This window comes from Bifidobacterium sp. W8114, assembly GCF_016101165.1.
Lineage (GTDB): Bacteria > Actinomycetota > Actinomycetes > Actinomycetales > Bifidobacteriaceae > Bombiscardovia > Bombiscardovia asteroides.
The window spans coordinates 1-57,671 of record NZ_JACFRA010000004.1 but is presented as its reverse complement, the minus strand read 5'-3'; the positions used below and the strand labels follow the sequence as shown (position 1 = coordinate 57,671).

Annotated in this window: 51 protein-coding genes and 3 tRNA genes; 43 read left to right on the top strand and 11 right to left on the bottom strand. The window is 61.4% G+C overall.

Going from position 1 to position 57,671, the window contains the following annotated elements:
* Positions 1-231: 231 nt before the first annotated feature.
* Positions 232-1,626 carry a replication-associated recombination protein A gene (locus H3T89_RS06400; RefSeq protein WP_198216556.1) on the top strand — a complete coding sequence of 465 codons (1,395 nt, stop codon included), beginning with the start codon at positions 232-234 and terminating at the stop codon, positions 1,624-1,626.
* 181 nt (positions 1,627-1,807) lie between these two features.
* Positions 1,808-3,205, top strand: a complete 1,398-nt coding sequence (locus H3T89_RS06395) for an MFS transporter (RefSeq protein ID WP_110417055.1) — start codon at positions 1,808-1,810, stop codon at positions 3,203-3,205.
* Between the two features lie 128 nt (positions 3,206-3,333).
* Here H3T89_RS06395 and H3T89_RS06390 read toward each other — a convergent pair whose 3' ends face one another.
* Complete coding sequence (locus H3T89_RS06390; RefSeq protein ID WP_015021689.1) at positions 3,334-3,774, bottom strand: MarR family winged helix-turn-helix transcriptional regulator; 441 nt, start codon at positions 3,772-3,774, stop codon at positions 3,334-3,336.
* A 439-nt stretch (positions 3,775-4,213) separates the two neighbouring features.
* Here H3T89_RS06390 and H3T89_RS06385 point away from each other — a divergent pair, with 439 nt between their 5' ends.
* Complete coding sequence (locus H3T89_RS06385; protein ID WP_198216555.1) at positions 4,214-4,792, top strand: haloacid dehalogenase-like hydrolase; 579 nt, start codon at positions 4,214-4,216, stop codon at positions 4,790-4,792.
* A gap of 33 nt (positions 4,793-4,825) precedes the next feature.
* On the opposite strand, the gene H3T89_RS06380 is transcribed toward H3T89_RS06385, so the two are convergent.
* From H3T89_RS06380 to H3T89_RS06360, 5 genes are read right to left on the bottom strand one after another with little or no spacing between them, the layout of a single operon-like run.
* Complete coding sequence (locus H3T89_RS06380; protein WP_198216554.1) at positions 4,826-5,872, bottom strand: Gfo/Idh/MocA family protein; 1,047 nt, start codon at positions 5,870-5,872, stop codon at positions 4,826-4,828.
* The gene (locus H3T89_RS06375) at positions 5,838-6,329 is read right to left on the bottom strand and encodes a very short patch repair endonuclease (RefSeq protein ID WP_198216553.1); all 492 of its coding nucleotides are present in this window, start codon (positions 6,327-6,329) and stop codon (positions 5,838-5,840) included. Before H3T89_RS06375 ends, H3T89_RS06380 begins: the two co-directional genes overlap by 35 nt.
* A 12-nt stretch (positions 6,330-6,341) precedes the next feature.
* Positions 6,342-6,881, bottom strand: coding sequence for a peptidylprolyl isomerase (locus tag H3T89_RS06370; RefSeq protein ID WP_198216552.1), 540 nt, complete (start codon positions 6,879-6,881; stop codon positions 6,342-6,344).
* 13 nt (positions 6,882-6,894) lie between these two features.
* Entirely contained in the window at positions 6,895-7,266 is a 372-nt protein-coding gene (locus H3T89_RS06365) for a YccF domain-containing protein (RefSeq protein ID WP_015021694.1), read from the bottom strand.
* A complete protein-coding gene (locus H3T89_RS06360) occupies positions 7,257-7,964 on the bottom strand; it encodes a TetR/AcrR family transcriptional regulator (RefSeq protein ID WP_198216551.1) in 708 nt (235 codons plus the stop codon). Before H3T89_RS06360 ends, H3T89_RS06365 begins: the two co-directional genes overlap by 10 nt.
* Positions 7,965-8,170: 206 nt before the next feature.
* On the opposite strand from H3T89_RS06360, the gene H3T89_RS06355 reads away from it, so the two are divergent.
* From H3T89_RS06355 to H3T89_RS06285, 15 genes are all read left to right on the top strand, one after another.
* The gene (locus H3T89_RS06355) at positions 8,171-9,853 is read left to right on the top strand and encodes an MFS transporter (RefSeq protein WP_198216550.1); all 1,683 of its coding nucleotides are present in this window, start codon (positions 8,171-8,173) and stop codon (positions 9,851-9,853) included.
* 83 nt (positions 9,854-9,936) lie between these two features.
* Complete coding sequence (locus H3T89_RS06350) at positions 9,937-11,616, top strand: NAD+ synthase (protein ID WP_415873469.1); 1,680 nt, start codon at positions 9,937-9,939, stop codon at positions 11,614-11,616.
* Positions 11,616-11,858, top strand: a complete 243-nt coding sequence (locus H3T89_RS06345; protein WP_227028609.1) for a hypothetical protein — start codon at positions 11,616-11,618, stop codon at positions 11,856-11,858. The genes H3T89_RS06350 and H3T89_RS06345 overlap by 1 nt, the downstream gene beginning before the upstream one ends.
* A gap of 243 nt (positions 11,859-12,101) precedes the next feature.
* Positions 12,102-14,477: a formate C-acetyltransferase gene (gene pflB, locus H3T89_RS06340; protein ID WP_015021699.1), complete on the top strand. Its 2,376-nt coding sequence runs from the start codon at positions 12,102-12,104 to the stop codon at positions 14,475-14,477.
* A 98-nt stretch (positions 14,478-14,575) separates the two neighbouring features.
* Positions 14,576-15,457, top strand: coding sequence for a pyruvate formate-lyase-activating protein (gene pflA, locus H3T89_RS06335; RefSeq protein ID WP_015021700.1), 882 nt, complete (start codon positions 14,576-14,578; stop codon positions 15,455-15,457).
* 333 nt (positions 15,458-15,790) lie between these two features.
* Positions 15,791-17,077, top strand: coding sequence for an HRDC domain-containing protein (locus tag H3T89_RS06330; RefSeq protein WP_198216549.1), 1,287 nt, complete (start codon positions 15,791-15,793; stop codon positions 17,075-17,077).
* 49 nt (positions 17,078-17,126) lie between these two features.
* On the top strand, positions 17,127-18,503 hold the full coding sequence (gene tig / locus H3T89_RS06325; RefSeq protein ID WP_198216548.1) for a trigger factor: 1,377 nt from the start codon (positions 17,127-17,129) through the stop codon (positions 18,501-18,503).
* Between the two features lie 179 nt (positions 18,504-18,682).
* Entirely contained in the window at positions 18,683-19,270 is a 588-nt protein-coding gene (locus H3T89_RS06320) for an ATP-dependent Clp protease proteolytic subunit (protein WP_029678947.1), read from the top strand.
* A gap of 9 nt (positions 19,271-19,279) precedes the next feature.
* The gene (locus H3T89_RS06315; RefSeq protein ID WP_198216547.1) at positions 19,280-19,948 is read left to right on the top strand and encodes an ATP-dependent Clp protease proteolytic subunit; all 669 of its coding nucleotides are present in this window, start codon (positions 19,280-19,282) and stop codon (positions 19,946-19,948) included.
* A gap of 145 nt (positions 19,949-20,093) precedes the next feature.
* Positions 20,094-21,407, top strand: a complete 1,314-nt coding sequence (gene clpX / locus H3T89_RS06310; protein ID WP_198216546.1) for an ATP-dependent Clp protease ATP-binding subunit ClpX — start codon at positions 20,094-20,096, stop codon at positions 21,405-21,407.
* A 70-nt stretch (positions 21,408-21,477) separates the two neighbouring features.
* Positions 21,478-22,416: an NAD kinase gene (locus tag H3T89_RS06305; protein ID WP_110417065.1), complete on the top strand. Its 939-nt coding sequence runs from the start codon at positions 21,478-21,480 to the stop codon at positions 22,414-22,416.
* Positions 22,416-24,188 (top strand): DNA repair protein RecN, encoded by a 1,773-nt coding sequence (locus tag H3T89_RS06300; RefSeq protein ID WP_198216545.1) that lies wholly within the window; start codon positions 22,416-22,418, stop codon positions 24,186-24,188. The genes H3T89_RS06305 and H3T89_RS06300 overlap by 1 nt, the downstream gene beginning before the upstream one ends.
* A 441-nt stretch (positions 24,189-24,629) precedes the next feature.
* Positions 24,630-25,037 carry a GntR family transcriptional regulator gene (locus H3T89_RS06295; protein WP_198216544.1) on the top strand — a complete coding sequence of 136 codons (408 nt, stop codon included), beginning with the start codon at positions 24,630-24,632 and terminating at the stop codon, positions 25,035-25,037.
* 22 nt (positions 25,038-25,059) lie between these two features.
* Positions 25,060-26,016: an ABC transporter ATP-binding protein gene (locus H3T89_RS06290; protein WP_415873475.1), complete on the top strand. Its 957-nt coding sequence runs from the start codon at positions 25,060-25,062 to the stop codon at positions 26,014-26,016.
* Positions 26,013-26,729, top strand: a complete 717-nt coding sequence (locus H3T89_RS06285; RefSeq protein ID WP_198216542.1) for an ABC-2 transporter permease — start codon at positions 26,013-26,015, stop codon at positions 26,727-26,729. Before H3T89_RS06290 ends, H3T89_RS06285 begins: the two co-directional genes overlap by 4 nt.
* Positions 26,730-26,746: 17 nt before the next feature.
* Here H3T89_RS06285 and thrC read toward each other — a convergent pair whose 3' ends face one another.
* Entirely contained in the window at positions 26,747-28,228 is a 1,482-nt protein-coding gene (thrC, locus tag H3T89_RS06280) for a threonine synthase (protein WP_198216541.1), read from the bottom strand.
* 203 nt (positions 28,229-28,431) lie between these two features.
* On the opposite strand from thrC, the gene glyA reads away from it, so the two are divergent.
* The 12 genes from glyA (at position 28,432) to H3T89_RS06220 (ending at position 39,429) form a co-directional block, all read left to right on the top strand.
* Positions 28,432-29,739, top strand: a complete 1,308-nt coding sequence (gene glyA, locus H3T89_RS06275; RefSeq protein WP_110417070.1) for a serine hydroxymethyltransferase — start codon at positions 28,432-28,434, stop codon at positions 29,737-29,739.
* A gap of 119 nt (positions 29,740-29,858) precedes the next feature.
* Positions 29,859-31,172: a glutamate-5-semialdehyde dehydrogenase gene (locus H3T89_RS06270; RefSeq protein WP_415873474.1), complete on the top strand. Its 1,314-nt coding sequence runs from the start codon at positions 29,859-29,861 to the stop codon at positions 31,170-31,172.
* The gene (locus H3T89_RS06265; RefSeq protein ID WP_015021714.1) at positions 31,169-31,726 is read left to right on the top strand and encodes a hypothetical protein; all 558 of its coding nucleotides are present in this window, start codon (positions 31,169-31,171) and stop codon (positions 31,724-31,726) included. Before H3T89_RS06270 ends, H3T89_RS06265 begins: the two co-directional genes overlap by 4 nt.
* 5 nt (positions 31,727-31,731) lie before the next feature.
* Positions 31,732-32,412 (top strand): nicotinate-nucleotide adenylyltransferase, encoded by a 681-nt coding sequence (nadD, locus tag H3T89_RS06260; RefSeq protein ID WP_015021715.1) that lies wholly within the window; start codon positions 31,732-31,734, stop codon positions 32,410-32,412.
* 103 nt (positions 32,413-32,515) lie between these two features.
* On the top strand, positions 32,516-33,532 hold the full coding sequence (locus H3T89_RS06255) for a ribose-phosphate diphosphokinase (protein ID WP_029676331.1): 1,017 nt from the start codon (positions 32,516-32,518) through the stop codon (positions 33,530-33,532).
* Between the two features lie 81 nt (positions 33,533-33,613).
* Positions 33,614-33,684, top strand: a tRNA-Gln gene (locus tag H3T89_RS06250).
* 67 nt (positions 33,685-33,751) lie between these two features.
* Positions 33,752-34,549 carry an HAD-IIA family hydrolase gene (locus H3T89_RS06245; protein ID WP_015021717.1) on the top strand — a complete coding sequence of 266 codons (798 nt, stop codon included), beginning with the start codon at positions 33,752-33,754 and terminating at the stop codon, positions 34,547-34,549.
* Positions 34,550-34,554: 5 nt separating this feature from the next.
* Positions 34,555-35,940, top strand: a complete 1,386-nt coding sequence (gene glmU / locus H3T89_RS06240; RefSeq protein ID WP_015021718.1) for a bifunctional UDP-N-acetylglucosamine diphosphorylase/glucosamine-1-phosphate N-acetyltransferase GlmU — start codon at positions 34,555-34,557, stop codon at positions 35,938-35,940.
* A 41-nt stretch (positions 35,941-35,981) separates the two neighbouring features.
* Positions 35,982-36,458, top strand: coding sequence for a ribosome silencing factor (gene rsfS, locus H3T89_RS06235; protein WP_110417073.1), 477 nt, complete (start codon positions 35,982-35,984; stop codon positions 36,456-36,458).
* A complete protein-coding gene (locus H3T89_RS06230) occupies positions 36,451-37,191 on the top strand; it encodes a histidine phosphatase family protein (RefSeq protein ID WP_198216539.1) in 741 nt (246 codons plus the stop codon). Before rsfS ends, H3T89_RS06230 begins: the two co-directional genes overlap by 8 nt.
* A 94-nt stretch (positions 37,192-37,285) precedes the next feature.
* Entirely contained in the window at positions 37,286-38,215 is a 930-nt protein-coding gene (locus H3T89_RS06225) for a hypothetical protein (protein WP_198216538.1), read from the top strand.
* 128 nt (positions 38,216-38,343) lie between these two features.
* Complete coding sequence (locus H3T89_RS06220; protein ID WP_110417075.1) at positions 38,344-39,429, top strand: glycerol dehydrogenase; 1,086 nt, start codon at positions 38,344-38,346, stop codon at positions 39,427-39,429.
* Between the two features lie 89 nt (positions 39,430-39,518).
* Here the strand turns inward: H3T89_RS06220 and H3T89_RS06215 are convergent, their stop codons facing one another.
* The 4 genes from H3T89_RS06215 to H3T89_RS06200 all read right to left on the bottom strand — a co-directional run bounded on the left by H3T89_RS06215 (position 39,519) and on the right by H3T89_RS06200 (position 43,502).
* Complete coding sequence (locus H3T89_RS06215; RefSeq protein ID WP_198216537.1) at positions 39,519-40,487, bottom strand: PfkB family carbohydrate kinase; 969 nt, start codon at positions 40,485-40,487, stop codon at positions 39,519-39,521.
* Positions 40,480-41,946 carry a purine-cytosine permease family protein gene (locus H3T89_RS06210; protein ID WP_198216536.1) on the bottom strand — a complete coding sequence of 489 codons (1,467 nt, stop codon included), beginning with the start codon at positions 41,944-41,946 and terminating at the stop codon, positions 40,480-40,482. Before H3T89_RS06210 ends, H3T89_RS06215 begins: the two co-directional genes overlap by 8 nt.
* 136 nt (positions 41,947-42,082) lie before the next feature.
* Positions 42,083-43,078 (bottom strand): ADP-ribosylglycohydrolase family protein, encoded by a 996-nt coding sequence (locus tag H3T89_RS06205; protein ID WP_198216535.1) that lies wholly within the window; start codon positions 43,076-43,078, stop codon positions 42,083-42,085.
* A gap of 351 nt (positions 43,079-43,429) precedes the next feature.
* Positions 43,430-43,502, bottom strand: a tRNA-Ala gene (locus H3T89_RS06200).
* Positions 43,503-43,715: 213 nt separating this feature from the next.
* Between H3T89_RS06200 and H3T89_RS06195 the strand changes: the two genes are divergently transcribed.
* From H3T89_RS06195 to H3T89_RS06135, 13 genes are all read left to right on the top strand, one after another.
* Positions 43,716-44,741, top strand: a complete 1,026-nt coding sequence (locus tag H3T89_RS06195) for a D-2-hydroxyacid dehydrogenase (RefSeq protein WP_232348504.1) — start codon at positions 43,716-43,718, stop codon at positions 44,739-44,741.
* Between the two features lie 5 nt (positions 44,742-44,746).
* The gene (locus H3T89_RS06190; RefSeq protein WP_198216534.1) at positions 44,747-45,559 is read left to right on the top strand and encodes a DUF1287 domain-containing protein; all 813 of its coding nucleotides are present in this window, start codon (positions 44,747-44,749) and stop codon (positions 45,557-45,559) included.
* A 106-nt stretch (positions 45,560-45,665) separates the two neighbouring features.
* The gene (locus H3T89_RS06185) at positions 45,666-46,616 is read left to right on the top strand and encodes a magnesium transporter CorA family protein (protein ID WP_110417080.1); all 951 of its coding nucleotides are present in this window, start codon (positions 45,666-45,668) and stop codon (positions 46,614-46,616) included.
* A 9-nt stretch (positions 46,617-46,625) separates the two neighbouring features.
* Positions 46,626-47,456 (top strand): glutamate ABC transporter substrate-binding protein, encoded by an 831-nt coding sequence (locus H3T89_RS06180; protein WP_198216533.1) that lies wholly within the window; start codon positions 46,626-46,628, stop codon positions 47,454-47,456.
* 75 nt (positions 47,457-47,531) lie between these two features.
* On the top strand, positions 47,532-50,501 hold the full coding sequence (leuS, locus tag H3T89_RS06175) for a leucine--tRNA ligase (protein WP_198216532.1): 2,970 nt from the start codon (positions 47,532-47,534) through the stop codon (positions 50,499-50,501).
* A 105-nt stretch (positions 50,502-50,606) separates the two neighbouring features.
* Entirely contained in the window at positions 50,607-51,269 is a 663-nt protein-coding gene (locus H3T89_RS06170; RefSeq protein ID WP_198216531.1) for a ComEA family DNA-binding protein, read from the top strand.
* 662 nt (positions 51,270-51,931) lie between these two features.
* Positions 51,932-53,452, top strand: coding sequence for a ComEC/Rec2 family competence protein (locus H3T89_RS06165; protein ID WP_198216530.1), 1,521 nt, complete (start codon positions 51,932-51,934; stop codon positions 53,450-53,452).
* The gene (gene holA, locus H3T89_RS06160) at positions 53,449-54,426 is read left to right on the top strand and encodes a DNA polymerase III subunit delta (RefSeq protein ID WP_015021734.1); all 978 of its coding nucleotides are present in this window, start codon (positions 53,449-53,451) and stop codon (positions 54,424-54,426) included. The genes H3T89_RS06165 and holA overlap by 4 nt, the downstream gene beginning before the upstream one ends.
* Positions 54,423-55,025 carry a tRNA (adenosine(37)-N6)-threonylcarbamoyltransferase complex ATPase subunit type 1 TsaE gene (gene tsaE / locus H3T89_RS06155; protein WP_198216529.1) on the top strand — a complete coding sequence of 201 codons (603 nt, stop codon included), beginning with the start codon at positions 54,423-54,425 and terminating at the stop codon, positions 55,023-55,025. The genes holA and tsaE overlap by 4 nt, the downstream gene beginning before the upstream one ends.
* A complete protein-coding gene (gene tsaB, locus H3T89_RS06150) occupies positions 55,022-55,810 on the top strand; it encodes a tRNA (adenosine(37)-N6)-threonylcarbamoyltransferase complex dimerization subunit type 1 TsaB (RefSeq protein WP_198216528.1) in 789 nt (262 codons plus the stop codon). The genes tsaE and tsaB overlap by 4 nt, the downstream gene beginning before the upstream one ends.
* Positions 55,807-56,319 (top strand): ribosomal protein S18-alanine N-acetyltransferase, encoded by a 513-nt coding sequence (gene rimI / locus H3T89_RS06145; protein WP_198216527.1) that lies wholly within the window; start codon positions 55,807-55,809, stop codon positions 56,317-56,319. The genes tsaB and rimI overlap by 4 nt, the downstream gene beginning before the upstream one ends.
* On the top strand, positions 56,312-57,355 hold the full coding sequence (gene tsaD / locus H3T89_RS06140) for a tRNA (adenosine(37)-N6)-threonylcarbamoyltransferase complex transferase subunit TsaD (RefSeq protein WP_198216526.1): 1,044 nt from the start codon (positions 56,312-56,314) through the stop codon (positions 57,353-57,355). The genes rimI and tsaD overlap by 8 nt, the downstream gene beginning before the upstream one ends.
* A gap of 78 nt (positions 57,356-57,433) precedes the next feature.
* Positions 57,434-57,506, top strand: a tRNA-Asn gene (locus tag H3T89_RS06135).
* Positions 57,507-57,671 lie beyond the last annotated feature (165 nt).

Here is a 57,671-nt window from a genome sequence, read left to right as displayed (position 1 = left end):
GGTTTTCCAGGCGACAGACCTTGCTGCCGCTCATTGGCCTGCCTGATGATATCCAGGCTGATGATCAGTAAACTGTACACACACCGGGTTTCCGGAACCCAACTACGCGCTGGGCGATACGGCCATATGGGTTCCCAGTCTAGCGCGTTCGTCTTTCTGTTTGCGGCAGACGCTGGCCTATGCTGGTGAGGGCGGGGAGCCATAGGGGCCCCGAGGAATGAGGTAGTGCAGATGGTTGATGATCTCTTCCAAGCGGCGGATCCCCCCGAGGAGCACACCCTGCCTCTGGCTGTCCGGATGCGGCCCCGAGGCCTGGACGAGGTGGTCGGCCAGGACAAGGTCACAGCCCCGGGAACCCCCTTGGAGCGGTTGGCCCGGTCGGATCCGAACAACCGTCTGACGGCTCCCAGCTCGGTCATTCTTTTCGGTCCTCCCGGGGTTGGAAAGACCACCCTGGCCTACATCGTGGCCCGACAGTCCGGGCGTCATTTCGAGGAGCTTTCGGCCGTCACCTCAGGCGTCAAGGAGGTGCGGCAGGTCCTCGCCCAGGCTCGGGAGCGGCTGGTCAGCCAGGGACAGGAGACGGTACTCTTCATTGATGAGGTGCACCGCTTTTCCAAGTCCCAGCAGGATGCCCTGCTGCCCAGCGTGGAGAACCGGGATGTGACTTTCATTGCAGCCACCACGGAGAATCCAAGTTTTTCGGTCATTGCGCCCCTGCTTTCGCGGTCCGTGGTGGTCAAGCTGGAAGCCCTGGACGACCGGGATCTGGCCACTCTGATTCACAGGGCCGTCAAAGACCAGCGGGGACTCAAGGACCAGGTACGGCTGGATCCGGATGCTTTGGACCAGATCGTGCGCTTTTCCGGGGGTGATGCCCGCCGGGCCCTGACCATCCTGGAGGCCGCGGCCGGAGCCGTCACTGAGGGCGGGCCTCGTGCCAAGGGGGCGCGTCGGCCGTTGATCAATACCAAGGTGGTCTCTTCGGTCATGGACGTGGCCGCTGTCCGCTATGACAAGAAGGGCGACGATCATTACGACGTGGCCTCGGCCTTCATCAAATCCATGCGGGGGTCCGACGTGGATGCGGCCCTGCATTATCTGGCTCGGATGATCCGGGCTGGCGAGGATCCGCGCTTCATCGCCCGACGGATCATGATCGCCTCCGCCGAGGAGGTGGGTATGGCCTCTCCGGAGGTGCTGGAGATCACGGTCGCGGCTGCCCAGGCCGTGGCCATGGTGGGTATGCCAGAGGCACGTCTGATCCTGGCCGAGGCAGTCATCGCCGTGGCCACCGCACCCAAGTCCAACGCCTCCTACTTGGCCATCGACCAGGCCTTGGAAGACGTGGATGCCGGGCATATCGGCCAGGTTCCCCTGCATCTGCGCAACGCTCCCACCAAGCTGATGAAGGCCTGGGGCAACCATGAGGGCTATCAGTATGCCCACGATGCGCCGGATGCAGTGGCTCCGCAGCAGTATATGCCGGACGAACTGGTCGGACGACGCTACTATCACCCCAATGACCGGGGCTATGAACGCCAGCTGGGCCCCCGACTGGAGGCCATCAGGGCCATCCTTGACAGGGCTGCCGGGCCGGAGGGAAACGCCGGGTCTAGGCAATGACCGTCCAGACTCCTATACTGGGCACCCAATAGACGTTGAGCAGCCACACAATGACCGAAACGCCGCAGGGTCCAGGCCTTCCATATTGACGGTCGCCACGCTCCCACAAGGAGCCTGTCGCTGTCGGCGGGTCTGGCATGGAAGCATGGGGTCCGCCTCATGCACGGGCGCGAGGGTGACGATGTCGACAGCGGTCATTGACAATGCAGACATATCCGAACAATCGAAGGGCCTCGGCGTGGCCGAGGACGACCTGGCGGTCCGCGAGATTACCCGGCGAGTAGACAATGCTCGTGAATCGGCTACTTTTTATAAGATCGTGGCCCTGGTGGCCGCGGGAATGCTCATGGACAGCATCGATGTCTATGTGGGCAGCGCAGTAGCCAGTTCGGCCTTGAGCACCGGATGGTCCACGGTGGCCCAGAACTCCCTATTCCTGTCGGCCGGCTTCCTGGGGCTCCTGGTGGGTTCGCTGCTGGCCGGGTTCATCGGAGACCTGCGGGGGCGCAGGACCGCCTATCAGATCAACCTGCTGCTCTTCGGAGGCTTTACCCTGCTGGGTGCTCTGGCACCGAACATGGCCGTCCTTTCGGTCTGCCGTCTAGGGGCCGGTCTGGGGCTGGGCGCCGAGATTGTCACCGGCTTCTCCATGGTCAACGAATTCGCTCCCATCAAGCACCGCGGCCGCTGGAGCGCCATCGTCTCGCTGGTGGCCAACACCGGAGTGCCCCTGGCCATGCTCCTGTGCGCTTGGATCATTCCGCGCTGGTCATGGAGGCCGCTCTTTGTCGGCATTGGTCTGGCGGCTGCGCTGATCTGGTATCTACGGCGCGACATCCCTGAGTCCCCTCGCTGGCTGGCCCTGCACGGACGGATGGACGAGGCCATCAGGGTGGTTGAGCTTTTGGAGGCCGATAATGGTCGGGAACGGACAGGCTCCGGTTCTGGCGACGACTCTGCCATCGCTGGGAAGAACGAGGGCCTTGGGGCACCTGCCAAGGCTTCGGGCAGCATTGTCCGCGGCCTGGTTGTGGCTACTGTGGCAGTCTCGGCCACCAACGTCTGCTCCTACGCTTTCACCTCCTGGGTGCCCACCATCCTGCTCAAGCGGGGCATAAATCTGAGCGGATCCCTGTGGATCAGCACACTGATGATGCTGGGAGCACCTCTGGGTTGCCTGATTGGATCCCTGCTTCTGGACCGAATCGGCCGCAAGCGGATCATCGTCACGGCCTTCCTGCTGACGGCGGTCTTCGGTCTGCTCTACGCCGCGCAGACCAGCCAGGTCACGGCCGTTCTGGTAGGCATCCTGCTCATGGCCAGTCTCTACGTCCTCATGTCTTCGGTGGTGGCGGTTTATGCGCCCGAGCTCTTCCCGACCACGGTCCGTTTCCGTTGCGTAGGCATCGCCAATGCCGTCGCCAAGCTCTGCAATGTGCTCATGCCCGTACTGATTGGGGCCATGCTCAGCCAGTGGGGGAGCACCTCAATCTTCGTCACCATCAGCCTGGTGGCCCTGGCCTCCATGCTGGTTGTGGGCCTGATGGGCTGGGAGACGTCCGGCCGCTCGGTGGGCTGATAGGAACGGACCCAAGGGCGTAATGAGTCCGGGAAGTAAAAGGCCTGGCATGAGCCTGGTGCCGTCGAGGGGCGGCCAGGTAATCAGCCAGGTCCTTTTCTCACTATGGGTCTGTCGGTTAAGAGGAATCAGAGCTGATTGGCCAGCAACCGGTTGTAGACGCAACGTAGCTCGGTTTGGAAAGTCTCGGGGTCGATGTCGGGATTCTGCTTGAACAGGTCGATCCACCAGTTGTTGACCGACCTGATTCTCTTGCGAGCTATGTCTGCGCCCGACCTGGTCAGTGCGATGATATTGACCCGGTGATCGGCTGGATTCTGTTCACGGCTGACCAGGCCCTGGGCCTTCAAAGCCTTCAGATCCCGGGCCAGCAGACTGGGATCTACACACAGGTCCCGGGCTATCTGGCGCTGGCTGAGGCCTGGATGATCATAGAGGTATACAATCAGATCACCCTGGGTGCCCCGTAAGGTGGGGTCACCTGTGTACCGGCTGGCATCGTTGCGTGCATGCCGGTAGATTCCGGCTATGCAGCTGCTCAGGTTGTGGTAGTGGCTCTTCTTCAACATCGTTGCTGCCCCCTAGCTGGTAAGGAAGATCAAAGAGTTCTGCGGGCATGGTTGACCCGATGACCGCATGGACCCCTTCGGCGCCGTTCCCCCTCCAGGCCTATTTCCGGCAACTCCCTAGCCTCGGCCCAGCACGGACGACGCATTTTTCATCATATCAATACCGTCGACACCATAGGTATCGTCCACGATTCGTGCTTGGGCTGGCCGCATCAAGATTGCTGGGAATCTGCTTCTGCTCGATGCCCGTATCTGCCGATCATCCAGAAATATTTGTCTGCCACAGGCTCGTTGGATAAAAGGAATTGCATTTTTTGCCCGGCCAAGCAGGTCTGCATCCGGCGGGTAAGAGTCGGCCGTGGTCGGGGACTATCACCGTCATTGCTCCACGGTATGCTAAGTTGTTACCTTTTCGCGACGGGATTTGGAAAGGACTGGCATGCGGGTACTGGACTTCGACGGCACCATCTACGATGGCGAGAGCCTGCTTGACTTTTACCTGTTCACTGTTCGCAAGGATCCGAGGGTCTTGCACTACCTGCCGGTCGCCCTCTTCTATGCCGTCCGCTACCGCCTGGGCAGAGTCACCTTGGAGCAGTTGGACTCGGCCATGCGTCGGGTGGGCTCGCGTTACCTGCGTCGGCTGACCTCGCGTCCCGGATTTGACATGAATCGCCTGGTCAGCCAGTTCTGGGATGCCAACATGCACAAAATCATGGATTGGTACACCCCCCAGGACGACGACGTGGTGGTGACCGCCTCCTTCGATCTGGTGGCTGGGGAAGCCTGCCGTCGACTGGGCATCACCCGTTGCATCGGTTCCACCTTGGATTTGGAGTCCCTGACCGTGGGCTACCTCAACTTCGGACCCGACAAGCCCCTGCACTTTCAGCGAATCCTGGGCGAGGGGACTGCGATTGACGCCTTCTATACCGATTCGGCCTTCGACCTGCCCATGATCGATCTTGCCCGGCGAGCCTACCTGGTCGAGCATGGCCGGGTTCGCCGCATCAAATAGGCAGGCAGGCCACCATGGCTTTTATCAGTCAGTTCATGATTCGAAGGGGAAGACCAATCCCCACCGGCGGCGCAGGGAGTCCATGAGCTCCATGATGCGCAACGTATCCTTGTGGGGCATCTGGGCACACTCGGTCTTGCCATCCAGGATGGCCTGAGCGGCGCTGGCCACCTCGTACTCATAACCGGTCAACTGGTCGGGGATGGGGTAACTCTTCCTCAATTTATGGTCCCCGTCGTACAGGTCGATTGACTCCACGTTGTTGATGTTGGCGCACTGTAGGTAACCCTGGTCTCCCCAGATGCTGCCGGTCCGGTCGCTGACCGAGACCATGGAGCTGGTCGCCGCGCCCATGGACCCATCCTGGTAGAAAATGGTCGTGGTGTTCTGGCTGTCCACGCCCTCCGGGCTGCGGACCCAATCCGTGCAGACCCGTCCAATGGGCTTGGGGCCCATGACCATGTCGATGAAGTTGAGAGGGTAGACGCCCACATCGAGCAGGGCGCCGCCGGCCAGGGCCGGATCGGTCATTCTGGCCTTGCCGACGGTCACATAGCCCAGGTTGGCGGTCACGGTCTTGACGGTGCCGATTTCCCCTGTGGAGACGATGTCGTCGATGATGGAGCGCGAGGGCATGTACCTGGTCCAGATGGCCTCGGTGCAGAGCAGGCCGGTGCTCTCGGATGTCTCTATGACCCGCTTGGCCTGATCGGCGTTGGCTGTGAAGGATTTCTCGACCAGCACGTTCTTTCCGGCCTTCATGCAGGCGATGGCCTGCTCGGCGTGGAGGCTGTGAGGTGTGGCTATGTAGACCAGATCCACTTGCGGATCATCCAGGAGTTCCTGGTAGGAGCCATAGGAATGCCGGAATCCATATTTTTTGGCGAAGGCGGCTGCACGATCACCATCCCTGGCGGCCACAGCGTAGGGGGCCACCAGATGGCTATACCGTTGGTCCCCAGCCATCATGACCACCGTCTTGGCCAAGGCGTTGGCTATACTTCCGGCGCCGAGGATGGCGAAGTTGATTCGCATGCCCTTCTGCTCAGCCTCTTGTCGTTTGCCGTTCAATCTGCTCATCCTCGACTCCTTTGTTCGGATGGCCATCTGCAGTGATGGCCTCGTACAATTTCTGCAGGGTTTCCTGGGCGTGGCGGGCATCCAGCTGGCACTCCCAGACTGTGAAGACCCGCCATCCCATGGCTTTCAGTTTTTCCCCCTGCTCCTGATCCCGCAGACGGTTCCTTGTCAGCTTCGTAGTCCAAAACTCCACATTGGATTTGGGAAGGGAGAATTTGTCACAGCCCTGATGCATATGCCAGAAACAGCCATTGACGAACACCATGGCCCGCCACTTGGGCAGAACCACATCAGGATGGCCCGGATACCTCTTGTCGTTCTTGCGAAATCGCAGACCTCGCGAGAAGAGGTAGGACCGGACCTGACGTTCTATTGATGTCTCCGTGCCCCTGATTCGGGACATGGTGTAGCTGCGTGTGCCGGGCTGGAATCTGCTGGATGTCTTTTTCGAAACCATCCCCGGCACGGCTCAGAGGATTTCGACGCTGTTGATGAAGACCGGCTCAAGGGGACGGTCTCCCGAGTCAGTGGCCACGGCATCCAGCTTGTCGACCACCTTCCGGGAATCCTCATCGGCCACCTTGCCGAAGATGGTGTGGTGCCCGTTCAGCCATGGGGTGGGCACGGTGGTGATGAAGAACTGTGATCCGTTGGTGCCGTGGGTCTTCCCTGTGGCGGGATCCCGGCGCAGCCCGGCATTGGCCATGGCCAGCTTGTAGGGTTCCTCAAAGGTCAGGGAGGGGTCGATCTCATCATCGAACTCATAGCCGGGGCCGCCTGTACCCGTACCCAGCGGGCAGCCACCCTGGATCATGAAGTCCTTGATGATCCGGTGGAAGGTCAGCCCGTCATAGAAAGGATCCTGACGCTTCTGGCCCGTCTCGGGATCGGTCCAGTCCTTGCGGCCGGCGGCCAGATCCAGGAAGTTGGCTACGGTTTCAGGGGCCTGATCGTCAAAGAGGTCCAGACGGATATCGCCTTCTGAGGTGTGTATGATGACTGTGCTCATGTCCTCCATCCTTTCATAAGACGGCGACGCGCACCGAGGATCCGAAGGGCATCAGGGCCAGGCGGGCCATCTTGAAGGCCTGCAGGCCGAAGGGTATGCCCACCACGGTCAGCATGGTGACCAGCCCGGCCGCCAGATAGGCCAGAGCAAGCCACCAGCCACCCAGGATGATCCAAAGCAGGTTCGCCAGCCAGGATCCCAGCCCGCCCCCATAGATGACCTGTCGGCCGAATGGGGTCAGGGTGAGTCTGGCCATCTTGAAGGCCTGGACCCCCAGGGGGATACCCACCACCGTCAGACAGAGCACGATGCCGACCAGGGTCCATGCCAGGGCGATGGCCAGTCCCCCCAGCAGCAGCCAGCAGATATTGCCGATCAGGCGCATGTAGGTCCTTCCGTCAGGGTTGCGGTGACGGCCTTGGCGCAGGCGGTCACCTTCTCGATGATGAGAGTCAGCCGTTCCTGCCGCTGCCCGGGTGCAAGCTGCTGATCCAGTGCATCGATCAGTCGCATGCCGGATTGGACGATGCCACGCGTCACTTCCACGCCCATGGCAGGATCAGCTGGCCGTAGGGCTGTCCATGCCTGGATCAGCGGCTGGTTGACCTGCCGGTGGAAGTCCAGCAGGGCTTGGGCCTGCCGGTCCGTGGACCGATCGCTCCTTGGGACGGGCTCCTGGGGATTGGAGGGACTGCCGTAGATCAGGGTCTGGCGTAACTGCTCATCGTGCTGCTCGGCATAGAGGTTCATCAGCCATCCGTGTCCGTGCAGTCCGGCTTGTTCCAGATTGGTGCGAGTCCAGACCTCGACCGTCCGGCGCGGGTCGTCCGTCTGATCCAGGGCCTGCTCCAGGGCCTGGCCCCAGTCCGGCAGATGCCGTTCCATGACCATGTCGCAGAGCTGGTCGGTATCCCGGGCATAGCGGTAGAGGGAGTTCCGGGCCAGATTGGTGCGTCGGGCCACTTCGGCCATGGTCAGTTGGCCTCGTCCGCCGGTGCGCAGGATGGCCTCGGCTGCGGCGATGATCTGGTCCAGGGTTTTGGCGCGGTGTTCCTGGAGCGTGGATTCGCGAATCCTGGGCATGGTCCTCCTTGGTCCGGTCTGCTGGGTGCAGCGATTGTGAATCGAGCTCGGCCGGTCTTTGGGCATATGATATGGCCTATTCGCAGTAGAGCCAAGCTGCCGAGGTATCTTCAGCCTGCGGCTTGTCCGCGCTGAGTGAACTTGCCAGACAGATTTTCGCGACGTATAGTCGCAAAAAATCGCAGACCATGATGAGGGGAGACCTGATGACCGGATCGGCAAGCATGGGCTTGAAGAAGAGCAGCCAAGAGTCTCAGGAGACGGCACCGCCCTGGCGCGCCCTCTGGGTGTTGGCCCTGGGGCTGGCCATGATTGTGCTGGATTCATCCATCGTCAACGTCTCCATTCCATCCATCATCGCTGCCATCCACATCAATCTTGCTCAAGCCCAGTGGGTGACCGCCCTCTACAGCATCGTCCTGGCGGCCCTGCTCCTGCCTTCCGGTCGGTTGGGGGACATGATAGGCCGCAAGCGGATTCTGCAGGTGGGCACGGTCATCTTTGTGCTGGGTTCCATCTTCGCCGCATCGGCCTCCTCTGGCACACTGTTGCTCCTGGCCCGGCTCGTTCAGGGAATCGGTGGCTCCCTGGTCATGCCATCGACCCTGTCTACCGTGTCCGCCACCTTCCGGGGTCGCCATCGGGCTACCGCATTCGGCATCTGGGGGGCCGTCATGTCATCCGCCGCAGCGGTCGGCCCCTTCCTGGGAGGGGTTTTCACCAGTACCATCGGATGGCGGTGGATTTTCCTGGTCAATCTGCCCCTGGGACTGATCGTTCTCGTGGCCAGTGCAGTCTTTGTGCCCGAGACCAAGTCATCGCCCCGACAGAGTGGCGACCGGTGGGGGATGCTTGCCGACTGGAAGGGCATACTCCTTTCGGCCCTGGGATCGGCCCTGGTGGTCTTTGCGCTGATAGAGGGGCAGACCTACGGCTGGTGGCATCCCCGTGCCGCACTTGAACTGGGCCCGTTGCACTGGTCCGCATCGGCGCCCATGTCGCCGGTTCCGGTCAGTCTGGTTCTGGGGCTGGCCCTGCTGGCTGCCTTTGCGTTGACCGAGCTGGCCAGGGCAGGTAGGGGCAAGATGGTGATCCTGGACGTATCCATGTTCGCCATCGGCACCTTTGGATGGGGCAACCTCACGGCCGCCATCGTCAACGCCGGTCAGTTCGCGGTCATGTTCATCCTGCCCCTCTATCTGATCAACGCCAGAGGCTTGAGCCCCTTGGGGGCTGGATCCATCCTGGGTGTCATGGCCCTGGGATCAGTTGTTTCGGGGGGTCTGGCACGGGTGGTCTCAGCCCGTCTGGGAGCCGGCGGCACTGTGCAGACGGGCCTGCTGATGGAAATCATCGGCGTGGCACTGTCCATTCTGCTCATGCGCGGGTCTGTGCCGGTCTGGCCCATGACTTTGACTCTGATCATCTACGGTGCCGGCCTGGGCTTTGCCTCGGCACAGCTGACCAGTCTGGTGCTCTCCGGTGTTCCGGTGGCCCAATCCGGCCAGGCTTCGGCCACCCAGTCCACCATCCGTCAGTGGGGGACCGCCTTGGGTGCTGCAGTCTCCGGTTCCGCCCTCTCCTTGGCTCTGAGCCTGGTGCTGCCAAGCCATCTGAGGGCTCTCAAGGGGATCTCGGCGCAGATGGCCGATGGTCTGGTCAGATCGGTTCAGTCCTCTGCCGGCAACGCCATCGTTGGCATGCGGGCCCAGGGCACCGGGGGTCGACTGGGAGCCTTGGGCCCCCAGGTGACCAACGCCCTGACTGAGGGATTTACCCAAGGCGTTCAGTGGGCCATGGGCTTCGCAGTCCTGCTGCTTCTCCTGGGGCTGGTCGCCTCCGTGCTGGTGCGCCGGGCCGCCCGCAAGGCCGGCGCCGATAAGGTCTGAGGCATTCGCAAACCCGCTTTATTCGTAGCGGTCTCCCCTCGGGACTGACTGCTCGTCGGCCGGCCGCGGCTCGGTTTAGAATCATGGGTATGGGCATACAAGAGGAACAGCCGCAGCGGGATGGCGATCTGCTGGTGGCTCTGGCTCAGATCGACACCTGTGTGGGCGATCTTGACGGCAACGCCGACATTATTATGGACTACTCGCGAAAGGCAGCTGGGCAAGGGGCGACCCTGGTGGTCTTTCCCGAGATGAGCCTGACCGGTTATCCGATCGAGGATCTGGCATTTCGTGCCAGCTTTCGTCGGGCCGCCTGGTCTCGGGCCGACCGGCTGGCCGGGGAGCTGAAGGAACAAGGTCTGGGCCATCTGTATGTGATCGTGGGGACCGTGGGCACCGATACGGATCAGGACAGGCCCCGCAACCGGCTGGTGGTCCTGCACCAGGGTCGGGTCGAAGCCGGCTACGACAAGCACTTCCTGCCCAACTACGGTGTTTTTGACGAGTACAGGATTTTCACCCCCGGGGATAGAACCGTGGTTCTGGAGGTGCAGGGGCACCGGATTGGGCTGGCCATCTGCGAGGACATCTGGCAGGAGGGCAATCCCCTCAGCGACCTGGCTGCCCGGGACATCGACCTCTTGGTGACCATCAATGGTTCCCCCTACGAGGAAGGTAAGGGGCATGTCCGTTACGAGCTGGCGGCTCGCCGGGCCAAACAGGTCGGCGCGCCCCTGCTCTATCTGAATCAGGTGGGCGGGCAGGACGATCTGGTCTTTGACGGTGGCAGTTTCGTGGTGGACCAGGATGGCACCCTGTTGGAGCGCTCGCCCAGATTCGTCCAGGATCTGTCCATGTGGACCCTGCCCGCAAAAGGAGAACGCCCACTGCCAAACCAGTCCTGCATGGTGGAAGAGATGCCTGGGGACGAGGAGGTCTATCGGGCTTGTGTGCTGGGTCTAAAGGACTATATGGTCAAGAACCACTTCACGGGTGTCTGTCTGGGACTCTCAGGTGGAATCGACTCGGCCCTGGTGGCCACCATGGCCGCGGATGCCTGCGGAGGGGAGCATGTGCGCGGCATCTCCATGCCCAGCCGCTACTCCTCGGAAGGCTCCCGGGATGATGCTGCCGACCTGGCTCAGCGTCTGGACGTGCGTTACGTGGTCCAAGCCATAGAACCGGAATTCGATGCCTTCCAAGGGCAGCTGCACCTGGAAGGCGTGGCTGAAGAGAACCTGCAGGCTCGGATACGTGGCGTCATCGTCATGGCCTATGCCAATGCCGAGGGGCTTCTGGCACTGGCCACAGGCAACAAGTCGGAGCTGGCCTGCGGCTATTCGACTATCTATGGCGATGCGGTCGGCGGCTACGCGCCCATCAAGGATCTGCTCAAGACCCGGGTCTGGCAGCTGGCCCGCTGGCGCAACGCCCAGGCTCAGGCAAAGGGTGAACGTGAGCCCATTCCGACCAATTCCATCGTCAAGCCGCCTTCGGCCGAGCTACGCCAAGGGCAGAAGGACTCTGATTCCCTGCCAGACTACAGCCTGCTTGACAAGGTTCTGGAGGCATACATCGAGCATGCGCATGGTCGGGCCGACCTTCTGACCGACGGCTTCGATCCTGATACGGTCGATACGGTCATGCGATTGGTTGATCGGGCCGAGTGGAAGCGGCGCCAGTACCCGCTGGGGCCCAAAGTCACCTCCCTAGCCTTCGGCCGTGACCGCCGGCTGCCCGTCACCAACGCCTTCAGGGAGTGATGGCCATGGGTTCCCAAGAGGAGCGAACGGCCTGGTACTTCAACACCGTCACCGGCAAACCCGAGCAGGGCAAGCTGTCTCCGCAGGACAGGCGGATGGGCCCCTATCGCAGCAGGCAGGAGGCCCTCGATGCCTGGAAGATCGCCAAACGCCGGAACAAGGAATGGGATGAAGAGGACCGCCGCTGGCGGCAGGCCTGGGAGGGTGATCCTGGACAGGGACAGTCATCAGCTGACAGATGAAGCTACCGCAGGATTGCTCGATAGTCTTGGCGAGCCAGTTGACCATACAGTCAGAACGGCTCGGGGCTCAGGCGGTGTGCTGGGCGCACTCGCAGGATATGGGCGTGGCGCCCATTGCGAGTCTTCATGCAGTGTGATATAGCTCACGTCACGATTCGGTTTCCCGTGGTAATGCGCACCCTATACTTGAAAGTGACAGTGGTGTGAGGAAGCGCCATTGACCATATCAACAAGGAGTTGACTATGACAGCAGTTGAGACCAACACCGTCTCTCCCGCAGAGCTGCAAGCCAAGGCTTGGAAGGGCTTCAAGGGCGAGGACTGGAAGAAAGACATCGACGTTCGTGACTTCATCCAAAAGAACTACACGCCGTACACCGGTGACGAATCCTTCCTGGAACCGGCCACCGAGAAGACCAAGTTCCTGTGGAATTACCTGGATGACAATTTCCTTGCCGTAGAGCGCAAGCAGCGCGTTTACGACGTGGATACCCACACCCCGGCGGGCATTGACGCCTTCCCAGCCGGATACATCGACGGCAAGCCTGCCGGTGAGACTCAAGACGACGTGATCGTCGGCATGCAGACCGACGTTCCCTGCAAGCGTGCGATGATGCCCTACGGCGGCTGGCGCATGGTTGAGCAGGCCCTCAAGGAGGCTGGCAAGGAGCCCGACCCCGAGGTCAAGAAGATCTTCACCCGGTATCGCAAGACCCATAACGATGGCGTCTTCGACGTTTACACCAAGAGGATCAAGCTGGCCCGCCACAACAAGATTCTGACCGGTCTGCCCGATGCTTACGGCCGTGGCCGCATCATTGGCGACTACCGTCGTGTGGCCCTCTACGGCATTGATGAGCTGATTGCCCGTAAGAAGGCCGACAAGGATTCGATTCCTTATCGTAACGACTTCACCGAGGAAGAGATCGAGCATTGGATCCGCTTCCGCGAGGAGCATGCCGAGCAGATCAAGGCTCTGAAGCAGCTGCTTACCCTGGGTAAGGAGTACGGCCTGGATCTGAGCCGTCCCGCCATGAACGCCAAGGAAGCTGTCCAGTGGACCTACATGGCCTACCTGGCCTCGGTTAAGAGCCAGGACGGCGCCGCCATGTCCATCGGCCGTCTGTCCGCCTTCTTCGACGTCTACTTCGAGCGTGATCTGGCTGCTGGCCTGATCGACGAGACAGATGCCCAGGAGATCATCGACAACATCGTAATGAAGCTTCGCATCGTGCGCTTCCTGCGGACCAAGGACTACGACAACATCTTCTCGGGCGACCCCTACTGGGCCACCTGGTCCGACGCTGGTTTCGGCGACGACGGCAGGCCCCTGGTCACCAAGACCTCCTTCCGTCTGCTGGCAACTCTGACTCTGGAGCACCTTGGACCCGGCCCCGAGCCCAACATCACCATTTTCTGGGATCCGAAGCTGCCCGAGGGCTACAAGCGCTTCTGCGCCCGTATCTCCATCGACACCTCCGCCATCCAGTACGAGTCCGACAAGGACATTCGTGCCCACTGGGGTGATGACGCAGCCATCGCCTGCTGCGTGTCCCCCATGAGGGTCGGCAAGCAGATGCAGTTCTTCGGCGCCCGTGTCAACTCCGCCAAGGCCCTGCTCTACGCCATGAACGGCGGCCGTGACGAGATGACCGGCATGCAGGTCATCGACAAGGACGTAATCAAGCCTGTCACCCCCAAGGAAGACGGTTCTCTGGACTTCCAGGAGGTCAAGGACAACTACGAGAAGGCCCTGGAGTGGCTGAGCGAGACCTACGTCGAGGCTCTGAACATCATCCACTACATGCACGATAAGTACGACTACGAGTCCATTGAGATGGCCCTGCACGACAAGGAGGTCTACCGCACACTTGGTTGCGGCATGTCCGGCCTGTCCATCGCCGCTGACTCCCTGTCGGCCATCAAGTACGCCAAGGTCTACCCGATCTACAACAAGGATGCCAAGGGCACTCCTGAGTATGTCGAGGGCGCTGACGACGACCTGATCGTCAACTACAAGACCGTCGGCGAGTTCCCGATCTACGGCAACGACGACGATCGCGCCGACGACCTGGCCAAGTGGACCGTCTCCACCGTCATGGGCCAGATCAAGCGTCTGCCCGTCTATCGTGGCGCTGTGCCGACCCAGTCCATCCTGACCATCACCTCCAACGTGGAGTATGGCAAGAACACCGGGTCCTTCCCCTCCGGCCACAAGAAGGGCACCCCGTATGCTCCCGGCGCCAACCCTGAGAACGGCATGGATTCGCACGGCATGCTGCCCTCCATGTTCTCCGTGGGCAAGATCGACTACGACGACGCCCTGGACGGCATCTCGCTGACCAATACGATCACCCCTGACGGCCTGGGCCGCGACGAGGATGAGCGCATCAACAACCTGGTGGGCATCCTGGATGCCGGCAACGGCCACGGGCTCTACCACGCCAACATCAACGTCCTGCGTAAGGAGCAGCTGGAGGATGCCGTCGAGCACCCCGAGAAGTACCCGCACCTGACCGTGCGCGTCTCGGGTTACGCCGTCAACTTCGTCAAGCTGACCCGCGAGCAGCAGCTCGACGTGATTTCCCGCACCTTCCACCAGGGCGCGGTGACCGACTGATCGCACTTGTGCGATAGTCAACCGTTGATGAGACGGTGAATCATGGGGCGGGGCGCACCAAGGCCCCGCCCCCTTTTCGTCTTTTTCAGGAGGATCCGATGACGGAGACCACCACCTTCCATACCACACAGCCGCACATGCTCAAGGAATCCAAGGTCTACCAGAGCCAGACCCTGATGGGCGGCCTTTCGGGGTTCGAATCGCCCATTGGACTGGACCGGCACGACCGCATGAATGCCTTACGCACGGGCGACATCGGATTTGTTCACTCCTGGGACATCAACACCTCAGTGGACGGGCCGGGCACAAGGATGACCGTCTTCATGAGCGGATGTCCCCTGCGCTGCCAGTACTGTCAGAACCCCGACACCTGGAAGATGCGCGATGGCCAGCCCGTATATCTGCAGGCCATGATCGACAAGGTGGCCCGCTACCAGGACCTCTTCAAGAGCACGGGTGGAGGAATCACCTTCAGCGGTGGCGAGTCCATGATGCAGGCTGCCTTTGTCTCACGTGTCTTCCGAGCTGCCAAGGAGATGGGCGTCCACACCTGCCTGGACACCTCGGGCTTTCTCAATCGCAACTACACCGATGCCATGATTGACGATATTGACCTGTGCCTGCTGGATGTCAAATCCGGCGACGAGGCCACTTACAAGAAGGTGACCGGCGGCACGCTGGCACCCACAATCGAATTCGGCAAGCGTCTGGCTGCCCGTGGCAGTAAGATTTGGGTCCGTTTCGTGCTGGTGCCTGGGTTGACCGACTCCGAGGAGAATGTCGAGAATGTTGCCCGGGTATGTGAACAATTCAAGGACGCCATTGAGCACATTGATGTGCTTCCTTTCCATCAGCTAGGACGACCCAAGTGGCATGAGCTGCGCATTCCCTACCCGCTGGAAGACGCCAAGGGTCCCTCCGCGGCCCTGAAGGATCGGGTCAAGAAGCAGCTGGAGGCCCACGGCTTCGTGGTCTACTAAGCCACAGAACCCAATTTCGTTCTTGAGCGGGTCCAGGAGCAATCAGATTAATTTTCCTGTCGCTCCCCACGGCGAACACCGTGGGGAGTTTTGTCTGCCTGGGCGAAGGTCAGTCGGCCAAGCAACGAATGACCGACTTCATGAAGAACCGCTCAATCAATTCCGGATTCAGTGAATGACCGGTTCCGTGAATCGATAAATTGCCGACCATGCATGCTTAGTAAGAATTGTCAGCGGGTTGAGGCCATGGACTATGCTTTCAGACGTGTGTTTTCCGGGCCGGTCAGCCCGGTGGCGTGATGAAAGACAAACTATAAAAGAGGTTGAGCGCAGGTGACCACGGATCCTCAGACGCAGCTGCTTTCAGAGCCCGCCCAGGGTGTGCCGTCGGTCATCGATGATATGGCCGGATACCGCCGGGCCTGTCGGATGCTCTCCCGGGGGAGCGGTGCGTTGGCCGCGGATGCTGAACGGGCCTCCGGCTTCCGCTATGGCCACGATGACTACCTGGTGCAGTTCAAGCGCCAGGGGTCGGGGATATTTCTGCTGGACCCACCTGCTCTGATGCAGGCGGGCTGTGACTGGTCTGAATTCAATAAGGCTGTTGATGGGGCCCAATGGATCATTCACGACTCCCCTCAGGATTTGCCCGGCTTCTATGCGCTGGGCATGAGGCCCTCATCGCTCTTCGACACCGAGTTGGCGGCCAGGATGCTCAACCTGGGTCATTATGGTCTGTCTGCAGTGACCGCGCATTACCTGGGGCTGACGCTGGCCAAGGAACACTCTGCCGCAGACTGGTCATATCGTCCACTGCCGCGCGATTGGCGCAATTACGCCGCCTTGGACGTGGAACTGTTGAATCAGTTACGAACGCGCGAACTGGAGGACCTGCGCCGTCACGGCAAGGATGAGTGGGCCAGGCAGGAATTCGCCTGGCTGCTGGGGCAGGGCAAAGTTCCCAAGCCGAAGCCTGAGCAGCCCTGGCGGCATATCTCGCACATCAACGCCCTGCACAACGACCGCCGAGGGCTGGCTGTGGCCCGTTCCCTGTGGACCACCCGAAACCGGCTGGCCCGGCGCTACGACATCGCTCCGACGCTCCTCCTGCCCGACAAGGCCATCATCGAGGCCGGCAGGCTCAAGCCGCATAACAACGCCCAATTCCGGGCCATCCGGTCCTTGAACGAGCGGGTCAGGATCCACACCGGCGGCGAGCAGGACCGGATGTTTGAGCGCTATGCCCCCATCCAGCGCCGGGTCAGGCCCTCGGTCTGGAAACAGGCCATTCTGGAAGCGCTGAGTCTGCCCACCGAAAAGCTGCCGGTGCCTCCCAAGCCTCGGTGTGAGGAGACCAACGCCCCCAAGTCCATGCAGGTCTGGCGGCACCGCCATCCCGACCGGTTTGCCAGGCTGGAGGCAGCGCGCAAGGCGGTGACTGAAGTGGGACACCGGACCAACACCCCTGACGAGATTCTGATCAAGCCCCGCTACCTGCGCAACCTCTGCTGGACTGACGAACCGGAACAGCGTGATGTGGCCGACTTCCTGCGTCAGGAGGGCGCCCGCCCCTGGCAGGTTTCGCTCCTGTCAGAGTCCCTGACTCGCGCTATTATGTAACGGTTGCCTTACTGGCAGATCAAACGGTTTGGATGAATTGGAGCGCAGCGTGAAAATCAGCGTCAGAAACCTCGAGCCCACCAAGGTCAGGCTCACCATCACCGTCGATCCCGATGAGCTGAACCCCTACCTGGATCAGGCCCGTAAGGAGATCGGCAAGCAGGTGACCATCCCCGGCTTCCGTAAGGGCCATGTGCCCGGACCCATCATCGATCAGCGCGTGGGCTTTGCCAGCGTGGCGGGCGAAGCCGTCAACGCCGGTGTGCCCGAACTCTACTCCAAGGCTCTGGAGGAGAAGCAGCTGCACGCCATGGCGCAGCCGCAGATTGATGTAAAAGACATTCCCTCCTCGGCCAAGGACGACACCAAGCTCAAGTTCACCGCCGAGGTCGAGATTCGTCCCAAGTTCGAGCTGCCAGAGATTGAGGGCATGGAGATTGAGGTCCCCAAGCCCGCCGTCACCGACGAGGACGCGGACAAGCGGCTGGACAACCTGCGTCAGCGCTTCGGCACCCTGGTCAGCGTGGATCGCCCCGCATCCAAGGGCGACTACGCCAACATCGACCTTGACGCCGTCATCGACGGCGAGTCCGTGGACTCCCAGCAGGGAGTCAGCTACGAGCTGGGCTCCAACACCATGCTGGATGGTCTGGATGAGGCCCTGGACGGGCTGTCCGCCGGAGAAGAGACCACCTTTGAGGGAACCCTGGAGGCCGGCGAGCACCAGGGCGAGAAGGCCCAGATCAAGGTCAAGGTCAACTCGGTCAAGGCCGAGGAGCTGCCCGACCTGGATGACGAGTTCGCCAAGGAGGCCTCGGAGTTTGAGACCCTGGAGGAGCTGCGCGAGGACGTACGCAAGCAGTGCCAGGTGGATGCCGAGGGTCGGCAGGCCACTGATGCCCGCGATGCCTTCATTGCCAAGCTCCAGGAGGGCTTGGACATCCCGGTGCCCAAGGGTATCAAGCAGTCCATGGTGACCGATCAGCTTAAGAACACCGGCAAGGATCCCGACAAGGCCAGCAAGGACGAGAAGACCGAAGCCGAGGAGAGCGTGGAGAAGGAACTACGCGACCAGATGACCCTGGACGCTCTGGCTGAGAAGCTGGGCATCACGGTCAGCCAGGCCGACGTAACCAACTTCCTGGCCTCCATTGCCCAGCAGTACGGCATGGACCCCAGCGCCTTCATCAACGGCATCGTCCGCAATGGCCAGCTGGGTTCGGCTGTGCAGGAGGTCGGCCGCTCCAAGGGCATGCTGGCCGGCATGCGGGCCGTCACCTTCAAGGATCCCGATGGCCAGGAGGTTGACCTGAGCCGCTTCCTGGGCGAGGATGAGCCCGAGGCCCAGGAGGAGCAGGACGAGAGTGTCCAGGCTGCCTCCGCCGCGGCTGAAGTGGCTGACCAGCTCTCCCAGGATCAGGAGTAGCTTTCAAGGCAAGGGACAGGGCCGCATCCAGGCTGTTTCGCAACTGGGTGCGGCCCTGTCATAGCAGTTGCGCAAAGAGCAGAAAGACCGAGGCCGCGTCGATTGCGGGGGCTACTCTCAATACAGATACGTTTATCGAAGGAGACAGGGTGAACAACTCATTGGCAACCAGTCCCGTGATGGAGGAGGGGGAGGCCCCCACGCCGACCGATCCCATCTTCAACCGACTGCTCAAGGACAGGATCATCTGGCTGGGGGACGAGGTCAAGGACGCCAACGCCAACGTCATCTGCGCACAGATGCTGATGCTGGCGGCCGAGGATCCCAAGAAGGATATCTGGCTCTATATCAACTCGCCTGGCGGTTCCATTACGGCCGGCATGGCCATCTACGACACCATGCAGCTGATCGAGCCCGACGTGGCCACTGTTGCAGTCGGCATGGCGGCTTCAATGGGTCAGTTCCTCCTCTCCAGCGGGGCCAAGGGCAAGCGTTTCGTCACCTCCCACGCGCGGGTGCTCATGCATCAGCCCTCGGGCGGCGTTGGAGGCACGGCCACTGATGTCAGGATCAACGCCGAGCTGATCATGGACATGAAGCGCACACTCTCCCAGTTGACAGCCGAGCAGACCGGCCACACCCTGGAAGAGATCTACCGGGACAACGAATACGATCACTGGTTCACGGCCCAGCAGGCCCTGGAGTACGGCTTCGTCGACCGGATCGTGACCACCCACGGCACTATGACCGCGGATCAAGGGAAGTGAGCACTCCATATGGCATCTGAAGAAGCGCAATTCGTAGCACGGGCCCGTCGACTGGCAGGCCCTCGCGGCCTGGCCGCTGTGCCCACCGACCGCTATGTGCTGCCGCAGTTCGAGGAGCGCACCCCATACGGCTACAAGCGCCAGGACCCCTACACCAGGCTCTTCGACGACAGGATCATCTTCATGGGCGTCCAGGTGGATGACACTTCATCGGACGACATCATGGCCCAGCTCCTGGTTCTGGAGAGCCAGGATCCCAACCGCGACGTGATCATCTACATCAACTCGCCGGGGGGATCCATGACGGCCATGACCGCCATCTATGACACCATGCAGTACATCAAGCCCGATGTACAGACTGTCTGCCTGGGCCAGGCCGCCTCGGCCGCTGCAGTTCTCCTGGCGGCCGGCACCAAGGGCAAGCGTCTGATTCTGCCCAACGCCCGTGTACTGATTCACCAGCCGGCCATGGAGCAGGACTTCGGCAAGGCCACCGAGATCGAAATCCAGGCCAGGGAGATGCTGCGCATGCGCACCTGGCTGGAGGAGACCCTGGCCAAGCACACCGGTCAGGATGTGGAGAAGATCCGCAAGGACATCGAGGTGGACACCATTCTGACCGCCCAGCAGGCAAAGGACTACGGGATGGTGGACGAGGTCCTGGAGCACCGCAACTAGCTCCGGTGACTACGCGCATGATTGATCGTCCGGATGGCGGCGGGCCCCTGGGACCCACGGCCTCCGGACGTTTTTGGCATCATGGACGATGCCAGTTAGAATTTGATTTCGGCGATTCTTGCGGATTCTCCGGGAAGGGAGAGCCATGGGCCGTGTGGTCAGCTACAATGACGGACTGAATCGCTGCGAGTTCTGCGGCAAGGATGAGCACCAGGTGCGCCGCCTGGTCAAGGGTCCTTCCTGCGCCATCTGCGACGAATGCATACGTCTATGCGCCCAGATCATTCAGGAGGACATGGCCAAGGACGCTGCCGACCAGCGGGTGACCCTGCCTGCACCCTCAAAGATATTCGCCTATCTGAACCGGTATGTCATCGGCCAGGAGGCCGCCAAGCGCACGTTGTCGGTGGCGGTCTACAACCACTACAAGCGCGTCAACATGGATCTGGGCGACCGTGGGCGTGCTGCAGACACTGCGATTGAACGCAAGGATGCGGCCCCACGCGTCCAGGTGGACAAGTCCAACATCCTGCTTATGGGCCCCACCGGCGTGGGCAAGACCTACCTGGCGCGGACACTGGCCACCATCATGAACGTTCCCTTCGTCATTGTGGATGCCACCAGCCTGACCGAGGCGGGGTATGTGGGCGAGGACGTGGAATCCGTCCTGCAGGGGCTGCTCCAGGCTGCCGACGGCAACATGGACCTGGCCCAGCGGGGGATTATCTACATTGACGAGATCGACAAGATCGCCAGAAAATCGGGGGAGAACACCTCCATCACCCGGGACGTGTCCGGCGAGGGGGTCCAGCAGGCATTACTCAAGATCATTGAGGGCACCCAGGCCCGCGTGCCGGTACAGGGTTCGCGGCGACACGGTGATGTCCGCACGGTCGTCATGGACACGGCCAACATCCTCTTCATCTGCGGCGGCGCCTTCGTCGGTCTTGAGGAGATTGTCCGCCGGCGGCTGGGTCTGCGGGAGAGCGGATTCTCGGCTACTCAGGGGTCTGACAGGGTGCCCGACGACCGGGTCATGAGCCAGGTCAGGGCCGAGGACCTGGAACAGTTTGGCCTGCTTCCCGAGTTTGTGGGGCGGCTGCCGGTGATCTCCACCCTGGAGCCGCTGGGTGCCGATGAGTTGCGGAGGGTGTTGACCGAACCGGACAATGCCCTTGTCGACCAGTACCGGCGCATGTTCCTGGATGACGGGGCTGATCTGATCTTCACGGATGCCGCCTTAGATCGGGTTGCGGCCGTCGCCCTGGAGCGCAAGGTCGGCGCCCGAGGCTTGCGGGGAATCATTGAGCACACCCTTGAGGCGACCATGTTCGAGCTGCCAGACAGGACGGATGTTTCCCGTGTTGTGGTGGATGCCGATGCCGTGGACGGGACGGGATCGCCCCGGTATGAGACCGGGCAAGGCGTGGCCACAGCTGCTGGTCGTCGTTTGGCTTGACCCTGCCACGATGAGCCCCGCTGTTGACCGGGCCCGATAGGATGATCATTGTTGCCGGAAGGGAGGCCCCATGGGTGCTCGTAGCGCTGTCGTAGTTACGCACAGCCGGGTCCGGGCAAGCGGCCACCTGGTGGATGAGGTCGAGGAGCAGCTGCGCCGGGATGGATTTCGCGTCTCGATTGTCGACAATATTGCCGCCCCGGAATTCGGCAGCCCCAGCCAGAAGGTGGCCGACGACACCGAGATAGTCATCGTTCTGGGTGGCGATGGGACCATTCTGCGTGCTGCAGAGCTGGTCAAGGGCACCCAGGTGCCCATCCTGGGGGTCAACCTGGGTCATGTGGGATTCCTGGCGGAGTTCGAGAGCTTTCAGATAGGGGAGGCCATTCGCAGGGTGGCCGATCATGACTACTCCATCGACGAGCGCATGGTGGCCCATGTGGACCTGTGGATACCCGGGGCCGATCGACCACTGAGCGACTGGGCCCTCAACGATATGACCCTGGAACGATATGATCGGGGCAAGATGATCGAGGTGTCGGTCCGAGTGGACGATGTGGAAATGAGCTCCTTCGGCTGCGACGGCATGATTGTGGCCACCCCGACCGGATCGACGGCCTATGCCTTTTCGGTGGGCGGGCCCATCGTCTGGCCGGATGCGCAGTCGCTGCAGATGGTGCCCATTGCTGCCCATGCCCTTTTTGCCCGATCCCTGATCATCGGTCCAAAGTCGCAATTCACCCTGGATATCCTGAGTGATTCCCAGTCGGCCGGTTGGATTTGCAATGACGGACGCCGTCAGCGGCCAGTGCCCAAGCGCTCCCGCATCGTGGTGCGGCAGTCCCATGACATCCTGCGGCTGGCCAGGCTGTCGGGGGTGCCCTTCACCAGACGGCTTGTCTCCAAGTTCGACCTGCCGGTGGTCGGCTGGAGGGAGCAGCACCGTCCTTCGGCGGCTGCGAATGGACAGGACCAGGGGGAGTCGCAGGAGTCGAACAAGGAGCACTGATGCTGGAAGAGCTGGAAGTACGAGACCTGGGTCCCATCCATCATGCCCTCCTGCGGCCTGCTGCTGGCATGACGGCCATCACCGGGGAGACCGGGGCTGGCAAGTCCATGCTGCTCAACGCCATCAGGCTGATCTCGGGATCCGCTGCCCGACCGCAACTGGTGTCGCCTGGAGCACGCGAGTCGTGGGTCCAGGGGATTTTCGATGCTGGAGCGGCAGGAGACGAGAATCCAGTGATTGCTGCCGTAACCGAGGCTGGCCTGCCCTTGGAGGATGAGGGGCAGATCTTCTTGGCTCGAACCATGCCGGTCAAGGGGCGTTCCCGTGCTGCTCTGAACGGCAGGACGGCCCCTCGTGGCCTGTTGGAGGAGGTGGCTGGGATGATGGTCACTGTCCATGGGCAGTCGGATCAGATGCGTATGGCCAGTCCGGCCCGGCAGCGCGAATTTCTGGATGCCTATGCGGGCGACGGCCCGCAGCTGGAGGCTTTTTCCAAGGCCTTCAGGCAGTACCGACAGGCTCAGGACCATCTGGAGGAGCTGCGTAACCAGCAGTCCGGCGCTATGGCCCAAGCTGATTATCTTCGTGAATCCATTGCCCGGATTGACCGCGTTGACCCTCATTCCGGCGAGGATCGTGAACTCAAGGCCCAGCGGGACCGGATTGAGCATGCTGCCCAGATCAGTCAGGGAGTCATGTCTGCGCTGTCCGCCTTGGACTCCGGCCAAATCGACCCTGATGCTGACGCACCATCGGCCACGGCACTGGTCGAACGGGCCATTGCCGCTTTGGAAGGCATCGGTGTGGAGGGGGTCTTTCAGGAGTCGACCCAGCGGCTGCGGTCGCTGAATGCTGATCTGTCTGATCTGGTCTTCACCCTGAGTAGCCAATTGGATGACGAAGGCCAGGAGGGCGATCTGGACAAGATCAACGCCCGCATCCACGATCTGGATGAGCTGACCCGACGCTGGGGACCGGATATCGATGACGTTCTGGCCTGGCGCAAGAAGGCTGCGTTTGAGCTTGAAGACATGGATGCCTCACCCGAGAAACTGGAGGAGCTTCAGGGTCAGGTTGAACAGCTTCGCGGAAGCGCCTTGAAAGCGGCACGGACTCTGTCTGCGTCTCGAGCCAAGGCTGCACGAAGACTGAGCGATCTTGTTGACGGCGAATTGCACTCTCTGGCCATGTCGGGCGCCGGGCTGGAGATCCGCGTCAGGCCACGCCAGGACCAGGAGATGGACGGGCATGGTTTGGACCAGGTTGACTTTCTCTTCAGACCATATCCAGGTTCGGATCTACTGCCTATGGGTAAAAGCGCCTCGGGCGGCGAACTCAGCAGGCTCATGCTGGCCTTGGAGCTGGTGGCTGCCGAAGGCCGGACCTCATCGGGGCCTGACGGGTCTGGCCATGGACATACTGGTCTCGATTCCCAGGTTGGCGGCCCGACGATGACCTTCATCTTCGACGAGGTGGATGCTGGTGTCGGCGGTCGTGCTGCCGTGGAGCTGGGTCGTCGTCTGGCACGGCTGTCCGTCACCGCCCAGGTTATTGTGGTCACCCACCTGCCGCAGGTGGCTTCCTGGGCCGACCGACAGTTCGTCGTGGCCAAAGGACGTGAAGGTGGCGATGCTGTAGAGACCCTGGTCCGCCAGGTAGAGGGCGAAGACAGAGAGCGGGAGATCGCCCGGATGCTGGCTGGCAGTGAGTCCACGACCTCCCTGAAGCACGCTCGGGAGCTTCTGGCCTCCAGCAGGCTCCAGGCCCGATAGGTCTGGTTGCCGTCTACGCTTTGTCGTGCCAACGTTCGTCGATTTAGTGACTTTGACAAGTCTTGGCGACATTGCTGCTTTTTGCGGCCTTGCCACTGCGTGCTGGACATCTGTGATTTTGCTGCTTTTCGTTTTGATGCTTTGGCCGTACTCATTTGGCTGTTGGTGGCCGTGCGGTACGATCATATTGGATTTTTCGTTGAGTACACCGTGTCTGTCCTCGGCTTGAGCAATGTGGCGGCGACCCTATTCTGATGGCCGTTTGTCTGAATTTGCAATCGTTCAGAATTTCCGCATTGCAGAGCCGTTTTGATTGAATCTTGAACCAAGTAACAGAAGATCAATGGTGAGTTGTCTTCACGGTCAAACTGTTATAGTGTATACATGAACACCGGCACAGCTCAGCCAGGGTCGTCCAGACAATCAATGAAAGGGGCTTGGATGAAGCTGATCATCTCATCCCTGTCCGGACAGCCGATTTATCGGCAGATCGAGGACCAGATACGTTCGGCCATCCTGACTGGAGACCTGAAAGCTGGGGAGGGGCTGCCTTCCCTGCGACATCTCTCACAGGAGCTCAGGGTGTCCGTGTTGACCGTGACCCGCGCCTATACCGAACTCGCTCAAGAGGGTTTGGTGGAGAACATCCAAGGCAAGGGGACTTTCGTGGCCGACAGTGGCGACCAGGTCATGCGGCAGCATTTGGAGGACCGCGTGCAGTCCCTGCTGGGGGAGGCGGTCGATACGGCTCGTCGGGCCGGGATGGATCCGGACCGGATTCGCGGCCTGCTCGACGGCCTGCTTGGCAACAGGGGTTCTGCACCCGCGTCCGAAGAAGGAAAGGAATAGGAGTATGCGTGCATCACCGCCGATGACAACTTCTGTTGAAGGGATCGACTATGCCTTGCGCGTCAGTGACCTGGGGAAAAGCTACGTCAAGGCTGACGGTACGGGTTTCCGTCTGCAGCAGGTCACCATGGACCTACCCATGGGTTACATCATGGGATTGATAGGCCCCAACGGCGCAGGCAAATCCACCCTGATCCGGCTCTTGCTGAACATGACTCGCCGAGACAGCGGAGAAATCAGCATTCTGGGCCGTGATCCCCTGAAACAGGAGGAGGAGGTCAAAGCAGATCTGGGTGTGGTCTTCGATTCCATTTATTTCCTGGAGACATGGAGGGTCAAGGCTGTCGAGCCAGTGATGGCACCCATGTATCCCTCTTGGAACAGTGATCGCTATCAGGACTATCTGCGTCGGTTCGGTCTGCATGAAAATCGCAAAATCGGCAAGCTCTCCCGCGGCATGCAGATGAAACTGATGCTGGCCGTCGCCCTCAGCCACGATGCAAGGCTCTTGATTCTGGATGAGCCCACCAGTGGTCTGGATGTCCTGGCCAGGGACGAGCTCATGGATATTCTGCTGGACTACATCGGGGACGGTCGTCACTCGGTGCTTTTCTCCACGCACATCACCGCGGATCTTGAACGGGTGGCTGACTTCGTCACCTACATCAATCGAGGATCTGTCTTCTACACCGGCCCCAAGGACGAGTTGATGGAGGCTTTTCAGATAGTGAGAGGAGGGCCGGACGATCTGGCTAGAGCACAAATGCCGCATCTGATGGGCTTGCAGCGTTCCGCCACAGGTTTCGAGGCTTTGGTGCCCACTGAACACTTGAAGGATTTTCTGGCATCGGCTTCCCCTGCCGCCGTGGAGCCTTCGGATGGCCGCTACCTGGTGGAGCGGGCCGACTTTGACAACATCATCAGACTGACCGCGGGCTCACCTGCCGCGACCGACAGGAATAAGGAGGTGGAGTCATGAAGGCGATAGCCAAGCAGATCAGGTTGGACATGCAACGTTTCTCAGGAGCAGGGAGAACCTGGGTCGGTGTGCTGATTTTCATGTCCGTTCCTCTCATCGGAATCCTGCTGAACCTGGTCATGGCCCTGACAGGCAATGACGGGGAAGATGCACGGACTGCGTTGACGGGAGCAGTAACCAGCATGGGAATCGGACTGCTTGTAGGCCTGGTATTCGGTATGTTCGTCGATTTCAGCAATACGGCAATTCGCTTGAACGGTCTGCTGCCCATAACACGTGATCACCAGGTATTCGGACGCTATGCTGCTGTAATTCTGCTGGTCTTAGTTCAGTCTTGCGGCTATGCAATATTCTTCTTCTACGCTACTGATTCATTTTTGCATGGACAGGACCATTGGCGCGACACTGTCTTGTTTGCTTCGGGGTTGTTCCTGTTGGAGTCTTTGCTCTTTGCAGTAGCTACACCCTTGTTTTATTGGCTGGAGCCAGTTAAGGCAATGATAGTCTTCCTGGCGCTTCTTGGTTTGGTGCCAATCATGGCCCTTATCGGCAGTTTGCTGCCCTTGGACTGGGGGACCTTCTGGAATTCAATCATGCGATCTTTGACTTCCGACCTGTGGCGGCCGATGGTCCTCGGGCTGGCGGTGATTCTGGCGGCTGATATGGTTTCGATGGTCATATCTCGCAAGGTCTATGCCAGGAAGGAGATCTGAGCCAATTTGTCCAGGTTTCAGGACTGCATGACCGCGTGGCGGACGTAGTCGGACATCTCCCTGGGATCGATGCAGTCCTGAAAGCGCACAGGTGCGCTTTCCAGGGCGCGCAGAGCCTTGGGAGGCCTGGTGTTGGTGGCCTCGGCCAGAATGTCCATGCAGCCGAAATCGCTGTCCGGGGTCTCCAGACCCAGGGATTGGCAGACCACCCGGGGGAACTTGTAAGGACTGGCCGTGGAAAGCAGCACACGGGGCACAGCGGAATCCCTGTCGGTCTGCCCGGTCATGACCTGGTAACCGCAGGCCGTATGCGGATCGATCAGGTATCCCCGGTCCTCCCAGCAGTTGCCAATGGCCGATGCCACCTGGTCCTCGTCAGCCCAGCCGCAGGAGAAGAGTCCGCGGATTCTGGTCATAACGGCTTCGGGCACCTGGTATCGTCCCGTGGACTCCAAATCGCTCATAAGCGAGGCAATCAGTTTGGTGTCGCCGTCGGCCATGTAGTAGAGCATCCGCTCCAGGTTGGAGGAGATCAGGATGTCCATGCTGGGGGAAGTGGTGGTGTAGAAGGGACGATTGCGGTCATAGATGCCGCTGGTCAGGAAGTCGTTGAGGACCCGGTTGCGGTCCGAGGCCACGGTCAGGCGGGCCACCGGAAGGCCCATCATCTTGGCATAGTATCCGGCCAGCACATCGCCGAAGTTGCCGGTGGGCACGCAGAACTCGACCGGATCCCCAGGTCCGATCACCCCCCGTTCCATCAGGGACCCATAGGCCCGGAAGTAATAGACGACCTGCGGTGCCAGGCGGCCCACATTGATGGAGTTGGCCGACGAGAGAACGGTTGAGGCCTTCTCGTCCAGCTCACAAGCCAAATCAGCGTCGGCGAAGATGGACTTGACTGCGGACTGGGCATCGTCGAAATTGCCCCGAACCGCGCAGACCTGCAGGTTGCCGCCCTCCTGGGTGACCATCTGCAGGCGCTGGATCTGACTGACCTTGCCTTGAGGGTAGAAGACGGTGATGCCCGTGCCCGGCGCGTCTGCGAAACCGGCCAGCGCCGCCTTGCCCGTGTCTCCGGAGGTGGCCGTAAGCACCATGATCCGTTCGCCATCATCCCCGGCCAGGGCCATCAGTCTCGGCAGAAGCTGCAAGGCCACGTCCTTGAAGGCCGAGGTGGGACCGCGGAAGAGCTCCAGTACGAAGTCGTTGCCGCCCAGGTCCACCAGAGGGGTGATTGCCGGATCGGACCACTGTTCTCCGTAGGCCGCGTCCAGGCAGGAGTCCAGCTGAGCGGAGGAGTAATCGCTCAGCAGTCCCGAAAGGACCAGTTTGGCCGTGCCCTTGTAGTCCAGGCCGGCAACCGTGGCAGGGTCGATGGTCAGTGCATCCAGTCCATCGCTGACGTAGAGTCCGCCGTCAGGAGCCAGGCCTCGTCTGATGGCCTGCTTGGACTGCAGCTGCTCCTTGCCGCCTCGGGTGCTGTGGTATGTGCTCATGGTTGCCTGCCCCTCCGCCATGTCGCCGAACTGATCATTACCAGGGCATTCTACCCCGTACAGGAGTCCGAACCATGACCTTGCTCGGCTCGCGGAGGAAACCGTCTATGGACTCCACGGCCTGCCAGGGGTCGGTATGGCGTACAGTATTGCCCACCAGCCCCTGTACCCGAGGCTGTAAGTTAAAGACAAAGGAGCGACCCATGGTCGAAGAGAACCCGGTACAGCAATCCTACGATGTCCTGAACTCTTCGATCTCGCAGGTGGATCCGGAGATAGCTGCACTGCTGGATGGAGAGTTGGAGCGTCAACGCGGTGGTCTGGAGATGATCGCCTCAGAGAACTTCGTGCCCAAGGCCGTTTTACAGGCCCAGGGATCCGTACTGACCAACAAGTATGCCGAGGGCTATCCTGGCAGACGCTACTACGGTGGTTGCGAGTGGGTGGACCAGGTCGAGAACCTGGCCCGGGACCGCGCCAAGGCCCTCTTCGGCGCCGAGTACGCCAATGTCCAGCCTCATTCGGGCGCGCAGGCCAACGCCGCCGTCTATCAGGCCCTGATCAAGCCCGGCGACACCGTGTTGGGCCTGGCCCTGGACCACGGCGGCCACCTGACCCACGGTATGAAGATCAATTTTTCCGGACGTTTTTACCATGCTGAATCCTACGGGGTCGATCCGAAGACCTTCCGCATCGAGCCCGAGATCATCCGCCAGCGGGCCCTGGAAACCCATCCAGCCCTGATCATCGGCGGATGGAGCGCCTATCCGCGTATTGAGGACTTCGCAGCCATGAAGGAAATCGCCGACGAGGTGGGTGCCAAGTTCTGGGTGGATATGGCCCACTTCGCGGGTATGGTGGCAGCCGGCCTGCATCCCAGCCCGGTGCCCTATGCCGATGTGGTCTCCTCCACGGCCCACAAGACTCTGGGCGGACCCCGCTCCGGGTTCATCCTGGCCCGTCAGGAGTATGCCAAGAAGCTCAACTCCTCGGTCTTCCCCGGTAACCAGGGCGGCCCTCTCATGCATGTGATCGCGGCCAAGGCCGTGGCCTTCAAGCTGGCCGGCACGCCTGAATTCAAGGAACGCATGGAACGCACCCTGGAGGGCGCAAAGATTCTGGCCGAACGCCTGATGGCCAAGGATGTGGCCGACAACGGCATCACCGTGCTCACAGGGGGGACGGACGTTCACCTGGTCATGGTGGATCTGCGCAACAGCGAGATGGACGGCCGTCAAGGGGAGGACCTGCTGGCCAAGATCGGCATCACCGTCAACCGCAATACGGTGCCCTTCGATCCGCGCCCGGCCTCTGTGGCCTCAGGTCTGCGCATCGGGACCTCCGCCCTGGCTACTCGCGGATTCGGCCCGGCCCAGTACGAGGAGGTGGCCGATGTGATTGGCACTGCGCTGGCCCAGGGCCCCCAGGCGGATCTGGATGCCCTCAAGGCCCGGGTGGACCGGCTGGTTGAGGCCTTCCCGCTCTATCCTGAGCTGGATCAGACCCACTGATTGGCCCTTGGAGGAGGGAGGTGCAGCAATGCCCTCCCTCCTCTTGTTATTATTGCCCTCGCTGTGGGTTACAATCGGTACAGAATATGGGTCTGGCGGACCCTTGAGGGCGAAAGGATCTGACGAACATGAGTGAAAGCGAGAACTCCGGTCGCCAGGATGTGTTCGATCGGGTCTGTGCCATGGCCGATGCAGCGGCTGCTGCACAGGCAGGTCTGGCGGGCGTGACCGGTCAGGCCAGGAACGCTCTCTTGCTGGCCCTGGCCGATGCACTGATCGACCAGGCCGATCAGATTGCCGCAGTCAATAAGCAGGACTGCACCCAGGCTTTTGAAGAAGGAATGAGCGCCGGTCTGATCGATCGTCTGCGTTTGGACAAGGTTCGTATTGCGGACGCCGCCCGGGGCGTGCGCATGGTGGCTGGGCTGACCGATCCACTGGGCGAGGTGGTTCGTGGCCATGACATGCCAAACGGCATGCGGCTCAATCAGGTGCGGGTTCCCCTGGGGGTAGTGGCCATGATCTATGAGGCCCGACCCAATGTCACCATCGATGTGGTGGCCCTCTGCCTCAAGTCCGGCAATGCGGCCCTCCTGCGAGGGGGTCACGCGGCCGAACGCACCAATCGCGCCCTGGTGGAGCTGATAGGCGGGGTGCTTCGTGAGCAGGGGTTGAATCCGGCTCTGGTGGCCTCCGTGGACCGATACGGTCGCGAAGGGGCCCAGGCTCTGATGAAGGCACGGGGTCATATCGACCTGCTGGTGCCCAGGGGTGGCCGAGGGCTGATTCGCAGCGTAATCGAGCAGGCCACCGTGCCCACCATCGAGACCGGGGCTGGCAATGTCCATATTTACGTGGACCGTTCGGTGGATATGGATCAGGCCATTCCCGTCATCGTCAACGCCAAGACCCAGCGGGTGGGTGTCTGCAACGCCGCTGAAAAGCTGATTGTCCACCGGGATGTGGCCGCTGAGTTCCTGCCACGTGTGGCCCAGGCGCTGACCCGGGCCCAGGTCGAGCTGCACCTGGACGCTGTCTCCATGGACATCCTGGCCGGGCATGGTCTTCCTGAAGAACTGCTGGTCCGCGCTGAGGAAGCCGACTGGGACCGTGAGTATCTGGATTTGAAAATGGGGGTGCGCGTGGTGGACTCCCTTGACCAGGCCATCGAGCACATCAACCGTCACTCCACCGGCCATACCGAGGCCATCCTGGCCAGGGACTATGAGGCTGTCGAAGAGTTCTCCCGCCGGGTGGATTCAGCCGTGATCATGGTCAACGCCTCAACGCGATTCACCGATGGAGGCATGTTCGGCATGGGTGCCGAGCTGGGCATCTCCACCCAGAAGCTGCATGCCCGAGGACCCATGGGTCTGCAGGAACTGACCACCACCAAATGGATCGGCTACGGCAGGGGGCAGGTGCGGCCGTGAACGAGAAGATCGAAGAGCTCTTCCAACGCGAGCACGACAATCCGCGTATCTGGCTGAGAGTGGCTTCAGAGCGGCTGAGCCTGCTTCGGTACGTCTTTCTGGTCCAAATCGAGGACGGCATCCCTGATGCAGACCAGCGCTCCTGCCTGGAGTATGCCGATGCAGTCCTGATTGGATGGCCGGACGAGCATGCCGATGATGTGTACGACCTGGACCAGGACCAGCTCAACCAGGTCAGGCATGACATCACCGTCATGGAGGAACGGGTGCCTGTCTTCCGCAAACAGGAGCAGGAGGGGCGCATTGCCGACCTGTCCGATTCATTGATAGCCATCACCGGATGCGTGGCCCAGGTTCGTCAAGCCTACCAGCCAGGCTTTCCCCTGCCCACCTACTCTGAGATCCGCCGTGTGGTCCAGGAGGAGTGGAATGCCGACATGGAACGAATTGATCCCGACCGTGTCAACCCCAGCGCCGAGCAGATGCGCCAGGAGGCGGAATCCGAGAATGAGGAGAACGCCTCGGAAGCCAGACGGGAGGGCGAGCAGGCGTGAACCGGATGATGTCTGAGCTGTCCAAGGAGGGGGAATCTGGACAGGAGCCATCAGATATTGACGGGGCCTGTAGGTCGGTCCACCCTAACCGTCGTCCCCGGGTTGGAATCATGGGCGGTACCTTCGACCCCATCCATAATGGCCACTTGGTAGCTGCCTCGGAGGTGGCCTGGGTCTACGACCTGGATGAGGTCATCTTTGTGCCCACCGGCCGCCCGGCGTTCAAGCTGAACAAGACTGTGACCAATGCTGAGGACCGTTATCTGATGACCGTGATCGCCACGGCCTCCAACCCCAAGTTCACGGTCTCCCGGGTGGACATTGAGCGCCCCGGCATCACCTATACCGTGGATACCCTGCGCGACATCAAGCGGATGCGTCCCGACAGTGACCTTTTCTTCATCACCGGGGCGGACGCCGTGGCCGAGATCATGCGTTGGAAGGATGCCAACCGGATGTGGGATCTGGCCAAGTTCGTGGCCGTCTCCCGACCCGGCTACTCCTCCAGCCTGGACAACCTTCAGGTGCCTGCGCAGCGGGTGGATACCTTGGAGATCCCGGCGCTGTCCATCTCGTCCACGGACGTGCGCCGTCGCTCGGCCCGGGGTATGCCGGTCTGGTACCTGGTCCCGGATGGGGTGGTGCAGTATATCAACAAGCACGGGCTCTACCGTTCGGCTTCCTGAGCTTCGTATACCGTCGGACTCGCCAACACGAACTGCCCTGCTGTGTCAGCGCGCGCCATTATCATGGAGGCTGTCCGCTTCAGCGAAAACAACGTTTGGAGATATGGTGAGCGCGATACTCAAAGGCAGACCAGGAAAAAATCTCATACTTGTCACAGGCCGGACCCATCCCAGACTCGCGGCGGACGTGGCCGATCAACTCGGCATTGACGTCCTGGAGACGACAGCATACGACTTTGCCAACGGTGAGATGTATGTGCGTTATACGGAGTCGGTGCGTGGAGCCGATGTCTTCGTTTTGCAGACCCACTCCGACCCGGTCAACAAGTCCATCATGGAGCAGCTGATCATGATCGATGCCCTCAAGAGGGCATCGGCGCGGTCCATCACCGCTGTCTGCCCACTCCTGGGCTACTCCCGTCAGGACAAGAAGCATCTGGGCCGTGAGCCCATCTCCTGCCGGCTCATGTTCGACCTGCTCAAGGCAGCCGGCGCGGACCGAATCATGTCGGTGGACCTGCACGCCGCCCAGTCCCAGGGCTTCTTCGACGGGCCCGTGGACCACCTGATCGCCATGCCCGTGCTGGTGGACTATGTGCGCGACCGGATGGACCTGTCCAAGGTGGCCGTGGTCTCTCCTGATGCAGGCCGCATCCGGGTGGCCGAGCAGTGGGCCCAGCGCCTGGGAGGCGTGCCCCTGGCCTTCATCCACAAGACCCGTGATATCACCCAGCCCAACAAGGCTGTGGCCCACCGGGTGGTGGGCGACGTGCGCGGCCTGGACTGCGTGCTGGTGGACGACTTGATCGACACTGGTGGCACCATTGCCGAGGCCTGCAACGTGCTGGATGAGGCTGGCGCCAACTCCATCACCATCGTGGCCACCCATGGCGTCATGTCCGGACCTGCCGTGGAACGGCTCAAGTCCTGCCAGGCCAAGGAGGTCATTCTGACCGACACGGTCCCCATTCCCCAGGAGAAGCGCTGGGACGGGCTGACCGTCCTGTCCATCGCGCCCCTGCTGGCCTCGGCCATCAAGGCGGTCTTCGAGGACGGCTCGGTGGCCCGCCTCTTCGACACTTATCCAGCCCATCACGGCCAGGGCTTCCTCTTCGCTTAAAGCCTTGCCTATCTGGCATGGCGTGGCGTAATCGTCCGGCTGTGGCATAATGAACCTGGCGGGGCCCTAGGGTTCCGCCTTTCCCCCATGGTGTAAAGGCAGCACACGGGTCTTTGGAACCCTTAGTCTTGGTTCGAATCCAGGTGGGGGAGCTTACGCTCGCCGATTCCGGTCGGAGACGGCCTCCTTGGGGTCGGTGACCAACCGAAAGGAACTGTCTTGGCAGTCAAGAAGATCGAAACCTGGCTCACCGACATGGACGGCGTGCTGGTGCACGAGAACACGGCCCTGCCTGGCGCTGCCGAATTCATCGACACCCTCAAGCGCAACAACCGCCAGTATCTGGTGCTGACCAACAATCCCATCTACACCCCTCGTGACCTTTCGGCCCGCCTTGGGCGTTCGGGCATCGACGTGCCCGAGGATAGGATCTGGACCTCGGCCCTGGCCACCGCCGACTTCGTATCCCGGACCATGCCGCGGGGATCGGCCTATGTGATCGGCGAGGCCGGGCTGACCACGGCCCTGCACGAGGCCGGGTTCATCCTTTCCGACATCAACCCGGACTATGTGATCCTGGGCGAGACCCGGACGTACTCCTTTGAGTCCATCACCACAGCCATTCGCCTGATCCTTGGTGGGGCCCGCTTCATCTGCACCAATCCTGACGCCACCGGTCCCAGCGAGAACGGCGTCCTGCCGGCGGCTGGCGCGGTGGCGGCCCTGGTGACCAAGGCAACCAACCGTGAGCCCTACTTTGTGGGCAAGCCCAACCCGATCATGTTCCGCACGGCCCTGAACAGGGTGGGTGGCCACTCCGAGACCACAGCCATGATTGGCGACCGGATGGATACCGATGTGGTGGCTGGAGTCGAGGCTGGTCTGAATACCTTCCTGGTGCTGACCGGCATCACTACACGATCCGAGGTGGAGACCTTCCCCTACCGCCCTGACCAGGTGGTGGACTCCATTCAGGATCTGATCGACATCGCCGAGAGCGGGGTGGTGGAGTTTTGAGCGGGGTGCAGACGCTGACCGCTGGCATCATCCTGGCCGCAGGCGAGGGTGTCCGCATGCGCTCGGCCCATCCCAAGGTTCTGCACACCCTGGCCGGAAAGACCTTTCTGCAGAGGGTCATGACCTCGGTGACCGCCCTCAATCCCGAGCTGACGGCAGTGGTGGTTCATCATCAGGCCGACCTGGTGGCGCAGGCTGCACGGTCCTACGATCCCCAGGTGCGCATCGTGCGCCAGGACAGCCGACCAGGCACGGGGCGTGCGGTCCAGTGCGCCGTGGACCAGCTGGATGGCGAGCTCCAGCACGACGGCCAGGTGCTGATCGTCGCCTCGGACATGCCCCTGCTGGACGCGGACACGCTGCATAGCCTGCTCGACTACCATGTCAGCTCCGGTGACGGAGCCACGGTACTGACGGTCAATCTGGATGATCCCACCGGATACGGCCGCATCATTCGCGACCAGGATGGACGGGTCCTGCGCATCGTCGAACAGCGGGATGCCACCGGCACTGAACTGGCCGTCAAGGAGGTCAACACCTCCGTTTACGTGTTTGAGGCTGACCTGCTGCGACAGGCGGTCCGCGGCCTGGACGACAGCAATGCCCAGGGAGAGTTCTATCTGACCGATGCCTTGGAGACGGCCCGCCGCCTGGGTCGGGTCGGGGCCTTCGCCGCTCCTGATCCGCTCAAAGTCGAAGGCGTCAACGATCGAATCCAGTTGGCTGATCTGGCCAAGGCCCATAACCTGCAGGTCTGCCGAGAGTTCATGCGCCAAGGGGTCACCATTCTGGATCCGTCCACCACCTGGATCGACGACGACGTGGTCATCCAGCAGGATGCCGTCATTCTGCCCGGTTGCTTCCTGCAGGGTCATACCGAGATTGCCTCGGACGCGGTCGTCGGTCCCTATACCACCCTGATCGACGCCATCGTCGAGCCACAGGCCAAGGTGGAGCGTTCCCATGTGCAGGAGACCCGGATTGGAGCCCGGGCCAACATCGGCCCCTGGACCTATCTGAGGGCTGGCAACGTCCTTGCCGAGGACACCAAGGCCGGGGCCTTCGTCGAGATGAAGAAGGCCACCATCGACCACGGGACCAAGGTTCCCCACCTTTCCTATGTGGGGGATGCGCACATAGGCCACGACAGCAACGTGGGTGGCGGATCCATCACGGCCAACTACGATGGCGTGCACAAGAACCGCACCGAGATCGGGTCGGAAGTGCACGTGGGCGCAGGGAATCTCTTCGTAGCTCCGGTCCAGGTGGGCGACGGAGTCACGACCGGGGCCGGTTCGGTCATCCGCCATCCGGTCGAGGACGGAGCCATGGTCTATTCCACCAATGACCAGCATCAGGTTCCGGACTGGAAGCCCGCCTGGGAACGGTAACCATGACAGCATCTGCTTCACAACGAGGAAAGGCGTGACAAGTGCCAGCATTGCAGGAATCCATCGACGCGGTCCGGGTGGCCGCTCGGGCTGCCAACGATGTCAAAGCCATGGACATCGTGGCCTTCGACGTCTCCCAACCCATTGCCATCACCGACATCTTCATGGTGGCCACCGGCAGCAACGAACGACAGGTCCTGGCCATCGCCGAGGAGGTGGAGAAGCAGCTGCATCTGCAAAAGAATCTGGATCCACGATCGCGGGAGGGCATCCAGGAGGCTCAGTGGGTTCTGCTGGACTACGGTGACTTCGTCATCCACATCATGCACAAGCAGGCCCGGGCCTACTACGACCTGGAACGGCTCTGGAAGGACTGCCCCCAGGTGGATGTGCAGTTGGAGCACCCCTTCACCCTTGCCGATGACGACCCGGATGACCAGGTGGCCTCCAAGGCGGATGATCTGAATGGGGATGATCTGCGCAGCCGTTTCGCTGACCCTCAGGACAACCATGACTGATTCGGATACCGCCGCTGAAAATGGACGGCATGTGCGCTCCTTGACCGTGGTCCGTCATGGGCAGACCGCATACAATGCAGGACACAGGATGCAGGGCCAGATCGACATTCCCCTCAACAGCGTAGGCCGCTGGCAGGTGGAGAGGACCGCCGAGGAGCTGCGGGCCGAGTATGTGGATGGCGTCCCCCAAGACCGTCATCTGCTGGTGATCTCCTCTGACCTGGGCCGTGCTGCCGCCACCGCCCACGCCTTCGCCGACCCCTTGGGCCAGACGGTCCATCTCGATCCTGGGCTGCGCGAACGCGGCTTCGGCGAGTGGGAGGGAGCCAGCGCCGATGAGGTTCGTCAACGCTGGCCCGAGGATTACGAATCCTGGTCCCGGGGTGCCGGGGGAGAGCTGCTCCACGGTGCCGAGACCAAGGCTCAAGTCGGCAAACGAGGCCTGGAAACCCTGAACCGATGGATCCACCGGGCTGGTCCGGACACGGATCTCATGGTCTTCTCACATGGGTCTTTCATTGCCGAGGCCCTTCAGGCTCTGCTGGGCATGGCCAGTGCGTACCCCGAATACCTGGGTCTGGTCACCATGCGGAACGCCCATTGGGCCCGATTGATGCCACGAGACCTGCCAGGCGGTGGTCTGCGCTGGTCCATGATCGACTACAATCGTGGTCCGGCCATCGCCATGCGGGGGGATTGGGACAATCCCCGAGGGCTGGTCCAGATCGACTGAGGTCCTAGGCGGTCGGCCGACCATCACACTATCGCCATGACCACCAGCTACCATAAGAGCGCAGCCACCAGCCGTTGGATCAAAAGGGGTCGGAGTGAAGCAGTTCTTTCATGACATTTCCTGGGCGCAAATCATCGCCGGCGCTCTTGCGGCCATGACCTCCTTCTGGCTGGCCGCCAAGATCGGCGTGGCAGGATCCATCATCGGCGTAGCCATCGGTTCCATCGTCTCCGCCGTGGCCTCGCAGATCTACAAGAATGTTCTGGAAGCCTCCGGCCAGAAGCTGCAGGAGTCCGTGGTCGGCAGTGCTGACCAGGATGATGATGACTCCAAAACAGGATCGAATGACGATTCGGATGCCGATGGACAGACCACCATGCTACCGGCCCAGGGCAAGGGTCGTTCTGACGATTATAGCGATGCTGCCGACGGATCAACCCAGGTCATGGCCCCTGTAGATGGTTCCACCCAAGTCATGCCTCCTGTCGGTGACGAAAAGTCGACAGCCAAGACCGGTAGGACCATTTCATCCAGCAATGGTCCAAGAACCCATGCGGCCTCCATTACGGCAACCAGCAGGAAAAAGCTGGATCAGCGCCACCGCAACGTCATCATCGTCTCCGTGGTGAGCGCCCTGGTGGCCGTACTGCTTTCCGCCTTGGCCATCAATGCCCTGACCAAAGGCGAAGGCACCGACAAGGTGGTTCGCAACGTCGTCAGCCCACCGGCCAGCCAGGTGGTAACCCCCAGCCAGGAGGAGGAGACTCCCTCAAAGCCCGCGCAGCGCACAGAGGAGCCTGAGAACCAGCCGACCCCGGGTGCCCCTCAGAGCCAGCCGTCCGGAACAAAACAGAACCAAAGCACCGAACAAGGGTCAGGACAGGTGCAGCAGCAGGGAGGGAAACCCACGAGCTCACCTTCGCCGTCTGCTGATGCGACCGGCTCCACGCCCAGTCCCTCAAACACGGCTTCTACGCCGCAGTCGTCACCGACGAGCACGACAAATTCCTCGCCTCTTAACTGATCTGCCGTTCGGCGCGGCACACGCATCCCACCATGTAATGTGACTAGGGTCACTTTCGGTCGGTCCATAAGGTCCGTCCCCAAGGATCTGGTCCCGAAGGCGGGACCAGCAATGAGAAAGGTGTGTATATGCGCAAGGTTCTGTGCTCTCCGGGCTCCTATGTTCAGCAGGAGGGCGCCATGGGAAAGCTGGCCGGGGAATACGCGGCTCTGGGCACCAAGGGCGCCCATCTGATCGTCGATCCGGTCATCGACGGGCTCTACCACGACGACATTGTCGCCTCCTTTGAGCACGATGGGATCCCCTACGAACTGATGAAATTCGGCGGCGAGTGCTCCATGGAGGAGGTCGACCGCCATCGTGCCCATTTGGGCGACAGCGACGCAGTGATCGGTATAGGTGGCGGCAAGACCTTGGATACCGCCAAGGCCGTGGCCCACTTCGCCCACCTGCCGGTCATGATTGTGCCCACGGCGGCTTCATCGGATGCGCCCTGCTCAAGGCTCTCTGTGCTCTACACGCCTGAGGGTGTTTTCGACCGTTATCTGCCCCTGCCTGCCAACCCGAACGTGGTCCTGATGGATACCGACGTGATCGCCAGGGCCCCGGTGCGCTTCCTGGTATCAGGGCTGGGCGATGCCTTCGCTACCTACTATGAGGCGGCTGCCTGCGTGCAGTCGAACGCGGTGACCATGACCGGGGGGCACGCCACCATGGCCGCCTTCGCCCTGGCCCGTCTCTGCCGCGACACCCTGCTGGAGGATGGGGTCAAGGCCGTGGCCGCTGCCAAGGCCGGTGTGCGCACAGCCGCTCTTGAGAAGATCATCGAGGCCAACACCCTGCTGAGCGGTCTGGGCTTCGAGAGCTCCGGTCTGGCTGCCGCCCACGCCATTCATGACGGGATGACCGCCCTGGAGGGCACCCACTCCATGCTGCACGGAGAAAAGGTGGCCTTCGGCACCCTGGCACAGCTGGTCCTTGAGGACCATCCCCTGGAGGAGACCCGCAGGGTCTACGGCTTCTTCCGTAGCGTGGGTCTGCCCACCTCCCTGGAGCAGATCGGTATTGGGCAGGCCAGCGATGAGGATCTGCTCAAGGTCGGCGAACATGCCTGCGGTCCTGACGAGACCATGGGCAACATGCCCTTCGAGGTGACCCCCACCGATGTGGCTCACGCCCTGCGCGCAGCTGATCAGCTGGGTAAGCAGCTCTGAGTTCTCTTTCTCTGATCCCTCTTTACAAGTACAGGCGGCCGCCGGCATGAAGTCGACGACAGCCTGTACTTTGACCGGTTTTGCGCTGATCACCCTTGCAGGGAGGCGGCAGCCTTTCGTATGGTTTCCTGATCCGGGCAGGTGGCTGGACCGGGCTGTGTAGTGGAAAGGGCCCCTGCGCAGTTGGCCAGTGTCAGCGCCTCCTCGATGGGCAGGCCTTGGAGGATGCCGGCACAGAGGACACCCGCATGGGCATCGCCTGCACCGTTGGTGTCTATGACTTGAACCTGTGGGGTGGGAATGTACTTGCCCAGCCCAGTATCCGTGGGTTGGCAGTACCAGGCACCACGGGCGCCGGCCCTAAGAGCCACGGGGCTATCTAATCTTAGTGAGAGCGAGCGGCAGAGGGATTCCAGCTCGGTTGCATCGCCGGTCTCGAGTCGGCAGCCCAGACGTTCCGCCAGGATTGGTCCTTCGCGTTCATTGAGCGACCAGATCGGATGCAATCCGTTGACCGTGCCAAGCACATCCAGTGCAATATCGGCCACCATGGGTCCGACATCGAAGAGCACAGGGAACCCTTCGCCCTGGTGTCTGTGAGCGAATCCGACCAGGCTTCTGGTGTTGTACCTGTGGCAGAAGGAATATCCGCTCAGGTAGATGACGTCACCGGAAACCAGGTGCATGCTTTCGTATGTGCCCTCCGGTACACGGGTCTCTGCGCCCCTTGCCGATACGAAGGTGCGTTCGCCCGATGGTTCGATCATGGCCACTGAATAGCCGGTGTCACAGTCATCCAGCATAGGCCCTTGGGCGGGAACCTGCAGGGCGGCAAGGGCTCTACGGGCCATGTCCGCCATCGGACCTGTGCCAATCGCCCCCATATAGGCTATCGGTGCTCCCATCTGCCTGGCTGCGTGGATCACGTTGTATCCGCCGCCGACTTTTATGGCGCTTCGCCTGGCGAAAATGTCCCCTCCGCGCTCCGGGAGGTGGTCGATGTCCATAGTCAGGTCAACCACCACCTGACCCAGATGGAGGATCCTTGGCTCAGTCATTGCCGCTACCCCCCACCGCTGTGGAATCCTTGGAGAGGAGGTGCAAAATGGCGTAGAGGATTCCTCCCAGGAGGAGGGATACCAGCCAGGCCAGGCCGTTCCGGCCCAGGAAGCTGCCAGCCAGCGGTCCTGAGAACCAGACCTCGTTCTTGGAGACCTGGGCCGTCACGAACAGGAAGCCGACGACCATCCCCACCAGCCAGCTGATGATGGCGGGGAGGTTGACTCCGTGCCAGTACCAGTAGGGGGAATCGGCTTGAAGGTTCAGAAGGCCGTCCGAATCGTAGCGCTTGCGGGAGATCATATCCGACAGGAAGATGCCTGTCCAGGTGCTTAGCGGCACTGCCAGCAGGGAGATGAAGGTGACGAAGGGGCCGTAGAACCCGTCGGAGCCCAGCGTGAAGTACAAGGCTCCGCAGGTTGTCACCACCACATCGACCACGACAGCATAGACGCGGGGAATTCTGATCCCCAGGGTGATGGTGGTCAGACCGGCCGAATATACGGAGAGGTTGTTTGACATAAGCAGGCCTGCAAATGCGGCAATCAGATAGGGGATTGAAACCCATGCAGGCAGAGCGCTTCGAACCGCGGCGACAGGATCGGCGGCGGAGGCAATGGTGGAGTTGCCTGCTGTCAGGACCGATCCCAGGCCGATGACCACGACCAGGGGGATGCCGGCGCCTGCCGCCGCGGTCAGGATCAGAGGGCCTGATTTTACCGAGGTCTTCTGGTAACGGGCCATGTCTGCACCGGAGTTGACCCAGCCGATGCCCGTCCCTGCGGCTATGGTGCCGACACCGATAAGGAAGGCGCTGGCCGATCCAGGAGCATTGCCGATGAAGGAGGACCAATCTACGGTCGTGGCCAGATAGATGGCCACCAGCAGGGTAAGGGCTCCGAATATCCAGGTGGCCCACTTCTGCACAGTCAGAATGAAGGCGTGACCGGCGGCCGAGACCACCACTGTCAAGGCTACGAAGACGGCAATGCAGACAAAGATCAGGAAGGGGGAGCGCTTGGCATCGGCTGAAGTACCGAAGATGATGGCGATCAGGGAGAGCAACGCAAAAGCGCCGGTCATCGTGTTCACCGTCTCCCAGCCCAGTCTGGACAACAGAGCCACCAGTGTGGGACCTGCATTGCCTCTGACTCCGAAAATGGCCCGGGACAGGGTCAGCGTTGGGGCCCCTCCTCTTCTGCCTGCTATGGAGATTATCCCGACAAGTGCAAAGGATCCGAAGGCTCCGATGCTCGTGGCGAGCACGGCCTGCCAGAGGTTGAGGCCCTGGGCAATCAGGGTTGCTCCCAGGGGGATCCCCAAGATGGAGATATTGGCGGCGAACCAGACCCAGAAGAGCTGGCCGGGCGACCCGGTCCTCTGGTCCTCGGGCACGGGTTCGATGCCTCTTTGCTCAACCCTGGAGAGGATGGTGCCCTCTTTTGGTGCAGTTGACATGGATTGTCTCCTTTGACTCACGATGTGCTGAATGTAGTGATGACTTGTCTGGGTGGGCCCTATGGTCTTTAGGGGTTGAGTGGATTGTACATTCTTGTATTCGTGAAGGATTCCGCCGTATCCGTTTTGCGCTTTGCTACCTTAGGGCAATCAGGCCACGGGCGGTCTTCTGCAGGTCGAGGTGGGATACCGAAGCCACCTGGGAACAGAGTGCAGGGTCAAAGACCTCGGGGCCGGTGCATGCGCCGGTCATTGCGCCGGTCATCGCAGCGATGGTGTCCGTATCGCCGCCAAGGTTGACTGCGGCCAACAGAGCCGATTGTGGATCGTCGGCAAACCTCCAGGCCAGGGCAAAGGCGGCTGCCACAGACTCATTGGCCTCGACCGAGGTACCACAGTCCTCAATGAGGTGGTGCTCGAAGTCGTCCTCATTCTTGAATTCTTCAGACAGCTGTATTGCCTGGCGGGCGCGTGCGGGGACCGATGCCTTAGGGGTCCAAGCTCCCGGGGTCTCCATGGCGCTCACCAGGCGCAGGGATTCATGCAGTGCCTGACGAACGGTCATTCCTTCGAGTCCCAGACTGACTGTCGTGGCGATCAGCGCTGCGCTTTGGAAGCCTGCGACCGTGTCGTGGGTGACCTGGCAGGACTCATAGATGCGATTGGCCAGCCGTCTGGTGTCCTGGGGCCTGTTGGCTATGCCTACCGGGGCGACTCGCATGGCCGCCCCATTGGTGGTGCCGGTCCTTCCCGTGGTCATGATGTCTGCGCCTCGGCGAACCTGTTCCAGAGCCAGCTTGGTGGAGGGCCCGAGCAGGTCGAGCGATCCGCGTGACTTCATGTCGTCCTCCCAGGCCAGAAGGCGCTTGGCGAATTCCTTTGGATCGATGTGCCCCTTGCCCTCGATGATCAGTTCCGCCACGATCAGCGCCTGCTCGGTGTCGTCGGTCACAGACCCCGCAGGCATACCGGGAGCAATCGGCTGATCCGCGATGGCATCATGAAGGGTGTCAACCCTGCCGTAGGCCTCATAAATGGCTGCTGGGCTCATGCTTTGCGTGGGCATGCCCAGCGCGTCCCCCAAGGACAGTCCAGTAAGCGCGCCCAGTGCGCCCCTTTCGGTTCTGGTCATTGTTGTGCAAGCCTCCGGAGTCGTTGCGATGGGTCCATCAATCTGTCTGTAGATAGATTGCGAAATTTTTGATCAGAATCATTGTATGCCCTTAGAACATTGTCGGCACAGGCGGTGAAAGATGCATAACTTGCAACGGAGAATGAGAATCTGATTGAGTTCCACCTATGTGAAGTGGGAGATAAAAACAGTGCAGGCACACCAGGGTTACAGACTTGATCAAGGTATGGGTTCTATAGAGCGTGGACGACAATTGGCTGAGTTTGCCGCTGTGTCTTAGTCCAGGCTCTCGCAGTTGCAGAGGCGCTGGATATAAAAAAGAATCCCGAGATGACCTCGGGATTCTATCTGTGGAGCTAGGGGGATTCGAACCCCCGACCTTCTCCATGCCATGGAGACGCGCTACCAGCTGCGCCATAGCCCCGTGCTTGCCTTGCTTGGTGAAGCCTTGCTTATAGTACACCGGGATTGGCGAATGGAGCAACTCAGTGTGTTGCCCCGGAATTGCAGGGATTGTGAGCTATTTGATGGATTTTATCCTCGAATGGTCTTGAGTCATTCCTGAGCTTGCAAGTGCGCTAGCATGATGAACAAGGGGCGACCAAGGGGGTCGGCAGCAATGGAAAGGCGGCGGACCATGACCGGCAAAAACGATGCCGAAGTGCGGGCTGAAAAGCGGAACGAGAACCATCCTGGGGACCAGCTCATCATCAACTGCCTGCCCTTGGACCAGAGTGAACGACAGGAATTCCTCCAGGCGGCTCCAGGCGTTCGTCAGGAGTTCATTGTCGACACGGACATGCGGCAGAGCATGCATTGGCTCATCGATGTCCCTCAATCCCTCCGATTGGAGGCCACGATCATTTTGGGTAATCCGCCGGCCGAGCAGGTGGTTGCCTGCCGTAACCTGGTCTGGCTGCAGACCAGCAGCGCGGGTGTGGATGCCTACCTGAAACCGGGGGTTCTGCCCAAGGATGCCATACTGACCAGCGCCTCCGGTGCCTACGGGCAGTCGGTCTCCGAGCACATGTTCGCCATGATGTGGGCCCTGATGAAGGACCTTCCTGGTTACCGGGACAATCAACGCATGGGCCGTTGGGAACCTCGCGGGGCTGTCCTTTCACCGCGCGGTTGCCAGGTTCTGGTGTTGGGCACGGGGGATATCGGAGCCTCCTTCGCTCGTCTGGCCAAGGCTGTAGGCGCTCGGACCATCGGTATCAGGCGGCATCCCGACCAGCCGGTGGAGGGGTTCGACTGTCTGGCTGGTTTTGACGATCTGGATGCCCTGCTGCCTGAGATGGACGTAGTGGCTCTGGCCCTGCCTTCAACGCCGCAGACTAGACATATCATCGACGGCAATCGTCTTGCATTGATGAAGTCCACCGCCGTGCTGATCAACGCGGGCAGGGGAGATGCCGTGGACTGCATGGCTCTGGCCCAAGCCCTGGATAAGGATGGCATTTTCGGTGCAGGGCTGGATGTGACCGAACCGGAACCTCTGCCTGAAGACCACCCACTCTGGAGGCAACCACGCTGCCTGCTTACTCCGCATGTAGCCGGGGGAGCTCATCTACCCTCCAACATGGACAAGGTTCGGGAAATTTGCCTGGATAATCTTCGTCGGTTCATGGATGGCAGACCCCTTCGCAACCGGATGAGGTGACCGCCGTGCCGACAGAGCAAAGCTGCAGCGGCAACAGTCGTGGGCGGACGACTGTTCTGCGGTGGGTGGCCGTTCTGCTGGCGCTTGCTTTGATTGTGGCGGGCTCCTTGGCCTTGGCTGGCAGGTTGATGGGTGTCGGATCTGCTCGCCATGATAATCAAAATTCCTCTGCAAACGGCCGCAAGACCGCTTCCCATAGCCCTCCCGGGTTTTCTTCCGAGCAGACCGCGGCCCATCCGCCTCTGGCCTCGCCTGTCGATTACGACCACGACGGTGTGGACGATTACACGGCCATGGTGCGTGGAGCCCATCAGGAGGCCCGCCGCCATCCTCGTTATGACAGCGGCTACTATCAGGGCGGCTATCCGCCCGATGATCGCGGCGCCTGCACCGACGAAATCTGGAGGGCCTTCCGGCAGGCCGGCTACGACCTGAAGGCCATGGTCGACGCCGACATCGCCTCGTCTCCTGGGGCCTATGCCGGAGTCATCAGCAGGCCCGATCCGAACATCGACTTCAGACGCACCAATGTCCTCAACGTATTCCTGTCCCGGCACGCCCAGCGTCTGACCAACGACACCGCGGCCACCGACCAGTGGCAGCAGGGCGACATCGTCATCTTCGACACCTCCTGGCATATCGGCATGGCCTCGGATAAAAGGGACAGCCAGGGCATCCCCCTGGTTCTGCACAACATGGGTCAGCGCGCCAGGGAGAACGACTACCTGGGGTCACCTGGCCATCGTCCCATCACCGGCCATTTCCGATTCGACGCCTCCAAAATCCAACCCGCCGTTCTGCGCCCATGGAGGGGGTGACCCGGGACTACCCTGCGAAATTGAGCACGGCGGCAACTGGTTATCTGCTACTATCGGTTCGGCCAGACACGTCGGCCAGGTTCGAGCACGAGAGGCGGTGATGGCGATGATGAGAGTATTCAGCACCATGAACGGGCAGATCGAGCAGATCGGCAAGGCTTCCAAGGGCTCATGGATATGCTTATCGGCGCCCACCGATGTCGAGCTGGCCAACGTCTCGCAGTCCACTGGCATCGATCTGGCTGACCTGCGTGCCCCCCTGGACGATGAGGAGCGCTCGCGTGTGGACGTGGAGGACGAGTACACCATGGTCATCGTCGACATTCCCCGGGCCGAGGAGCGCGACGGCCGGGACTACTACGAGACCATCCCCCTGTCCATCATCGTCACCGAGGATCTGATCGTCACCGTCTGCATGCAGGACACCGTCCTGCTCCACCCCTTCATGGAGGGAACCATCCGGGGATTCAACACCTTCATGAAGTCCCGCTTCATCCTCCAGATCCTCTACCGCAACGCCACCCTCTACCTGCGCTACCTGCGCATCATCGACCGTGAGTCGGACCGGCTGGAGCTCAAGCTGCGCCACTCCATGCAGAACCGAGAGATCCTCATGCTGCTGGAGCTCAACAAGACCCTGGTCTACTTCGCCACCAGTCTCAAGTCCAACGAGATCGTCCTGGAGAAGCTGACCGGGCTGGAGCGTATCAAGCGCTATCCGGACGACGAGGACCTTCTGGGCGATGTGATCACCGAGAACAAGCAAGCCATCGAGATGGCCAACATCTACTCAAGCGTGCTTTCGAACATGACCGACGCCTTCGCCTCCATCGTCTCCAACAACGTCAACAACGTCATGAGGATCTTCACCATCATCTCCATCAGCCTGTCGGTGCCTACGCTGATCTTCTCCATGTATGGCATGAACTTCAACCAGGGCATGTTCGGTATGCCCTTTACCGACAAACCCTGGGGCTTTGCGGTCGTGGTGATTCTTTCGGGCCTGGTGACCGCCTTGGTAACCTGGTTCCTGACACGTTCGAAAATGTTCAAGTAGGGATCGGTCATGTTTGCACGCAGGATTGCGGCGGCTCTGGCGGCACTGGTTCTGGCGGTGCCCCTGAGCGGGTGTGGACTTCAGGAGGATCCCTACCGGGCGGGCTCCATCGGGCCCAAGATCAGCGTGGGCATCTCCTTTGACCAGCCCGGACTTGGATTCGCACAGTCCGGCCGGTACCGGGGACTGGATGTGGATGTAGCCCAGTATGTGGTTCACGAGCTTGGGTACGCCGAGTCGCAGATCGTCTTCCGTCAAGTGAAGCCTTCGGACCGCGAGCGCATGCTCGAGCAAGGCCAGGTGGACATGGTCGTGGCCGGCTATTCCATCACCCAGGAACGGCAGAAGCTGGTGGATTTCGCTGGGCCCTACCTGGCTGCGGGGCAGGACCTGCTGGTTCGTCGCACCCAGAGTGACATCGCTGGAGTTGAAGACCTGGCTCAAAAGCGGGTCTGCGTGGCCGCGGGGGCCACCTCCGGGGCCCTGGTGCGTTCGCTGGTCCCTCAAGCCCAGGTTCAGGAACGGGATGAGTTCCCCGAGTGCGTCACGGCCCTGCTCAGCGGGGACACGGATGCGGTCAGCGGTGATGACTTTGCCCTGGCCGGACTGGCTCATGTTCGCGGTGGCGGTCAGCTGCGCCTGGTCGGCAATCCCTTCTCCCATGAGCGATACGGCATCGGCCTGCCCCACGGGGATCCTGAGCTGGTGGACATCATCGACCAGGCCCTGAAGAGGATGATGCAGGACGGATCCTTCAAGGCTGCCCTGAGCCGGGCATCCAAGTCGATCGGTTTCTCCTTGGATGCCGCCGCCCGCACCCTTAAGCCTGGCGACCACTGAGCACGACTCCAGGCAGGACGACGGATGCTGGACATCGGCCCGGCCGTGTCCATGTGAATGGCGATAATTCACCATATGAACGCGAATGAAGACAGGGATCATCAGCAGACCCAGGAATCAGATCAGCCTCAATTCCGCTACGACGCCGCCATGGCTCAGACCATCGAGGAACGCTGGCAGCGGCGCTGGGACAAGGATGGCACCTTCTGGGCTGCCAACACCAAGGGCGACTTGACCGATGCCCAGGGAGACCACGCTGGGGGCCGCAGTCCCTACTTCGTCATAGACATGTTTCCATATCCTTCGGGCAAGGGCCTTCATGTGGGCCACCCCCTGGGCTATATAGCCACCGACGTGGTCAGCCGTTACCACCGGATGAAGGGCGAGAACGTCCTGCACGCCATGGGCTACGATGCCTTCGGACTGCCCGCCGAGCAGTATGCGGTCCAGACCGGGCAGCATCCCCGGGTCACCACCGAGCAGAACATCGCCAACATGCGCTGGCAGCTGCACCGGCTGGGGCTCAGCTTCGACGACCGCCGCTCCTTCGCCACCATCGATACCGACTATGTGCGCTGGACCCAGTGGATCTTCTCGCGCATCTACGAGTCCTGGTATGACCCCGACTACCGCCGTGCCGACGGAGGGACAGGATCGGCCAGACCTATCAGCGAACTGGTCGAGGCCTTCAAGTCCGGAAGCAGGCCCATTCCAGGCCATTCCGGTACTTCTTGGGCGGAGATGGACGAGGCCGAGCGCTCCGAGGTGCTCAACGATTTCCGTCTGGCCTACATCTCGCGCTCGCCGGTCAACTGGTGCCCCGGGCTGGGCACGGTCCTGGCCAACGAGGAGGTGACCGCCGAGGGACGCTCCGAGCGGGGCAACTACCCGGTCTACCAGCGCGAGCTCAAGCAGTGGTCCATGCGCATCACCGCCTACGGTCACCGGCTTCTGGAGGATCTGGACATTCTGGACTGGCCCGAAAAGGTCAAGCTCATGCAGCGCAACTGGATCGGGGAGTCGCACGGGGCTTCGGTGGACTTCACCGTGCCCAGCCCTGACGGCGATCAGACCATGGAGGTCTACACCACCCGTCCCGACACGCTTTTCGGCGCCACCTTCGCCGTGGTTTCGCCCGAGCATGACCTGCTGCAGCACCTGCCCCAGGAGTGGCCCGAGGACGTGCCCGAGCAGTGGAAGGGCGGCTATGCCAATCCTGCGGAGGGTGTACAGGCCTATCGCAGGGCCGCGGAAGCCAAGACCGCCAAGGATCGTGTGGACGAGGGCGGGGCCAAGACCGGCCTGTTTACCGGGCTGTACGCGGTAAACCCCATCACCGGGGCCGAGCTACCCATCTTCACTGCCGACTACGTCCTTATGGACTATGGCACCGGAGCCATCATGGCTGTGCCAGGCGGCGATCAGCGCGATTACGACTTCGCCGTCAAGTACGGTCTGCCCGTCGTCTACACGGTAAGCCCCCTGCCTGAATCCGGACAGACCCTGGACGACTATCGGGGCAAGGCGCCTTTCGTCTCCCACGACGGCATTGTGGTCAACTCCTCGGTCCAGGCCACCCAGGCCGCTGGCGACCAGCTCAGCCTGGACGGTCTGCGGGTTGACCAGGCCATCGAGAAGGTCACTGCCTGGCTGGAGTCGGCCGGCGTGGGCCATGGGACGGTTTCCTACCGGCTGCGTGACTGGCTCTTCTCCCGTCAGCGCTACTGGGGTGAGCCCTTCCCGGTGGTCTATGACGACCAGGGCCTGCCCCACCTGCTGCCGGACAACCAGCTGCCCGTGGCCCTGCCGGATGTGCCGGACTACTCGCCCAAGACCTTCGACCCCGAGGATGCTCAGTCCAGCCCGGAGGCCCCGCTGAGCCGCAACCAGGACTGGGTGAACGTGACCCTGGATCTGGGTGACGGGCCAAAGGTCTACCACAGGGACACCAACACCATGCCCAACTGGGCTGGTTCCTGCTGGTACTACATGCGTTACATCGACCCCAAGGACGACCAGCACATGGTCGATCCGGAGGAATACGACTACTGGCTGGGACCCAGGCATAACGCCACCGCAGGGGAGTCAGGCGGCGTTGACCTTTACGTGGGCGGCGTGGAGCACGCGGTGCTGCACCTGCTCTATGCCCGCTTCTGGCACAAGGTCCTCTATGATCTGGGTTACGTCTCGTCCAAGGAGCCCTTCCACAAGCTCTTCAACCAGGGGATGATCCAGGCCTACGCCTACACGGACCAGCGCGGCCAGTACGTGCCCGCCGCCGAGGTGGAGGAGCATGAGGAGGGCGGCAAGGTCGGCTACACCTGGCAGGGACAGCCGGTCAACCGCGAGTTCGGCAAGATGGGCAAGAGCCTCAAGAACATCATCACCCCTGACGACATGTACCGCACCTACGGGGCCGACACCTTCCGCCTCTATGAGATGAGCATGGGTCCCCTGGACGAATCCAGGCCCTGGAACACGCGCAACGTGGTGGGTGGCATGCGCTTCCTGCAGCGGCTCTGGCGCAATGTGGTGGACGAACAGACCGGCGAAGTGGTCCTGGACGAGGGTGAACCCGACCAGAAGACCCTGAAGCTGCTCAACACCACCATCCACGACGTGACTGCCGAGATGGAGGCCATGCGGCCCAACACTGCCATCGCCAGGATGATCGTGCTCAACAACCATCTGACCGGGCTGAATCCGACGCCCAGGGCGGCCATCGAGCCGCTGGTGCTCATGCTCTCGCCCATCGCTCCCCACATCTGCGAGGAGCTTTGGAACCGTCTGGGTCACAAGGAGTCCCTGGCACATGCCCAGTGGCCGACATGGGATGACCGCTATCTTGGCGAGGACACGGTCACCGCCGTGGTCCAGGTCAAGGGCAAGGTCCGCGGCAGGCTGCAGGTCAGTCCCGATATTGCACCCGACCAGCTCAAGGCCATGGCCCTGGCACTGCCCGCCGTCCAGGAGCGGCTGGGCGGCAAGGAGCCGCGAAAGGTCATTGTCAAGGCCCCCAAGATCGTGTCGGTCGTGCCGGCATGACCCTGCACTGCTCGCAGCCAGGCCAGGCTGTGGACAGGTGATGACCTTCGACCACATAGCCCCTCGACCTCGTATCGGGGGGCTTTACCATGTCAGGCTGGGCCCATGAGCATCAACATCACCAAGCCACCGGCGCCGCCGCTGCAGGCCTTGGCCCTGAACCAATCGGTTCGTTCAGAGGGGCCAGCCGAAGGTATGGCCAAGACCCAGGTTCGACGAAATCGGCCCGTCTGGTCATTTACGCCGCTGCAGGCCTTGACGGCCATCCTTATTCTGGTGGCGGCCCTTGCCGTAAGTCTGACCCTGCTGGCCCAGCAGGGTCAGGCCCTGGCTGCAGGAGTAACCATTGACGAGTCCGAGACCAGGTCATCGCCTCCTGCTAACAGCGATGTGAACAGCGCTGCGCACCTTGGCAAGCAGGCCTCGGGTAACGAACGTAGACGGAACACTCCGAATGAAGCGGGCAGCCAGCAGGCCGATCCGGTCTCAGGCTCCGCCCAACATACCGAAAAGGCCGACAATGCTGCTGCTTTGGCCTCCAGTGCCTCCTCGGGGTCGACCGATCAGGCGGGACGCGTGAATCTCAACAGCGCCAGCCAGCAGGATCTGGAAAATGTCAAGGGGATCGGTCCGGTCAAGGCTGCAAAAATACTGGAACATCGGCGCGCCATCGGCGGCCGATACACCTCGGTCGACCAGCTTCTGGACGTTCCCGGCATCGGTGCCAAGACCCTGGCCCGATTACGCCCATATCTGGTGGCACAATGATGGCCGGTCATTCAAGAGTTCACGATGCGACTGATCGGGAGAACGGAAGCAGCAATCTTCGGATGCTTCCCGCCGCTTGTCTGGCATGGGCGGTTGCCCTGCTGGTCCCTTGGCTGCTGGATCGGAACATGGGCGAATCGATGACAGGAACGTTTAAGGGCAGCGATTGGTCCAAGTCGGTAGGAGGTTCCAGAGGCGGCATGGCCGATGGGGGTACGGCCGGTGGAGGAATGGACATGGCGGTCTGGCTGGCGCCGCTTGTCCTGGCGCTTCCATTACTCCTTGCAATGATCCTGCTTGCCACCAGGTTCGTATTCTTGGTCGCCGCAGAGGACCCCGATTGCGGTGGCCGGGTATTTCGCCGGCCCCATCGCTCACGTGGGCGGAACCAGCTGCCCCGAGTCTGTATGCGTCCTGGGAACAAGGATCGCAGGGGCAAAAGTCGTTGGAACGAAAGCCATCGTAATACACCCTGTGTGGATACCACGGACACCAGAAAGACCAGTCATGAGAACACGGCTCATCGGGATATTCGGTTTCAGTGGCTGCAGCGATTCTCAAGCCAACACTCGTACGCTGGATCCAGGCGTTATTCTTCTTCCATACTTGTCTCACCCTCCTCAACCCAGGTGTCCACTGGGTTTGGTCCTCGGAGACTACCGATGCTGGCCGTCCTGGCTGCGGTGGCTTTGGCTGTGGCTACTGCAGCTGCAGTTGGTCATGAGTCAGTGCGCGGCGGGCCTGCAGCCCGTCAGATCCGTCAGGGGAAGGCGCTTGCCGAGGTGCGTGGCCGGGCTGTGGGCCCTATGAGCGCATCCTCCCGGCGAGGCTGGGACTGTCAAACGGAATTAAGGCTGCAATGGGTGACCGTGTCCGGGGTGCGCATGCCTTCCGGTGAACGGATCATGCTCTTCGCCCGCAGCCGGTCATGCCAGCTGCAACAGGGCGGACAGTATCGTGCGCGAGGCCTCTTGGAACCCTCCGCCTACGGCCGTTCTATGCCCTGGCTGGCTGTGGAAGATGGCACGAAACAGGTCAGGCCGCCATGGCCCGGCAGGCGATTGATTGCACGCATGCAAGGGGCCTTTCTCGAACAGACCAGCAGACTGGACGACCAAGGACGCATCCTGGTGCCCGGGTTGACCATGGGCATCCTGGGCAACCAAGCCCTGCCCGGATCGGATGGCTCTCTGGGCAGACCGGCGGTGGAGCCCGCCTATGCAGCCCGTCTGACCCAGGATTTCCGGGCATCGGGCATCCTTCACCTGATGGCTGTATCCGGCGGGCACTTCATGATCCTGGCTTCGTTGCTGGTTTCGACCATGCGGGCCCTGGGCTCGCCACCCTTGCTGATGGCTCTGGTTTTGTCTGCCGCCTATCTGGGTTTGGGTATGCTGATGGTCCCCGGGGATTCAGTCTTGCGAGCTCAGGCCATGGGGCTTCTTTCGGCATTGGCTCTGGCTGCCTGCCGGCCCGCCCAGTCAGTGAATACCCTGTCCTGGTGCGTGCTGCTGGTCCTGATTCTGCGGCCTTCCATGGCCGCAAGCTACGGTTTTGCGCTCTCCTGCGGTGCCGTGCTGGGCATAGCTCTGGGCAACCGGCGGTTGACGGCCCTCCTTGAAGACCATCTTCCGGCATTTCTGGCGCGCCCATTGGCCACGACCCTGTGTGCCCAGGCCGGGACACTGCCTGTGCAGGTGCTCATGAGTCCCGGACTGCCTCTGCTGGCCCCAATGGCCAACCTTCTGGTCACTCCTGTGGTCGACGCTGCCACGGTGACCGGCCTGCTGGCTCTGCTCACCTCCTGGCTCTGGCCTCCAATAGGGCTCTTGCTGGCGCGACTGACCTCCCTGGGTACCGGAGTCATGGCTTTTGCCGCCACATGGCTGGGTGAGGCTGTTGCTCCGGCGGCCTGGCCATCGGGGCCAGTCGGCAGTGCCTGCCTGCTTGGTCTGGGTCTGATGGCCGTGATTAATCACCGGTTGATTCGACTCATCCGTGCCCGGAGGCGGGACTGTTCATGGTCAGCGCTGACAGACGTGACCTCGGGGGTCCCCTTTCGTCCATCGGCCTGGGTATCAATCAAGGGCTGGTTGCAGCAGACCTATGGTCTTCTGACACAGTTGGCCTTCAAAAAACGACCGAGGTCAATGTCCAGTGATGAAGGGAGATTTGAGTCATGACCAAAGCTCAGCAGGAGAACCCTTCCGTCCATCTGGTGGTCGGCGGCGATCCCTTCCTCAACGGGCAGCGTGTCAAGGAGCTGTGCGCACAGGCATGTGCCGCCCATCCGGACAGCGAATACATAGAGATGGACGCGGCAGACTGCGACGCTTACGCCTTTCAGGAGGCGGTCGGACCTTCCCTGCTCAGTCAGACGGCCGTAGTCCTCCTGGATGACCTGCAGGCGGCCGATGAGGCCTTGACTCAGGCCTTGGTGGATTTCTGCCACGAGCCTGCGGAATCCGAATCCAGCATCGTCATTGCACGTCATGACGGGGGCAACCGGGGCCGCAGGCTTCTGGACCAGATGGAACGGGCCGGAGCAGTCATAGAGCGTATGCCGGATCTGAAGAAGTTCGATGACAAGGTCGATTTCGTCTATGGGCAATTCAAGGCCCATCAGCGCCGTATCCAGCCAAGGGCGGCCCAGCGTCTGGTCGATGTCCTGGGCGAGCGTACTCCGGAACTTGCCGCCATGTGCTCCCAGCTCTGCTTCGATTTTGACCAGGACCCAATGACCTTGGAGATTGTCAACCATTATTTGACTGATAACCCAGCTGTGTCCGGATTCGCTGTGGCGGACAGGGCCCTTGCCGGCAGACCGGCCCAAGCAGTCGTCGCACTGCGTTCAGCTCTGGAACAGGGCAACGAACCAGTATCTCTGATTGGAGTACTGGCCTTGAAGCTACGAACGTTGGGCAAGGAGGCTGCGATCGAGTCGGGATCCATTACCACGGCCGAGGCCAAGGCCGCATACTGGCAGTTACGAGAAGCCAAGAGGCAGTTGCATGGATGGACCTCCTCCGGTCTGGCGGCCTGCATCGAGGCCCTGGCCCAGGCTGATGAGGTCAGCAAGACCAGTAGCGGCGATGCCCGCTATGCTCTGGAACGTGCAGTGGAGCTGATCGCAGCCAAGGGAAGGACATTGGCATGAGCCTGCAGGAGAGCGCCGGGCGGCAGGATGGGTTCAGGCTGGCCGTGCCCACAGGCGATGATATGCAATGCCTGGGCAGAAACCTGGCCACCTGTCTGCAAGGCGGGGATGTGATCCTCCTGTCCGGACCTCTGGGGGCGGGCAAGACCACGCTGGCCCAGGGGCTGGGCAGTGGACTTGGAGTGGACGGCCCTGTAGTCTCGCCCACGTTCACCATTGCAAGAGAGCTGCGTGGCCATCTGTCCGACGGCTCACCTGTTACCCTGATTCACGTGGATGCCTACCGGCTGGGCGGACAGGACTATCTGCCCGGCGAGGATGCCGTTGATCGACTCCTGGACGAGCTGGAGTCCCTGGGTCTGGACGAGGAGTTGGAGGATCCGGGCCAAAGCACCATCATTCTGATGGAGTGGGGCGAGCAGATGGCTTCAGCGCTGGCCGATCAACGTCTGGAAGTGATCATCGACCGACCCGTCGATCCCCGGGAAGAGCCTGACGCGCCACCCAGCTCCCAGGGTCAGCGTATGGTACGTCTGCGTGCAGTGGGTCCTTCATGGGCCACCAGACTGGAGCAGCTGAGAAAGGCGATGACGGTATGAACGGGACCGATACACCCCTTTTGGTGATCGATACCTCGTATGGCTCGACTGTGGGGCTGACCGGACGGGAGCCTTGCATCGAGACCGACTCGCGCTCGCATGTGGAACGCCTCCAAATCAATATCGCCAAGGTCATGGATCAGGCTGGGCTGCATGCAGAAGATTTGAGGACCGTCGTGGTGGGATTGGGCCCTGCGCCCTTCACCGGGCTGCGGGCGGGCATCGTCACCGCCAAAGCCCTGGCATTTGCCACTGGCGCCCGTCTGTTGGGTCAGGACATCCTGGAGCCGCAGGCCCGTTATGCATACAGCCGGTTCAAGCAGCAGGACCAAGACCATACCCGGCTGCTGGTTCTGGCTGTCAACGATGCTCGACGTCGGCAGCTCTACTACCGTCTCTTTGACGACTTTGTAGATGTGGAGGCTCCGGCCAGGCCGCTGACCGAAATGAGCATCGACTACCCAGCTGCTATCTGTGAGAGAATCGCGGCCATCGCGGAGGAGCGGGAGTCTCTGGACCACGGTCCTGTCACTCTGGTCATCAGCGGCCACGGGGCTGGCCGCTACGCAGACCAGTGGGAGCGCCTGGATAAGCAATCTGATACACGGGTGGTGCTGGACGAAGGCTCCTTCCTGGAGAATGGGACACGAGGGACGGGTCTGATGGCTGCTTGTGCATGCCGACGTGCCCAGCAGGGGCTGGTCGATCCAGTGGAGCCGCTTTACCTTCGTCGACCGGACGTGTCGGTGCCCAATCCGCTCAAGCATGTAGCAGTCCGGTCATGATTCGCGCAGCGGCCTTGGGGGATCTGGACCAGCTTGTCAATCTGGAGGCACGGGTCTTCGGCGACCAGGCCTGGGGTCGGCAGGAGCTGCGGTTTGAGCTGTCCGCCCCTTCGCGCGCCTATCTGGTATGGGAGGACCAGGGTGCCATCCTGGGCTATGGAGGTTGTTGGTCGGGCGAAAGGGATGCCGAGCTGATGACTTTGGGAGTGTTGCCGGAAGTCCGGAATCGCGGCATTGCAGGGTCTCTGTTGGTAAAGCTTATCGCTTCAGCCGACCGTATGGGGTTGCAGCGCATGAACCTGAAAGTGCGCGTAGACAACCCCGCTGCCATTGACCTCTACAAGGATTTTGGCTTCTCCCAGACGGGACTATGCAAGGGCTATTATCAGCCTGAAGACGTGGATGCCTGGGCTATGACCAGGCCTTTGAGCTCGGTCGGACCGGGCCCGGTGGGCTCTGTCGGCCGCAAGCTTTCGAAAGGACAGGAAAGGATCATTGACCATGAGTGAGCCCCTGGTGCTTGGCATCGAATCCACCTGCGACGAGACCGCGGCAGCCCTGGTTCAGGGCAACTGTCTGCTGTCCAATGTGGTGGCATCCTCCATGAACGAGCACGCCCGCTATGGCGGCGTTATCCCTGAGATCGCCTCGCGGGCACACGCCGAGTCCTTTGTGCCGGTCGTCTCCAAGGCCCTCAAGGATGCAGATATGGACCTGTCCCAAGTGGATGCCATAGCGGTCTCGGCAGGTCCTGGACTGGCTGGATGCCTGGCCGTCGGCGTTTCCGGTGCCAAGGCGCTGGCCTGGGCGGCGAAAAAGCCCCTGTACGGCATCAACCATGTCATAGGACACATAGCTGTCACGCAGCTTCAATTCGGTCCCTTCCCCCAGAATGCCCTGGCTCTGATCGTCTCCGGCGGTCACACTTCACTTTTGCACGTGGATGACCTGGCGCGGTCGGTCCAGGTGGTGGGAACCACCCTGGACGATGCGGCGGGGGAGTGCTTCGACAAGATTGCACGTCTGCTCGGCTTCCCCTATCCCGGCGGCCCGCACATCGACCGCCATGCCCGTCTGGGCGATCCTCACGCCATCGCCGTGCCCCAAGGGCTGACCAAGGGTCGAGCCGGAGCCGATCATCCTTATGACTTCAGCTTCTCGGGGGTCAAGACCGCCGTGGCTCGATGGGTAGAACGCAGACAGCAGGCTGGGCTCGACATTCCCGTGGATGATGTCTGCGCCTCCCTGGCGGATTCCGTGGCCACCGTCCTGTCCCGTAAGGCCATGGCCGCCTGCCACAGGTTCGATACGGATACCCTGATTGTCGGCGGCGGATTCTCGGCCAACTCGCAGCTGCGCGGCAAGCTTCGGGAGTTCGGTGACCAGGAGGGTGTCAGGGTCCGTATTCCAAAGATCAAACTGTGCACGGACAACGGCGCCATGGTGGCCATGCTGGGCGTCAATCTGGTCCAGGCTGGATTGTCTCCCTCTGCTCCTGACTTCTCCATTGATTCGGCCATGCCAATGGACAGGATCCTCATGTAATCGACACGCCAAGTTGTCGGATACTACGGTTTGGACTATAGTATGGTAATTGTGTTCAACAAGAGTTGAACGGGACATTCCCGCATAGCTCAGTTGGCAGAGCGTTCGACTGTTAATCGAAATGTCGCTGGTTCAAGCCCAGCTGCGGGAGCTCTCAACCGCCGGTTCTCCGGCGGTTTTCTTTTTCCATCAGGTTTCTTGGCCTATAGGAACTAAACGCGTTGTTTTGGCCTATAGGAACTAAACGCGTTGTTTTAGGTTCTGTGTGTGGGTTTGGTTGTGTGTTGGTCAGAGTGTGGTGTTGGGGTATCTGACT

Bases quoted from the DNA above. Each gene is read 5' to 3' on its own strand.
- H3T89_RS06400 (WP_198216556.1), top strand. From the start codon at position 232: ATGGTTGATGATCTCTTCCAAGCGGCGGATCCCCCCGAGGAGCACACC.
- H3T89_RS06395 (WP_110417055.1), top strand. From the start codon at position 1,808: ATGTCGACAGCGGTCATTGACAATGCAGACATATCCGAACAATCGAAG.
- H3T89_RS06390 (WP_015021689.1), bottom strand. From the start codon at position 3,774: ATGTTGAAGAAGAGCCACTACCACAACCTGAGCAGCTGCATAGCCGGA.
- H3T89_RS06385 (WP_198216555.1), top strand. From the start codon at position 4,214: ATGCGGGTACTGGACTTCGACGGCACCATCTACGATGGCGAGAGCCTG.
- H3T89_RS06380 (WP_198216554.1), bottom strand. From the start codon at position 5,872: ATGAGCAGATTGAACGGCAAACGACAAGAGGCTGAGCAGAAGGGCATG.
- H3T89_RS06375 (WP_198216553.1), bottom strand. From the start codon at position 6,329: ATGGTTTCGAAAAAGACATCCAGCAGATTCCAGCCCGGCACACGCAGC.
- H3T89_RS06370 (WP_198216552.1), bottom strand. From the start codon at position 6,881: ATGAGCACAGTCATCATACACACCTCAGAAGGCGATATCCGTCTGGAC.
- H3T89_RS06365 (WP_015021694.1), bottom strand. From the start codon at position 7,266: ATGCGCCTGATCGGCAATATCTGCTGGCTGCTGCTGGGGGGACTGGCC.
- H3T89_RS06360 (WP_198216551.1), bottom strand. From the start codon at position 7,964: ATGCCCAGGATTCGCGAATCCACGCTCCAGGAACACCGCGCCAAAACC.
- H3T89_RS06355 (WP_198216550.1), top strand. From the start codon at position 8,171: ATGACCGGATCGGCAAGCATGGGCTTGAAGAAGAGCAGCCAAGAGTCT.
- H3T89_RS06350 (WP_415873469.1), top strand. From the start codon at position 9,937: ATGGGTATGGGCATACAAGAGGAACAGCCGCAGCGGGATGGCGATCTG.
- H3T89_RS06345 (WP_227028609.1), top strand. From the start codon at position 11,616: ATGGCCATGGGTTCCCAAGAGGAGCGAACGGCCTGGTACTTCAACACC.
- pflB (WP_015021699.1), top strand. From the start codon at position 12,102: ATGACAGCAGTTGAGACCAACACCGTCTCTCCCGCAGAGCTGCAAGCC.
- pflA (WP_015021700.1), top strand. From the start codon at position 14,576: ATGACGGAGACCACCACCTTCCATACCACACAGCCGCACATGCTCAAG.
- H3T89_RS06320 (WP_029678947.1), top strand. From the start codon at position 18,683: ATGGAGGAGGGGGAGGCCCCCACGCCGACCGATCCCATCTTCAACCGA.
- H3T89_RS06315 (WP_198216547.1), top strand. From the start codon at position 19,280: ATGGCATCTGAAGAAGCGCAATTCGTAGCACGGGCCCGTCGACTGGCA.
- clpX (WP_198216546.1), top strand. From the start codon at position 20,094: ATGGGCCGTGTGGTCAGCTACAATGACGGACTGAATCGCTGCGAGTTC.
- H3T89_RS06305 (WP_110417065.1), top strand. From the start codon at position 21,478: ATGGGTGCTCGTAGCGCTGTCGTAGTTACGCACAGCCGGGTCCGGGCA.
- H3T89_RS06300 (WP_198216545.1), top strand. From the start codon at position 22,416: ATGCTGGAAGAGCTGGAAGTACGAGACCTGGGTCCCATCCATCATGCC.
- H3T89_RS06295 (WP_198216544.1), top strand. From the start codon at position 24,630: ATGAAGCTGATCATCTCATCCCTGTCCGGACAGCCGATTTATCGGCAG.
- H3T89_RS06290 (WP_415873475.1), top strand. From the start codon at position 25,060: ATGACAACTTCTGTTGAAGGGATCGACTATGCCTTGCGCGTCAGTGAC.
- H3T89_RS06285 (WP_198216542.1), top strand. From the start codon at position 26,013: ATGAAGGCGATAGCCAAGCAGATCAGGTTGGACATGCAACGTTTCTCA.
- thrC (WP_198216541.1), bottom strand. From the start codon at position 28,228: ATGAGCACATACCACAGCACCCGAGGCGGCAAGGAGCAGCTGCAGTCC.
- glyA (WP_110417070.1), top strand. From the start codon at position 28,432: ATGGTCGAAGAGAACCCGGTACAGCAATCCTACGATGTCCTGAACTCT.
- nadD (WP_015021715.1), top strand. From the start codon at position 31,732: ATGATGTCTGAGCTGTCCAAGGAGGGGGAATCTGGACAGGAGCCATCA.
- H3T89_RS06255 (WP_029676331.1), top strand. From the start codon at position 32,516: ATGGTGAGCGCGATACTCAAAGGCAGACCAGGAAAAAATCTCATACTT.
- H3T89_RS06230 (WP_198216539.1), top strand. From the start codon at position 36,451: ATGACTGATTCGGATACCGCCGCTGAAAATGGACGGCATGTGCGCTCC.
- H3T89_RS06220 (WP_110417075.1), top strand. From the start codon at position 38,344: ATGCGCAAGGTTCTGTGCTCTCCGGGCTCCTATGTTCAGCAGGAGGGC.
- H3T89_RS06215 (WP_198216537.1), bottom strand. From the start codon at position 40,487: ATGACTGAGCCAAGGATCCTCCATCTGGGTCAGGTGGTGGTTGACCTG.
- H3T89_RS06210 (WP_198216536.1), bottom strand. From the start codon at position 41,946: ATGTCAACTGCACCAAAAGAGGGCACCATCCTCTCCAGGGTTGAGCAA.
- H3T89_RS06205 (WP_198216535.1), bottom strand. From the start codon at position 43,078: ATGACCAGAACCGAAAGGGGCGCACTGGGCGCGCTTACTGGACTGTCC.
- H3T89_RS06195 (WP_232348504.1), top strand. From the start codon at position 43,716: ATGACCGGCAAAAACGATGCCGAAGTGCGGGCTGAAAAGCGGAACGAG.
- H3T89_RS06185 (WP_110417080.1), top strand. From the start codon at position 45,666: ATGATGAGAGTATTCAGCACCATGAACGGGCAGATCGAGCAGATCGGC.
- H3T89_RS06180 (WP_198216533.1), top strand. From the start codon at position 46,626: ATGTTTGCACGCAGGATTGCGGCGGCTCTGGCGGCACTGGTTCTGGCG.
- leuS (WP_198216532.1), top strand. From the start codon at position 47,532: ATGAACGCGAATGAAGACAGGGATCATCAGCAGACCCAGGAATCAGAT.
- H3T89_RS06170 (WP_198216531.1), top strand. From the start codon at position 50,607: ATGAGCATCAACATCACCAAGCCACCGGCGCCGCCGCTGCAGGCCTTG.
- H3T89_RS06165 (WP_198216530.1), top strand. From the start codon at position 51,932: ATGCTGGCCGTCCTGGCTGCGGTGGCTTTGGCTGTGGCTACTGCAGCT.
- holA (WP_015021734.1), top strand. From the start codon at position 53,449: ATGACCAAAGCTCAGCAGGAGAACCCTTCCGTCCATCTGGTGGTCGGC.
- tsaE (WP_198216529.1), top strand. From the start codon at position 54,423: ATGAGCCTGCAGGAGAGCGCCGGGCGGCAGGATGGGTTCAGGCTGGCC.
- tsaB (WP_198216528.1), top strand. From the start codon at position 55,022: ATGAACGGGACCGATACACCCCTTTTGGTGATCGATACCTCGTATGGC.
- rimI (WP_198216527.1), top strand. From the start codon at position 55,807: ATGATTCGCGCAGCGGCCTTGGGGGATCTGGACCAGCTTGTCAATCTG.
- tsaD (WP_198216526.1), top strand. From the start codon at position 56,312: ATGAGTGAGCCCCTGGTGCTTGGCATCGAATCCACCTGCGACGAGACC.